56 protein-coding genes and 3 riboswitches (2 of these 59 cut by a window edge) are annotated in these 57,671 nt (G+C 40.5%); of the genes, 43 read left to right on the top strand and 13 right to left on the bottom strand.

Annotated features, from left to right (window positions below; genetic code table 11):
- Positions 1 to 432: the 3' portion of a YihY/virulence factor BrkB family protein gene (locus LCL96_RS10790; RefSeq protein ID WP_224941485.1), read on the top strand. 384 nt of this gene lie to the left of the window's left edge; 432 of the gene's 816 nt are visible here — the last part of the coding sequence; the start codon falls outside the window, past its left edge; the stop codon is at positions 430 to 432.
- Between the two features lie 33 nt (positions 433 to 465).
- On the opposite strand, the gene LCL96_RS10785 is transcribed toward LCL96_RS10790, so the two are convergent.
- A complete protein-coding gene (locus LCL96_RS10785; RefSeq protein ID WP_224941693.1) occupies positions 466 to 1,860 on the bottom strand; it encodes a peptide MFS transporter in 1,395 nt (464 codons plus the stop codon).
- 421 nt (positions 1,861 to 2,281) lie between these two features.
- Between LCL96_RS10785 and LCL96_RS10780 the strand changes: the two genes are divergently transcribed.
- The 3 genes from LCL96_RS10780 (at position 2,282) to LCL96_RS10770 (ending at position 6,203) form a co-directional block, all read left to right on the top strand.
- The gene (locus tag LCL96_RS10780) at positions 2,282 to 3,337 is read left to right on the top strand and encodes a M42 family metallopeptidase (protein ID WP_224941484.1); all 1,056 of its coding nucleotides are present in this window, start codon (positions 2,282 to 2,284) and stop codon (positions 3,335 to 3,337) included.
- Positions 3,338 to 3,522: 185 nt separating this feature from the next.
- The gene (locus tag LCL96_RS10775; protein ID WP_224941483.1) at positions 3,523 to 4,998 is read left to right on the top strand and encodes a UDP-N-acetylmuramoyl-L-alanyl-D-glutamate--2,6-diaminopimelate ligase; all 1,476 of its coding nucleotides are present in this window, start codon (positions 3,523 to 3,525) and stop codon (positions 4,996 to 4,998) included.
- 122 nt (positions 4,999 to 5,120) lie between these two features.
- Complete coding sequence (locus LCL96_RS10770; RefSeq protein ID WP_224941482.1) at positions 5,121 to 6,203, top strand: GGDEF domain-containing protein; 1,083 nt, start codon at positions 5,121 to 5,123, stop codon at positions 6,201 to 6,203.
- A 29-nt stretch (positions 6,204 to 6,232) separates the two neighbouring features.
- On the opposite strand, the gene LCL96_RS10765 is transcribed toward LCL96_RS10770, so the two are convergent.
- Positions 6,233 to 7,450 (bottom strand): NupC/NupG family nucleoside CNT transporter, encoded by a 1,218-nt coding sequence (locus tag LCL96_RS10765; protein WP_224941481.1) that lies wholly within the window; start codon positions 7,448 to 7,450, stop codon positions 6,233 to 6,235.
- A gap of 171 nt (positions 7,451 to 7,621) precedes the next feature.
- On the opposite strand from LCL96_RS10765, the gene LCL96_RS10760 reads away from it, so the two are divergent.
- From LCL96_RS10760 to nhaC, 4 genes are all read left to right on the top strand, one after another.
- Entirely contained in the window at positions 7,622 to 7,855 is a 234-nt protein-coding gene (locus LCL96_RS10760; protein WP_224941480.1) for a YueH family protein, read from the top strand.
- Between the two features lie 160 nt (positions 7,856 to 8,015).
- Complete coding sequence (locus LCL96_RS10755; protein WP_224941479.1) at positions 8,016 to 9,584, top strand: peptide chain release factor 3; 1,569 nt, start codon at positions 8,016 to 8,018, stop codon at positions 9,582 to 9,584.
- Between the two features lie 329 nt (positions 9,585 to 9,913).
- Positions 9,914 to 10,816 (top strand): EAL domain-containing protein, encoded by a 903-nt coding sequence (locus LCL96_RS10750; protein ID WP_224941478.1) that lies wholly within the window; start codon positions 9,914 to 9,916, stop codon positions 10,814 to 10,816.
- 717 nt (positions 10,817 to 11,533) lie between these two features.
- Complete coding sequence (gene nhaC, locus LCL96_RS10745) at positions 11,534 to 12,940, top strand: Na+/H+ antiporter NhaC (protein ID WP_224941477.1); 1,407 nt, start codon at positions 11,534 to 11,536, stop codon at positions 12,938 to 12,940.
- 64 nt (positions 12,941 to 13,004) lie between these two features.
- Here the strand turns inward: nhaC and LCL96_RS10740 are convergent, their stop codons facing one another.
- Complete coding sequence (locus tag LCL96_RS10740; RefSeq protein WP_224941476.1) at positions 13,005 to 13,877, bottom strand: hypothetical protein; 873 nt, start codon at positions 13,875 to 13,877, stop codon at positions 13,005 to 13,007.
- A 196-nt stretch (positions 13,878 to 14,073) separates the two neighbouring features.
- Between LCL96_RS10740 and LCL96_RS10735 the strand changes: the two genes are divergently transcribed.
- From LCL96_RS10735 to LCL96_RS10705, 7 genes are all read left to right on the top strand, one after another.
- A complete protein-coding gene (locus LCL96_RS10735) occupies positions 14,074 to 17,163 on the top strand; it encodes an efflux RND transporter permease subunit (protein WP_224941475.1) in 3,090 nt (1,029 codons plus the stop codon).
- 112 nt (positions 17,164 to 17,275) lie between these two features.
- Complete coding sequence (locus tag LCL96_RS10730) at positions 17,276 to 18,364, top strand: SDR family oxidoreductase (protein WP_224941474.1); 1,089 nt, start codon at positions 17,276 to 17,278, stop codon at positions 18,362 to 18,364.
- Positions 18,365 to 18,564: 200 nt separating this feature from the next.
- A complete protein-coding gene (locus tag LCL96_RS10725; RefSeq protein ID WP_397550048.1) occupies positions 18,565 to 19,032 on the top strand; it encodes a hypothetical protein in 468 nt (155 codons plus the stop codon).
- A gap of 62 nt (positions 19,033 to 19,094) precedes the next feature.
- Positions 19,095 to 19,190, top strand: a riboswitch (yybP-ykoY riboswitch).
- A gap of 99 nt (positions 19,191 to 19,289) precedes the next feature.
- Positions 19,290 to 20,069: a TerC family protein gene (locus tag LCL96_RS10720; protein WP_224941472.1), complete on the top strand. Its 780-nt coding sequence runs from the start codon at positions 19,290 to 19,292 to the stop codon at positions 20,067 to 20,069.
- A gap of 229 nt (positions 20,070 to 20,298) precedes the next feature.
- Entirely contained in the window at positions 20,299 to 21,510 is a 1,212-nt protein-coding gene (locus tag LCL96_RS10715) for a DUF5667 domain-containing protein (protein WP_224941471.1), read from the top strand.
- Positions 21,511 to 21,651: 141 nt separating this feature from the next.
- Positions 21,652 to 22,407 (top strand): RNA polymerase sigma factor SigI, encoded by a 756-nt coding sequence (gene sigI, locus LCL96_RS10710; protein ID WP_224941470.1) that lies wholly within the window; start codon positions 21,652 to 21,654, stop codon positions 22,405 to 22,407.
- Positions 22,404 to 23,498, top strand: a complete 1,095-nt coding sequence (locus tag LCL96_RS10705) for an anti-sigma factor domain-containing protein (RefSeq protein ID WP_224941469.1) — start codon at positions 22,404 to 22,406, stop codon at positions 23,496 to 23,498. Before sigI ends, LCL96_RS10705 begins: the two co-directional genes overlap by 4 nt.
- A gap of 88 nt (positions 23,499 to 23,586) precedes the next feature.
- On the opposite strand, the gene LCL96_RS10700 is transcribed toward LCL96_RS10705, so the two are convergent.
- Positions 23,587 to 23,787: an alpha/beta-type small acid-soluble spore protein gene (locus LCL96_RS10700; RefSeq protein ID WP_034763616.1), complete on the bottom strand. Its 201-nt coding sequence runs from the start codon at positions 23,785 to 23,787 to the stop codon at positions 23,587 to 23,589.
- 266 nt (positions 23,788 to 24,053) lie between these two features.
- On the opposite strand from LCL96_RS10700, the gene LCL96_RS10695 reads away from it, so the two are divergent.
- Complete coding sequence (locus LCL96_RS10695) at positions 24,054 to 25,406, top strand: TrkH family potassium uptake protein (protein ID WP_224941468.1); 1,353 nt, start codon at positions 24,054 to 24,056, stop codon at positions 25,404 to 25,406.
- 62 nt (positions 25,407 to 25,468) lie between these two features.
- Here the strand turns inward: LCL96_RS10695 and LCL96_RS10690 are convergent, their stop codons facing one another.
- Positions 25,469 to 25,993: a hypothetical protein gene (locus LCL96_RS10690; protein WP_224941467.1), complete on the bottom strand. Its 525-nt coding sequence runs from the start codon at positions 25,991 to 25,993 to the stop codon at positions 25,469 to 25,471.
- Between the two features lie 151 nt (positions 25,994 to 26,144).
- Between LCL96_RS10690 and LCL96_RS10685 the strand changes: the two genes are divergently transcribed.
- Together LCL96_RS10685 and LCL96_RS23440 are read left to right on the top strand one after the other, a co-directional pair.
- Complete coding sequence (locus LCL96_RS10685) at positions 26,145 to 26,303, top strand: hypothetical protein (RefSeq protein WP_224941466.1); 159 nt, start codon at positions 26,145 to 26,147, stop codon at positions 26,301 to 26,303.
- Positions 26,303 to 26,428 carry a hypothetical protein gene (locus LCL96_RS23440; protein WP_263628152.1) on the top strand — a complete coding sequence of 42 codons (126 nt, stop codon included), beginning with the start codon at positions 26,303 to 26,305 and terminating at the stop codon, positions 26,426 to 26,428. Before LCL96_RS10685 ends, LCL96_RS23440 begins: the two co-directional genes overlap by 1 nt.
- 32 nt (positions 26,429 to 26,460) lie before the next feature.
- Here the strand turns inward: LCL96_RS23440 and LCL96_RS10680 are convergent, their stop codons facing one another.
- Positions 26,461 to 28,185, bottom strand: a complete 1,725-nt coding sequence (locus tag LCL96_RS10680) for a B12-binding domain-containing radical SAM protein (protein ID WP_224941465.1) — start codon at positions 28,183 to 28,185, stop codon at positions 26,461 to 26,463.
- Between the two features lie 329 nt (positions 28,186 to 28,514).
- Positions 28,515 to 29,540, bottom strand: coding sequence for an acyltransferase family protein (locus tag LCL96_RS10675; RefSeq protein ID WP_224941464.1), 1,026 nt, complete (start codon positions 29,538 to 29,540; stop codon positions 28,515 to 28,517).
- A 168-nt stretch (positions 29,541 to 29,708) separates the two neighbouring features.
- Here LCL96_RS10675 and LCL96_RS10670 point away from each other — a divergent pair, with 168 nt between their 5' ends.
- The 3 genes from LCL96_RS10670 to LCL96_RS10660 all read left to right on the top strand — a co-directional run bounded on the left by LCL96_RS10670 (position 29,709) and on the right by LCL96_RS10660 (position 33,093).
- Positions 29,709 to 31,862, top strand: a complete 2,154-nt coding sequence (locus LCL96_RS10670) for a PAS domain S-box protein (protein ID WP_224941463.1) — start codon at positions 29,709 to 29,711, stop codon at positions 31,860 to 31,862.
- Positions 31,863 to 31,876: 14 nt separating this feature from the next.
- Positions 31,877 to 32,332, top strand: a complete 456-nt coding sequence (locus tag LCL96_RS10665; protein ID WP_224941462.1) for a methylated-DNA--[protein]-cysteine S-methyltransferase — start codon at positions 31,877 to 31,879, stop codon at positions 32,330 to 32,332.
- Positions 32,333 to 32,502: 170 nt separating this feature from the next.
- Complete coding sequence (locus LCL96_RS10660; protein ID WP_224941461.1) at positions 32,503 to 33,093, top strand: metalloregulator ArsR/SmtB family transcription factor; 591 nt, start codon at positions 32,503 to 32,505, stop codon at positions 33,091 to 33,093.
- Positions 33,094 to 33,136: 43 nt separating this feature from the next.
- Here the strand turns inward: LCL96_RS10660 and mtnA are convergent, their stop codons facing one another.
- The 3 genes from mtnA to LCL96_RS10645 form a co-directional block, all read right to left on the bottom strand.
- Positions 33,137 to 34,189: an S-methyl-5-thioribose-1-phosphate isomerase gene (mtnA, locus tag LCL96_RS10655; RefSeq protein WP_224941460.1), complete on the bottom strand. Its 1,053-nt coding sequence runs from the start codon at positions 34,187 to 34,189 to the stop codon at positions 33,137 to 33,139.
- A gap of 18 nt (positions 34,190 to 34,207) precedes the next feature.
- Positions 34,208 to 35,389, bottom strand: coding sequence for an S-methyl-5-thioribose kinase (mtnK, locus tag LCL96_RS10650; RefSeq protein WP_224941459.1), 1,182 nt, complete (start codon positions 35,387 to 35,389; stop codon positions 34,208 to 34,210).
- A gap of 101 nt (positions 35,390 to 35,490) precedes the next feature.
- Positions 35,491 to 35,647: riboswitch (SAM riboswitch) on the bottom strand.
- Positions 35,648 to 35,739: 92 nt separating this feature from the next.
- Complete coding sequence (locus tag LCL96_RS10645; RefSeq protein ID WP_224941458.1) at positions 35,740 to 36,522, bottom strand: carbon-nitrogen family hydrolase; 783 nt, start codon at positions 36,520 to 36,522, stop codon at positions 35,740 to 35,742.
- Between the two features lie 120 nt (positions 36,523 to 36,642).
- On the opposite strand from LCL96_RS10645, the gene LCL96_RS10640 reads away from it, so the two are divergent.
- The 10 genes from LCL96_RS10640 to LCL96_RS10595 all read left to right on the top strand — a co-directional run bounded on the left by LCL96_RS10640 (position 36,643) and on the right by LCL96_RS10595 (position 45,638).
- Entirely contained in the window at positions 36,643 to 37,827 is a 1,185-nt protein-coding gene (locus tag LCL96_RS10640; RefSeq protein ID WP_224941457.1) for a pyridoxal phosphate-dependent aminotransferase, read from the top strand.
- A gap of 52 nt (positions 37,828 to 37,879) precedes the next feature.
- Positions 37,880 to 37,982: riboswitch (SAM riboswitch) on the top strand.
- Between the two features lie 91 nt (positions 37,983 to 38,073).
- Complete coding sequence (locus tag LCL96_RS10635; RefSeq protein WP_224941456.1) at positions 38,074 to 39,282, top strand: 2,3-diketo-5-methylthiopentyl-1-phosphate enolase; 1,209 nt, start codon at positions 38,074 to 38,076, stop codon at positions 39,280 to 39,282.
- Positions 39,282 to 39,947 carry a 2-hydroxy-3-keto-5-methylthiopentenyl-1-phosphate phosphatase gene (locus tag LCL96_RS10630; RefSeq protein ID WP_224941455.1) on the top strand — a complete coding sequence of 222 codons (666 nt, stop codon included), beginning with the start codon at positions 39,282 to 39,284 and terminating at the stop codon, positions 39,945 to 39,947. The genes LCL96_RS10635 and LCL96_RS10630 overlap by 1 nt, the downstream gene beginning before the upstream one ends.
- Positions 39,944 to 40,570, top strand: coding sequence for a methylthioribulose 1-phosphate dehydratase (locus LCL96_RS10625; protein WP_224941454.1), 627 nt, complete (start codon positions 39,944 to 39,946; stop codon positions 40,568 to 40,570). Before LCL96_RS10630 ends, LCL96_RS10625 begins: the two co-directional genes overlap by 4 nt.
- A 15-nt stretch (positions 40,571 to 40,585) precedes the next feature.
- Positions 40,586 to 41,098, top strand: a complete 513-nt coding sequence (locus LCL96_RS10620) for a 1,2-dihydroxy-3-keto-5-methylthiopentene dioxygenase (protein ID WP_224941453.1) — start codon at positions 40,586 to 40,588, stop codon at positions 41,096 to 41,098.
- A 402-nt stretch (positions 41,099 to 41,500) separates the two neighbouring features.
- Positions 41,501 to 41,746: an aspartyl-phosphate phosphatase Spo0E family protein gene (locus LCL96_RS10615; RefSeq protein WP_224941452.1), complete on the top strand. Its 246-nt coding sequence runs from the start codon at positions 41,501 to 41,503 to the stop codon at positions 41,744 to 41,746.
- 226 nt (positions 41,747 to 41,972) lie between these two features.
- Positions 41,973 to 42,431, top strand: a complete 459-nt coding sequence (locus LCL96_RS10610) for a MarR family winged helix-turn-helix transcriptional regulator (protein WP_224941451.1) — start codon at positions 41,973 to 41,975, stop codon at positions 42,429 to 42,431.
- Between the two features lie 141 nt (positions 42,432 to 42,572).
- Entirely contained in the window at positions 42,573 to 44,267 is a 1,695-nt protein-coding gene (locus LCL96_RS10605; protein WP_224941450.1) for a M3 family oligoendopeptidase, read from the top strand.
- A 148-nt stretch (positions 44,268 to 44,415) separates the two neighbouring features.
- A complete protein-coding gene (locus tag LCL96_RS10600) occupies positions 44,416 to 45,447 on the top strand; it encodes a GerAB/ArcD/ProY family transporter (protein ID WP_224941449.1) in 1,032 nt (343 codons plus the stop codon).
- A 74-nt stretch (positions 45,448 to 45,521) separates the two neighbouring features.
- Positions 45,522 to 45,638: a DUF6254 family protein gene (locus LCL96_RS10595; RefSeq protein ID WP_224941448.1), complete on the top strand. Its 117-nt coding sequence runs from the start codon at positions 45,522 to 45,524 to the stop codon at positions 45,636 to 45,638.
- A gap of 48 nt (positions 45,639 to 45,686) precedes the next feature.
- On the opposite strand, the gene LCL96_RS10590 is transcribed toward LCL96_RS10595, so the two are convergent.
- Both LCL96_RS10590 and LCL96_RS10585 read right to left on the bottom strand, forming a co-directional pair.
- Positions 45,687 to 47,069 carry a DUF2254 domain-containing protein gene (locus LCL96_RS10590; RefSeq protein ID WP_224941447.1) on the bottom strand — a complete coding sequence of 461 codons (1,383 nt, stop codon included), beginning with the start codon at positions 47,067 to 47,069 and terminating at the stop codon, positions 45,687 to 45,689.
- Positions 47,070 to 47,186: 117 nt separating this feature from the next.
- Positions 47,187 to 47,366 carry a YkvS family protein gene (locus LCL96_RS10585; RefSeq protein ID WP_224941446.1) on the bottom strand — a complete coding sequence of 60 codons (180 nt, stop codon included), beginning with the start codon at positions 47,364 to 47,366 and terminating at the stop codon, positions 47,187 to 47,189.
- Positions 47,367 to 47,531: 165 nt separating this feature from the next.
- Here LCL96_RS10585 and LCL96_RS10580 point away from each other — a divergent pair, with 165 nt between their 5' ends.
- From LCL96_RS10580 to ptsP, 12 genes are all read left to right on the top strand, one after another.
- Positions 47,532 to 47,726 (top strand): hypothetical protein, encoded by a 195-nt coding sequence (locus LCL96_RS10580; RefSeq protein WP_224941445.1) that lies wholly within the window; start codon positions 47,532 to 47,534, stop codon positions 47,724 to 47,726.
- Between the two features lie 199 nt (positions 47,727 to 47,925).
- Positions 47,926 to 48,516 carry a cell wall hydrolase gene (locus tag LCL96_RS10575; protein WP_224941444.1) on the top strand — a complete coding sequence of 197 codons (591 nt, stop codon included), beginning with the start codon at positions 47,926 to 47,928 and terminating at the stop codon, positions 48,514 to 48,516.
- A 97-nt stretch (positions 48,517 to 48,613) separates the two neighbouring features.
- Positions 48,614 to 48,793 carry an aspartyl-phosphate phosphatase Spo0E family protein gene (locus LCL96_RS10570; protein WP_224941443.1) on the top strand — a complete coding sequence of 60 codons (180 nt, stop codon included), beginning with the start codon at positions 48,614 to 48,616 and terminating at the stop codon, positions 48,791 to 48,793.
- Between the two features lie 155 nt (positions 48,794 to 48,948).
- On the top strand, positions 48,949 to 49,686 hold the full coding sequence (locus LCL96_RS10565; protein ID WP_318246418.1) for an SDR family NAD(P)-dependent oxidoreductase: 738 nt from the start codon (positions 48,949 to 48,951) through the stop codon (positions 49,684 to 49,686).
- A 192-nt stretch (positions 49,687 to 49,878) separates the two neighbouring features.
- Entirely contained in the window at positions 49,879 to 50,817 is a 939-nt protein-coding gene (locus tag LCL96_RS10560; RefSeq protein ID WP_224941441.1) for an AAA family ATPase, read from the top strand.
- Positions 50,817 to 52,010: a DUF58 domain-containing protein gene (locus LCL96_RS23600; protein ID WP_224941440.1), complete on the top strand. Its 1,194-nt coding sequence runs from the start codon at positions 50,817 to 50,819 to the stop codon at positions 52,008 to 52,010. The genes LCL96_RS10560 and LCL96_RS23600 overlap by 1 nt, the downstream gene beginning before the upstream one ends.
- The gene (locus LCL96_RS10550) at positions 51,980 to 53,245 is read left to right on the top strand and encodes a hypothetical protein (RefSeq protein WP_224941439.1); all 1,266 of its coding nucleotides are present in this window, start codon (positions 51,980 to 51,982) and stop codon (positions 53,243 to 53,245) included. Before LCL96_RS23600 ends, LCL96_RS10550 begins: the two co-directional genes overlap by 31 nt.
- Before the next feature lie 101 nt (positions 53,246 to 53,346).
- A complete protein-coding gene (locus LCL96_RS10545) occupies positions 53,347 to 53,961 on the top strand; it encodes an ATP-binding cassette domain-containing protein (RefSeq protein WP_224941438.1) in 615 nt (204 codons plus the stop codon).
- An 11-nt stretch (positions 53,962 to 53,972) separates the two neighbouring features.
- The gene (locus LCL96_RS10540; RefSeq protein ID WP_224941437.1) at positions 53,973 to 54,767 is read left to right on the top strand and encodes an ABC transporter permease; all 795 of its coding nucleotides are present in this window, start codon (positions 53,973 to 53,975) and stop codon (positions 54,765 to 54,767) included.
- 84 nt (positions 54,768 to 54,851) lie between these two features.
- Positions 54,852 to 55,115 (top strand): hypothetical protein, encoded by a 264-nt coding sequence (locus tag LCL96_RS10535; protein WP_224941436.1) that lies wholly within the window; start codon positions 54,852 to 54,854, stop codon positions 55,113 to 55,115.
- 320 nt (positions 55,116 to 55,435) lie between these two features.
- Positions 55,436 to 55,702, top strand: coding sequence for a phosphocarrier protein HPr (locus LCL96_RS10530; RefSeq protein ID WP_034756145.1), 267 nt, complete (start codon positions 55,436 to 55,438; stop codon positions 55,700 to 55,702).
- On the top strand, positions 55,702 to 57,423 hold the full coding sequence (gene ptsP / locus LCL96_RS10525; RefSeq protein WP_224941435.1) for a phosphoenolpyruvate--protein phosphotransferase: 1,722 nt from the start codon (positions 55,702 to 55,704) through the stop codon (positions 57,421 to 57,423). Before LCL96_RS10530 ends, ptsP begins: the two co-directional genes overlap by 1 nt.
- Positions 57,424 to 57,593: 170 nt before the next feature.
- On the opposite strand, the gene LCL96_RS10520 is transcribed toward ptsP, so the two are convergent.
- Positions 57,594 to 57,671: the end of a GNAT family N-acetyltransferase gene (locus tag LCL96_RS10520; RefSeq protein WP_224941434.1), read on the bottom strand. 585 nt of this gene lie beyond the right edge of the window; 78 of the gene's 663 nt are visible here — the last part of the coding sequence; the start codon falls outside the window, past its right edge; its stop codon occupies positions 57,594 to 57,596.

Genomic DNA, 57,671 nt, shown 5'->3' with positions numbered 1-57,671 from the left:
GACCTCTTATTGACTGTCGGATTTATGGTCCTGATCTCATTCTCCCTTATCGTCCCGATAGTAGAAGAATATATCCGACATGCACGATTTACAGAAGGGAAGATTAATGGGGACTGGAGTCAGGCGTGGGTGATTGGTAAATGGGGACTGAGTTCAGTCTTTATGTTCCTTCTGTTTGTTTTCCTTTACATGGTCGTCCCAAGTAAACGAATTTCTTTTCTTCATGTCATTCCGGGTGCCCTGGTTGCTACTTTCGGGTGGCAGGGGGTTTCCTGGATTTATGGAACATACGTTAAATTAAATGATTATTCCCAGTTTTATGGACAATTGGGGAGTGTCATCACATTGGTCGTCTGGTTTTATATTTCATCGACCATCTTATTGATCGGTGGCCTGCTTAACGGAAGTGTTGCGGAGAATACGCTGAAATAAAAATCGCTTGGCATAAGGCCAAGCGATTATTATTCATGTATGACGTTCTTCCTTCATCATGACTACAAGTTTCTTCGATATCGAAAGGAGGACAAAGCCAAGGATGATCGCTGCAGCTCCGATGACGGAGAAAATCTCTAAATATCCAAGAGTGGCAGTAAGGGAAGCCAACTGCCCGGCAAGCAAACTGGCCACTCCTATGGCAGCCATCCATACGCCCATGAGCAGTGATGCAATCTTAACAGGGGCCACTTTACTCACGAGGGACAATCCAACAGGTGAAAGGAATAGTTCACCAAGTGTATGAAGCAAGTACGTAAAGACGATAAACAACAGGTTCGCTTTGACTGTGATATGTTGTTCGTCTGAACCTGTTTGCATGACAGCGGGAATGAGAACCATGAATCCAAGGCCAAGCAAGATCATACCGATTCCCATTTTGGTTGTCATGTTTAAATCCCCCCTTTTTGAACGGGAAAGGCGAAGCCAGACACTAGATAAAATCGGTGCAAGAATGACAATGAATAATGGATTGACAGATTGGAACCAGGCGACCGGTATCGTGTAGCCGAATACATCACGGTCGATAAAGTTCTTCGTATAGAGGGTAAAAGAACTTCCAGCCTGTTCAAACCCTGCCCAGAAAAATACAACAAAGCATGCAAGAATTAGAATGGCGGTGGTACGCTGCTTTTCCTTTTTCGTCAAAGGGATATCCCTGTCTTCATTTGCTTCTTCCGCCAATAGTTTATTCGGCTTAAGGCCAACTTCACCTAGATACTTATTGTTCAATGTGCTGAAGATGATCTGACCTGTAATCATTCCTATAGAGGATGCTAGGAATGCCCATTTGAATCCATAATGCATCGTTCCGTCCGACATGGTTGTAAGGAACAAATCTTCTGCAAGAAAACCTGCGATAAGCGGTGCGAACAGGGCACCAAGGTTGATTCCCATATAGAAAATGGTAAAGGCAGCATCTTTGCGTTTATCGTTCCTTGGGTAGAGTTCGCCAACAAGAGTGGAAATGTTAGGTTTGAAAAAGCCATTGCCGAGAACGAGTAATGCCAACCCTGCATACAAGCCAATCTGGCTATGGGTAAGGAAAATCGTAAAGTCTCCACATGCCATGGTGATCCCACCGATGGTGATCGCCTTTCTCAACCCGATATAGCGATCTGTCAGCCATCCCCCGAAAATAGGAGTGAAGTATACTGTTCCTGTATAAATTCCATAGATGGATAAAGCCTTGGCTGGGTCGACTCCAAGTCCTCCGCTCACAAATGCAGTGGTTAAGTAAAGGACTAGTAATGCCCTCATCCCGTAGTAACTATATCGTTCCCATAGCTCAGTAAAGAATAGCAGGTATAAGCCTTTAGGGTGTTTCTTCCCTTGAGGTAAAGAATCTAATGTAGATGAGTTCACGATATCACTCCTGTTTTCAATGTTAGAATTCGGTGCTTACGATGCGAAGAGTAAACATTTTTTACAAATCCTTTCATAGTATCCCCGATCTTTTCATAGGCATGTACAAAAAGGGGCGGTGGAAAATTTGTTTAAAGGATGTTTGTATTGTGGTCATGCATCGTTAACAGAAAATGAATTATTCATAAGAGATGGATACGATGAATCAAATTGGATGCAAATCTCCGGGCGAAAAGTGGGAGGGAATATCGTTATGTACAGCTGTGATCATTGTGGGTTCGTTCATCCGTTCAATAAAAATAAGAGAAAAAAATTTGTAAGGGAAAGAGGGCAGGAAACAGAGTTCATTCGATGGAATATTCGGTAAACAGTATTTGTAGTCATCTGGTGAATGAAGGTATAATAAAAGAAGGGAGGGAGTCAAATGAATACATATCCAGATACTAAGAAAACCATACAATTGATAAAGGAGCTTGTGGAGATCCCAAGCCCTTCAGGCAATACCAATAAAATTATGAACTATGTTGAAGAGTATCTTTCTGATTCAAATGTGGAGATGAAAAGGAATCGAAAAGGTGCCCTCATCATCACCTTACCGGGGGAAGACACAGAAAGGCATCGAATGCTGACGGCACATGTAGATGCACTTGGTGCCATGGTCAAGGAAATTAAGAACGATGGTCGGTTACGGTTATCCATGATTGGAGGATTCAGGTGGAATGCAGTTGAAGGGGAGTACTGCCAGATTGAAACATCTTCAGGCAAAACTTACAGTGGAACCATCCTCATGCATCAAACATCCGTTCATGTATACAAAAATGCAGGTGAAGCGAAGCGTGATGAAACAAATATAGAGGTCCGGATTGATGAGAAAGTCCAAAATGCCGGAGAAGTGAGGGAACTGGGCATTGAAGTGGGTGATTTTGTATCTTTCGATCCCCGTGCTGAAATCACGGAGAGCGGATTTATTAAGTCCCGACATCTAGATGACAAAGCGAGCGTCGGCATGCTCATGCAATTAATACGTCACATTCAATCAGAGGGCATAACGCTTCCATACACGACCCATTTCTTGATATCGAACAATGAAGAAATCGGTTATGGGGGGAATTCGAATATTCCAGAGGAAACGGTTGAGTATTTGGCAGTCGATATGGGGGCAATCGGTGATGGGCAATCTACGGATGAGTATACCGTCTCCATTTGTGCGAAAGATTCAAGTGGACCTTACCACTACGGACTTCGCAAGCACCTCATTTCACTGGCAGAAGAACATGGCATTGACTATAAGGTGGATATTTATCCTTATTACGGTTCCGATGCCTCAGCGGCAATCCGTGCAGGATTTGACATCGTCCATGGTTTAATTGGAGCAGGTATCGATGCTTCTCATGCTTATGAACGTACACATGAGTCGTCGATTCTTCATACTGAAACATTACTTTGGCATTATGTGCAATCAAAAATGGTGATTGAATAATGAAGCGGTCTTCCAACTTCCGTCATACGGGTGTTGGGGGGCTTTTTTGGTTTCAATTATACGGAGTATGGGTAGGTGACATTTGTGTGAGAAAATTTAGTTCATAGTTTAGGAGGTATTTCTCTTATCAAACCTGAGATGATAGGATAAAATAAAGACACAATTAATTAAAATGAGGTATAAGAATGATTACATATAATCTGTTAGAAAGCATGAAATTAAAAACGGTTTACGGTGAACTTCCTTCAGAAATAAGCGCTATTCACGTCGACTCAAGGAAAGTGACTGATGACACCCTATTTGTATGCACCAGAGGGTACACGGTGGATGGCCATGACTTCGCTGCCATGGCGGTTGAAAAAGGTGCCACAGTGATTGTGGCAGAAAAACAGCTGGATATCGATTTAAGTAAAGCAGCACTAGTCGTAGTAAAAGACACATTTAAGGCGTTGGCCCAATTATCGAATAAATTTTACAACTATCCTTCACAGAAGCTCACGGTGTTCGGTGTTACCGGAACCAATGGTAAGACTACAGTCAGTAATCTGATCCATTCTATGCTGAAGAGTGCCGATCAGCGCTCTGCATTATCAGGTACCATCGGCTTTAACCTCGATGGGGAGATGCTTCCAAGTGAAAACACGACATGCGATAATCTAACAAACCAAGAGATGATGCAAAGTGCGTTAGATAGGGGAATAGATAACTTCACCCTTGAGGTATCCTCGCATGGTTTAGCTCTTGGCAGATTGTGGGGAATCGACTTTGATGTTGTCGCCTTTACAAATCTGAGTCATGACCATTTGGATTATCATGGAACGATGGAGCATTACGGTTATGCTAAAGGCCTGTTATTTTCCCAATTAGGTCAGGATCTTCAGAATCCAAAGTATGTCGTATTGAATGCAGATGATGAATGGTACGAACGCTATAGCTACATGACCCCCCATGAAGTCATCAGCTACGGATTAGAAGCACATGCAGATTTCAAGGCAGTGAATATTGAATATTTCAATGATTTAACAAGGTTCACGTTGAATTCACCAGAGGGTAGCTTCGATGTAGAAATGAAGCTCTTAGGAAAATTCAATGTGTATAATGTCTTGACTGCTATGGCATGTCTATATGCTAGAGGAATGGAAATATCGAAGCTGGTAGAGATTGTCCGAGAACTGCCTCCTGTAAACGGACGAATGGAGAAAGTGGAAATGAAGGCGCCGCTCTCAGTGTATATCGATTATGCCCATACTCCTGATGCCATTGAGAATGCCATTCAATCCGTTCTTCCTTTCAAGGAGAATAAAATCATCTTCCTGGTCGGTACGGGTGGAAACCGTGATAAGACAAAACGTCCTACCATGGCAGAAAAAGCATCGCTTGCAGACTATGTCATCCTCACGACGGATGACCCGAGATATGAAGAGTACGACAGCATCCTGAACGATCTGGAGAAAGGGATGCAGCACAACCAATATGCCCTCATCGGTGATCGTGCTGAAGCCGTTAAGCATGCCATTGAAGTAAGCGAACCAGGTGATATCATCATCTTTGCAGGAAAAGGACATGAAGATTATCAAATTATCGAAAATACGAAATATCCTCATAGCGATAAACAAATCGCTGCTGAAGAAAGCAAGCAGAAGTATGGGGTAACTGAATAATCTTTCAAGAAGAATAGACCAATATGACACATGTTGGTCTTCTTCTTTTATATCGGGATGGACGAAATTCACAATCTTTGGTAAATTTAAATTATATATTAAAAGATGAAAGAATGAAGCGTATGAAGTTTTCATTATATTTGAATGATTATCAAACAGAAAAATTGTTTTCCACATTGAGGTGGCTTTTTTTAATCATTGCCACACTCATTTTTTACATTCCACCATTTACAGAAAATATTACGACGAACAAAGCCATTTTTCCCTATTTATTAGTATCAGGTGCCATTTATATGTTGGTGACCCAAATAGCACTGATAAGGGTAAGGGGAGACAAAAGAAGTCTTCCGTTCATTCTGAAAGCGGGAATCGTTTTTGATTTTTTTGCACTGATCTGGTTGATGTTTTTGTCAGAAGGTATACATAGCCCGCTCTATCCCATCTCCATATTATTCGTTATGCATGCTACGATTTACTGGAGGACGAAAGGTGCCTTGATCTCACTAACTGTCTTTAGTATCGCCTATGTTGTGATGGGGCTTGTGACAGTGGATATGACTGAATTTCAACACTATTTCACGTTGACATCCAACCTGTTTTTTCTCTGGATCATTGGTTTGTTCGGAGCATTAATCATGCTGAGGGAGCGGGCTCAGTATGTTCAGAAAGAAGCCTATCATCATCTTGCACATAAAGACTATTTATCAGGATTATTTAATCATCGTTCCTTCCAGGAAAGATTCAGACGCAAGCTGGAGGATAATGAATCCTTTATCTTATTTCTTGGAGATATAGATGATTTCAAAAAAGTGAATGATGAGTACGGCCATTTAACAGGGGACGAAATCATTCGGAAGGCTGGGGAAATCTTTGATTTGCATGCGGAGGCATATAATGGACAGGCTTTCAGATATGGTGGGGAGGAATTTGTCTTTCTCTTGCCCTACATGGATGAACTTACCATCCGCAGGTTCCTGAATGAGTTATACGCACAATTAAAAAGATTGGAGCCGATTCCGATTTCCATGAGCTTCGGACAATCTCAATCAACCGAAACCCTTGAACCTGAAAAATTGATTGCACTTGCGGATCAAAGACTCTATGAGGCAAAGGGGACGGGTAAAGGGAAAATCTGTCTGGCCCATGATAAAGTGTTCATACCCGACTTATCCGTTACACATAAACAAAAAGAAGCGTTCCTTTGACGGATCGCTTCTTTTTTAATACATAGGGATTATATGAACATTCCTGCAATGGCAGCACTTAATAATGAAGCAAGTGCACCTGCAATGACCGCTCTAATTCCTAAACGGGCAATATCAGCTCTGCGGTTTGGTGCGAGATTTCCAAGTCCACCGAGTAAAATCCCCAGGGAAGAAAGATTCGCAAATCCACATAGTGCAAATGAAATGATTGCTACTGTTTTATCGGAAAGATTTCCAATTTCCGGTGCGAAAGCAGAATACGCAACAAATTCATTTATGACAAGCTTCTGACCAATGAAGTTTCCTGCTGTAATTGCTTCATGCCATGGTACACCGATGGCAAATGCAAGTGGTGCAAAGGCATAGCCAAGAAGTAGTTCGAGTGAAAGTCCATCGAATCCGAAAATTCCTCCTACTAATCCAAGTAATCCATTAATTAAAGCAACTAGGGCGATGAACGCAAGCAGCATGGCACCGATATTTAGAGCCAATTGAAGACCAACGCTCGCACCGTTTGCCGCAGCATCAATCACGTTGGCAGATTCCGAATCCGCTTCCATTTCAAACGCTTCAGGTTCAGGAGAGTCATCTGTTTCAGGCACAAATAACTTGGCCATTACAAGACCTGCAGGAGCAGCCATGAAACTTGCAGCAAGTAAGTATTCCAAAGGAACACCTAATAGAGAATAACCTACTAGGACAGAACCTGCTACGGATGCCAATCCTCCCGTCATGACGGCGAAGAGTTCTGATTCAGTCATTTTGGATAAGAAAGGTCTTACGACTAAAGGAGCTTCTGTTTGTCCTACGAAAATATTGGCAGCGGCAGACAATGATTCCGCTTTCCTTGTTCCCAGCAGTTTAGATAACCCGCCACCTAAAATCTTGATGAAAAATTGCATGATCTTAAGATAATAAAGAACTGAAATTAAAGCTGAGAAGAAAATCACGACAGGAAGGACATTAAATGCAAAAATGAACGCAATGTTCGATTCCTCTGTGTAAAGGCCACCAAAAAGGAAAGTGATCCCCTCATTAGAATAATTGATGATGGCATTCACCACTTCGGTCAATCCTTTAAGAGCTTCCTGCCCCCAAGATGTCTTTAACACGATAAAAGCGAAAAATAACTGTATAGCAAGCCCACCAAGGACTGTTCTGAAATTAACCCGCTTCTTGTTTTTAGAAAATGCAAAAGCAATTCCCATAACGACAATGATACCCATGATACCCCATAAATATTGCACGTCTTTCACCTCTTTGATAAGTATGATTGAAACTTGATGCTTTCGGAATTTTATTTTACAATTCTTTCAGACGTCTGACAACCTACAATTGCAAGATTTGTCGAAAGTTGTACGGACAACATCGCTAATAGTATGCGCAAATACAGCGTTTTCATGAAAGGGGATACAAAAATGAAGATCAGAAAAAATTTTTTGGAAGGCTTGGAACAAAAAGTATATATTTATGAAAATAAGAAAGAAGAGTTTTTTGTCATTGCTGTTCCCGACATAGAATGGTCGTATTCTTTTAGGTATGAGGAGGATTCTATCCAATCAAAATTAGTTCATTCATTAAAAGAACGTGTATTTGAAGAAGCCGCTGTTTCATTAAGTTCACGAATCATCCAGTGGACTACAGAAATGTAGTGGCTTTTTGCCCCTAATAGAAACCTCTATAGTGTCATAGGAAGATGCACCTTCCGAGTTCGTCTACAGTATTCATTCGCACCCTACTGATTCTTTGTTGCATTGTTACTTTAGAACGAATATGATGAGAAAGTGAGAATGACGAGAAAGGATTTTATGAATGAAAATAGACTTTATACAGGAAGTTCAATCTAGACGGACTTTCGCCATCATTTCCCACCCGGATGCAGGGAAAACAACCTTAACAGAACAGCTTCTTCTATTTGGCGGAGCAATACGCGCTGCTGGAACGGTTAAAGGAAAAAAATCAGGAAAGTTTGCTACATCTGACTGGATGGAAATTGAGAAACAGAGAGGTATTTCTGTAACTTCTTCTGTCATGGCATTCGATTACAATGATTATCGGGTGAACATTCTGGATACACCGGGTCACCAGGACTTCTCTGAAGATACGTATAGAACGTTGATGGCTGTTGACAGCGCAGTAATGATCATAGATTCAGCCAAGGGGATTGAAGCTCAAACTCTAAAGCTTTTCAAAGTTTGCCGTATGAGAGGCATTCCGATCTTCACATTCATCAATAAGCTTGACCGCCAGGGACGTGAACCGTTGGAATTATTGGAAGAGCTTGAAGAGGTATTAGGCATTCAATCATATCCAATGAACTGGCCGATTGGAATGGGTAAAGAATTTTTAGGGATTTATGATCGTTTCCATAATCGGATCGAACAGTTCCGTGTAGAAGAAGATAATCGCTTTATCCCTTTAAATGAAGAAGGAGAAATAGAAGGGGAGCATTCTCTTAAAGAAAGCAACCTTTATCATCAAACCCTGGAAGATGTATTACTCTTGAATGAAGCCGGCAATGAATTTTCAAGGGAAAGGATTGCCAATGGGGAACTATCACCTGTGTTTTTCGGGAGCGCATTAACGAATTTTGGCGTACAGACATTCCTGGAAACGTATTTGGAATTTGCACCTTCTCCCCAACCAAGGAATTCAGACGCTGGGGAGATCGAACCGACAGCACAGGATTTCTCCGGATTTGTTTTTAAGATTCAAGCCAATATGAATCCTGCTCATCGTGACCGTATAGCGTTTGTACGCATTTGCTCAGGGCAGTTTGAGAGAGGGATGACAGTGAATCTTTCCCGTACTGGAAAGTCGATTAAGCTTGCCCAATCCACTCAATTTCTTGCAGATGACCGCAGTACGGTAAATGAAGCAGTAAGTGGGGACATCATTGGGGTTTATGACACAGGTACGTACCAAATCGGTGATACTCTCGTTCAAGGTAAGCAGGGCTTTCAATATGAAAAGCTGCCTCAATTTACCCCTGAGCTTTTTGTCAGGGTTACTGCTAAGAACGTGATGAAGCAGAAGCACTTCCAAAAAGGAATCCTTCAACTTGTTCAAGAAGGGGCCATTCAATATTATAAGACCAGGACGGAAGATATCATCCTTGGAGCAGTTGGCCAACTTCAATTTGAAGTATTTGAACATCGTATGAAAAACGAATATAACGTTGATGTAAAAATGGAACCAATCGGATCTAAAATCGCCCGATGGATTGAAAATGAAGAAGATGTGAAGGAGTCTATGTCTAGCTCCCGAAGCATGTTAGTGAAAGATCGTCACGAAAATCTTGTATTCCTATTCGAAAATGATTTCGCTATGAGATGGTTTAATGATAAAAACCCGGATATTCGACTATACAGTCTGATGTAAGCTGGTTTTAGCACCCCTCCTGTCCCAGGAGGGGTGTTTTGTTATTGTGAAAAACATTTTATTACTATTTACTCTTCATTACCAGCTTGCATCCCTCCATTTTACTACAGTTAATGATAATAATTGGTGTTTAATGGGTTTAAAGACTTACTATGTGGGTATGGGTATTAAATGCTTCCAATCGAAAGAGAGTGTGATAATGAATGGAGTACGCTTGTTCGAACTGCGGTGTACAGATGGAATATTATGAAAAAGGTTTTTTTTTCTTACATAATGAACAACCTCATCCTGTTCCATTGGCAGATGCATATCAAATATCTGAAGGAGGCATGTATGAATATCAATATGATACTCTGGATGAACTGTACGATAGCCTGTCAGACATGGAACCGATAATGATAAGAGACGGATGGACATGCAGTATTAATTGTTCAGCACAGCCTGGTATCTTCATGCCTTCAAGAGAATTCATGGATTTGATTCGATATAGAGAAATGGTAAAGGTCATTCAAAAGGGAGAATTTAAGAGTCATCTTCAGCCAATCATCGCATTAGAGGATTATAGTCTTTTTGGATATGAATCTCTCTTGCGTCAAGAGAATGACAAGAAGAAGTTCAATCCAGCAGAATTATTTAAAGCGGCTACTCGTACAGGATTTCATTCCATGTTAGACCAGAAAGCGAGGAAATCAGCGATTGAGTGCAGACAAGGTCAGGTGGCTCCAGGTACGAAGAGCTTTATCAATTTTCTTCCGTCCACCATTTATAATCCTGAATTCTGCTTACGCCACACGTTCAAGATTGTGGATGAATGTGGTGTAGATCCAAAGGATCTGGTATTTGAGGTTGTTGAAACAGAAAAGATAAAGGATGTTGATCATTTGCGTTCGGTACTAGACGTATATAAGAGGGAAGGAATGAAGGTAGCCCTTGATGATGTAGGTTCAGGATTTGCAACGGTTGACATGCTAACGCTGCTGCAACCTGATTATGTAAAAATTGATCGCTCATATATCAAACATTGTGAACGTGATGTACAAAACCAGGAATTTTTACGTAAAGTAATGAAGATTGCTGGTGACTTAAATATTTTGGTGCTGGCAGAAGGTATTGAAAGAAAAGAAGAACTGCTCTTTTGCAAAGAAATAGGCATCCACTATGGACAAGGATATTTTATAGGGAAGCCCCATTCAGAGGCGATGGCACCATTTACAGAGTCTCAATACGCTTAATATATGAAGCTGGGGCAAAAGTGTTTTAGTCAAAGTGAAATCCAAACGATTTTTCGAAATTCGAAATTCGAAATCGTTTGGATTTTTGATTGTTTTGACTTAAGAACACTTATGTATGCAGCAAGCTCTAGCTGTTGATTGGAGTGCAAGACGAAGACTCGTTCCGCCCGAGGAAAGCGAAGTCTTGCACGGAAATTAACAGCGGTGTAACAAGTGATCCTATAAAGGTAATGTGTAAAGATAGTTCGTCTTTAGATTGGATATATTCAGAAATATCCGAGCCTCTTTTTGAATAAAGAGACCTTGACAAATGAACAGAACATGATAATATACTACTATCAATTACTTTAATGCATAAAAGCTTAAAAGCGTTTAAGAGTAAAAGATACTCTTGACGATCAATCACATATTCATTGTCTTAAACAACGCAGTAGGAAAAAGTTGAACAGCAACCAGAGACTGGACGCAAGGTGGAAGTTCAGGTTGACTTATTTCTGAATTACATTGTTTATAAATCCTTTAAAGGATTTATCAAGAGACAACCTTTATGAAGTGGGGATAAATAGTAAGTCAGTGGATATTTTCCATGGCATATATTTATTTCAATTAGGGTGGTAACGCGGAGAACTCTTCGTCCCTATCAGGGGATGGAGGGTTCTTTTTGTTATCTATTTTCATTCAAACAACATAACTCAACAATGATAAGGAAGTGTTACGATGTTAAACATTAAAAGTGTCCATAAACCTGCTGTTCCGGAAGCAGCCGCTGTATTGCTGGCTGTACTCGGGATCATCAGTATCAGTATAATTGGGGTTGGATCGGTTCCACATATCCCGATCATCCTCTCCCTATTCTTTTTAATGGTTTATGGCCTTCTCCGCAAAGTCCCATTCAAAGAAATCGAACAGGGAATGATAGCAGGTGCACAGGGCGGATTAGGTGCCGTTCTATTATTTTTCTTCATTGGACTCCTGGTGAGCAGCTGGTTGATCAGTGGTACCATACCTACGTTAATGTATTATGGATTTGAATTTGTCACTCCGCATTATTTTTATGCCATCGCCTTTTTGCTTACGTCCTTAAGTGGAATAGTGATTGGAAGCTCATTGACAACGGCTGCAACCATCGGTGTTGCGTTGATTGGGATTGGTGAGGCTATGGGATTATCCATGGCCATAACAGCTGGTGCTATTGTTTCAGGTGCCTTTTTCGGTGATAAGATGTCCCCGATGTCGGATACGACCAACCTTGCGTCTTCCATTGTCAAGGTGGACCTCTTTACCCATATTCGAAATATGGCATGGACCACAGTACCCGCCTTTTTCATTACGCTGCTTGTGTTCGGTGTCTTGTCACCAGGGAATGGCAATATCGATTTGGCACAGCTGAACGCATTACAAGAAGGGTTGAAGCAAACGAATCTTATCCATTTGTACAGTTTAATCCCTGTCTTATTGCTTGTTGTACTTATTGTATATAAAGCACCGGCATTATTTACTCTTGCCATTACGATAGCCGTCTCTGTGTTACTATCTTTTTTACATGGGGCGTTAAAGATTAATGAACTCTTTCAAGTGTTATTTTCAGGATATACGTCCAGGACAGGAGTAGAATCCATCGACTCTCTTTTGACTAGAGGGGGAGTGGACAGCATGATGTTCACCGTTTCCCTTGTCATTCTTTCTCTGAGTCTAGGAGGATTACTATTTAAACTTGGGATCATCCCTGCATTATTAAATAAAGTGTCCTCTGTCATTCAATCGGGACGCAGGACTATTCTCTCAACTGCATTATCGGCTATTGGTATCAATCTTGTAGTCGGGGAGCAATACTTATCCATATTATTGACGGGCGAAGCATTTCAATCTCAATATAAGAAGTTGGGAATTCATCCAAAGACACTTTCCCGCACATTGGAAGATGCAGGTACAGTCGTAAACCCACTTGTCCCATGGAGCGTTTGCGGTATTTTCCTGACAGATGTATTGGGCGTTTCAACCATGGAATATTTACCGTTTGCGGTATTCTGCCTTATCTCACCAGTCATTACCATTCTATACGGGTTCACAGGCTGGACGATTGAAAGAGAAGAAACTGGAAACAATCCCGCCATTACGAATTGATATAGATCTTGAATAGAAAAGGACTGTCCGTTTGAATCAATCTCACCTCTAACAGGAAGTTGATTCACTTATAGGACAGTCCTTTTTTATGGAATTCAAATTTCGTATTAAAATACTGGCTGTAACAATAACTACCCGCAAAAATCATGGAAAAATGGAAAAGTGGGAGAGTAAATAGCAGCAAGGGGCTTTCCATGATCAGCACACCATCCTGTACCATGAAAAATTCAACGGTAAAAAGAAAAAGGACGCTCCATAAAGCAAATTTCCAATCACCATTTCTAAAGTAAATCAGGAGGCTGTAAAAGTAAGTGGTGAACCAGATATAAATGGCATTGCCTGCGATTAAATCCCTGACAGGGTTAGAAAAATGGTTCAATGGAATGATATACAGGTTCAAAAGGGAAGAAAGAACCCAGGCGAAAGATAGAGTGATGGTGGAGAGTGCAAAGAATAAGGTGATAAATTGGATATAATGATTTGAACGATCCCCTAGAAACCTCCACCACGACTTGGCCAGTAGGACAGAAATGATGAGGAAAAAGGATGTGTAATAGGATTCCCACCAATGATGTTCGTATAGGTCTGTGTGGATGAACCAGGTTTCAATTAGGAAAAATACGCTGATGATGATAAGAATACGGCTTATAGTCAGCCTGTACAAAACAATATATGTGATGGCAACTGGAACAGAAAATGCTTGAGAGCTAATGGACCCTAAAACACTATCATTGTAATTATTCGATAATATATGGGGATGATACGTATAGCTGTTGAATAGGACAAAAATGATGTATTCGAATACGTATGCCAACCCGGAAATAAATAGCCAAAATAAAATGATTTGAGCTGACAAATAACGGTTCTTAACCACCATAAAAGATAAAACGAAAATGCTGAAAAGACTAAGGAAAACAAAGGGAACCCAGTTCGCCATTATCATACTCCTTACATAACAGTATAAAAATAGTGTACACAGATGGGGTGGAATTATTTATGGCAAAGAAAATAAAAAGTTATTTTTTTCCTTAGACGCTTAAATATTGAAGGATCTTCCTGAAGAGACTATAGTTAACAGTAACTGCTTCCATAACATAATAAATTGGAATAGATAAAGAAAGGGGAGCACTCCATTGAAGATTAGTGATTTTTCCATACGCCGTCCTGTATTCACCATTATTACCATGCTGCTTATCCTTATCCTGGGAGGGGTGTCCCTTCTGAAGATACCCCTAAAACTCATTCCGGACCTCAATCCTCCAGTAGGGGTCGTAGTCACCAATTATCCTGGAGCGGGTCCTCAGGAAGTGATGGAAAAGGTAACGAAACCCCTGGAAGAAAGCTTATCAACCCTTCCCGGGATGAAAAACATTCAGTCGACTTCAAGGGAAGGTTCCAACTTCATCCTCTTGGAATTTACGTGGTCAACTTCCATCGATGATATAGAAAACGATGTCCTTCAAAGATTGGATCAGACTCCTCTCCCGGATGGAGCAGAAAATCCAAGATTTCTAAAATTTGACCCTGCCCAGTTTCCGATCATCCAATTCTCCTTGAGGGAAGAGGGGAACGAGAGTAATTTAAAGACATTATCAGAGAAATTGAAATTGGAACTTACGAGAGTCGAGGGTGTAGCTAACGTTAATGTCTCAGGGTCGTTAAAAGATGAAGTGGTTATTGAATTGAATCAGCAATCTCTCAAGGATCATCGTTTGAGTCAGGAGATGGTCGTTAATACCATTCGTGCAAACAATGTGACTGCTCCCGGTGATACGATTGATACAAATGGCCAAACCTTGACGACAAGGGTATTAAGCAAATTGCAGTCTGTGGATGAATTAAAGAAATTGGTTCTCCAAGTGAATCCTCAAACAGGTAAGAAAATCACGCTTTCAGATGTTGCAACCGTTGAAAAAAGACAACAGGATATGGATACGATCACGCGGGCTAATCAAGAGCCGGCCATATTGTTCAGTGTATTGCAACAATCCGACGCAAACACGGCTTCTGTATCTAAAGCATTTCAAAAAGAGCTCAATCGCCTCCTCAAGCAAGATCAATATCAATCGATTAAAGCGGATGTCTTATTCGATCAGGGTGATTATATCACCCAAGCTATCGGAAATATCGCTAATTCCCTCTTGATAGGCGGAGCTTTTGCGATGCTTGTACTCTTTCTGTTTTTAAAGAATGTAAGAAGTCCTCTCATTATCGGGGTAGCGATTCCTTACTCTGTCATCGTTACATTCGTTCTTATGTTCTTTGCCGATTTCGCATTAAATATCATGACACTCGGAGCACTTGCTCTTGGGATAGGGATGCTCGTGGATAATGCGATTGTCGTCATTGAGAATATCTACCGCCACCTGTCCCTTGGTAAAAGCGCAAGAGAAGCGGCTAGTATTGGGGCAAAAGAAGTAGGGGGAGCCATTACGGCCTCAACTCTTACGACGGTTGCTGTATTTCTGCCGGTTGTTTTCATCTCTGGATTACTCGGTGAACTATTCACCGAATTCGCCTTGACCATCTCATTTAGCTTGCTGGCTTCACTCGTTGTAGCCTTAACGGTTATTCCGATGCTGGCTAGCAGATTATTGAAAAAACCTAAAGGAAACCTGGAAGCAAAACGAAGACGGTCTAAAAGTAGAAAGAATTTCGCTCGCTCTGTAAAGTGGGCGCTACGTCACAGGTTCATCGTGTTGTTTATCACACTCATTACTCTAGTGGCAGGTGGTCTGGGACTTACGACAGTAGGAACTCAGTTTTTGCCGCCTACTGATGAAGGATTTTTCAACATGAGGGTCGAACTGGGAAATGGTGCATCTGTTGACGAGACCAACAAAGTGGTAAAAGCAATTGAAAAAGAATTAAAGAAGGAAAAAGATGTTGATGTATTTGTCAGTCTTGTCGGGACGACCCAGGAGGAATCTTTCAGGGGAAGTACGAAAGGGAATATTGCAGAGGTTTATGTGAAAATGAAGCCTTTAGAGGAGAGGAATAGGTCGATTTTTAATTTTGCGGATGAAGTGAAGCCTAAAGTGGAAAAGGCAGCACAAAAAGTTAATAAATCAGCTGACGTTTCATTTAATCTACAATCCACTTCAGGTTCAAGTCCTCAAACCTTAACGTTTAATTTAAGGGATACGGATCAGAATCGTTTGGATAAAGCAGTGAATAAATTATTCTCTTCATTGAAAGAGATGAAGGATGTTTCCGAAGTTTCGACAGATCAGATGGAAACGGTAAAAGAGGTTCAAATGAAGGTGAATCGAGAGGAAGCTCTTCGACAGGGATTGGCCCCAGCTCAGATCGGGACCCTCGTTCAGGATGTCACACGGGGGGTGCTGACAACTCAGATGGTCACGGAAGATTCCGATGTCATCAATGTACTTGTACAATATGACCGGAATATCACGGAGAATCTTGATTCATTAAAAAAGCTCCTCATTCCAAATGGTCAGGGAAAGTACATTCAGTTGAATTCCGTCGTAGACTTTTCGATTGAAGATGGACCTGTCAGCATTCAGAGGATCGATCAGCAGCATGCCGTACAATTTACACTGAAGTATACATCTGAAACCAATCTTGGTGCGATTTCCAAGGCAGTTGATGAAAAGATCGAATCTTTGGATCTACCGAACGAAACCCTTGTTTCTTTCAGTGGAGATCGGGAGCTACTAGAGGACTCCATTGACGACATGGCACTTGCACTTGGACTGGCCATCGTTCTAGTATACATGGTGATGGCTGCACAATTTGAATCATTTAAGTATCCGTTTGTCATCATGTTCACCGTACCGCTCATGGTCATAGGAGTAGCTATCGCTCTTAGCATTACGCAGACACCTATCAGTATTTCAGCCATCATTGGAGTGATTGTTCTCGCGGGAATTGTTGTCAATAATGCGATCGTCATCGTCGATTATATCAATCAGCGTAAAGAATCCGGGACCAATAGCTTTGACAGTATCGTGGAAGCTGTGCAGGACCGCGCAAGACCGATCTTCATGACGGCCTTAACGACTATTCTAGGTTTATTACCTCTCGCTCTTGGTATAGGAGAAGGTACAGAAATCAATCAACCGATGGGGATTGCCGTCATTGGTGGACTCATCAGTTCTACATTATTAACGATATACGTCATCCCGATTGTATATAGCTTCTTTGACAAAGAGACGAGAAGAATGAAGAAGCATAGAGGAACATATCAATATAAAGAATAAAACACACAACCAGAGTTAACCCGAATGCTAAGCAACGCTTCAAAGAAAATGAGGCGACTTAGTAGGGTTAACTCTTTTTTTAGAAAAATAACCTGAGGGAGAGGTCAGCCAAATGAACAAAGGGGTATATTTTATCACGGGATTTCCAGGGTTTCTAAGTTTAAATATTGTAGAGGAACTGCTTAGACAGGAGAAGGTTTTAAAAGTGTACTTACTCCATCTGAACTCAATGACCAAGCAAGCAGAAGAAGGTATACAGAAACTAAGGTCATTATCCCAAGGTGAACTGATCCTTGTGGAAGGTGACATTACAAAACGGGATCTCGGTATGTCTGCAGATAATCTCTCAAGGGTGCGCAATGAAGTCGAATATGTCTGGCATTTAGCAGCCCTGTATGATCTTGCCGTTCCTAAAGAGCTCGCCCTAAAAGTCAATGTAGAAGGAACTCGCCAAGTGAACGATTTCTGTCAAACCCTTTACCTTTTAAAGAGATATGTGTACTTTTCCACCGCATTTGTCGCTGGATCTCGTGAAGGTGAAATAATGGAAAATGAATTGATCTATCCAGTACGATTTCATAACTACTATGAACAGACGAAATATGAGGCAGAGGTTCTTGTGGAGAATGTAAAGGACAAGCTGCCGGTCAGCATCATTCGTCCGGGAATTGTGAAAGGAAATTCGAAGACAGGAGAGACCATTAAATTTGATGGACCATACTTCATCATGAATATGTTTAAACGATTATCCTTTCTCCCATGGATACCCTATCTGGGTGAAGGCAGATCCCATATAAATATTGTCCCTGTCGAATACGTTGTAAGGGCATCCATCTACCTTGGTCATGAAGAAATAGGCAAGGGAAAGACATATCACCTTACAGATCCGGAACCTCTCATGGTAAAGGAAGTGTATGAGAAGATCTTATGGCAAATGCTGAAAAAGAAGCCGAGAGGAAATATTCCGCTGTCCCTTACTAATTGGGCACTTCGCATTCGTTCCATACGTCGGTTCTTAGGGGTTGAAAGAGAAGCATTGGATTATTTCACACTTCAAGGGAGATTCGATTGTCAAACGGCCCAACAGGATTTAGAAGGCTCATCGATTCAATGTCCAACCTTTGACAGTCAAATCGAAAATATGGTGGCCTTCTACCTTCAGCATTCTTCCAATGAGCATTTACATGTGAAAATTAATTAATATTAAATGTTGGATGGATACATTCAATCAGGGAGCCGTAATAATTGGGAGAGATATGGTAAAAATAAGAGGAGAAGCATCATTAGGAGGAATCTCAAGATGTCACTTTCCCTGAAGCAACATCCAGACAGATACATACACATCCATAACTCAAAGCGCTATGCTGGGGACCTATGTCACCAATTATTCAGTTCCAAGGGATGCACATGAAAGCATCCATAACCAAATTAGAAGGAATCCTTTGGAGTATCGCCCTGCCGGGTTTTCCTCAATTGCTTGTCGGTTTGTGGTTTAAGGGAGCGCTGTTCGTCATACTTGAGATCATCATCAATGTTCAAAGTCATTTCAATCTGGGAATCATGTATAGCTTTTTGGGGGATACACATAAAGCAGCCAGTGTCATTGATTATCAATGGTTGATGTTTTATCCTTGTTTATATATGTTTGCTATGTGGGATGCTTATAAGCTTGCTGATGGAGAAGAGGCAAGGTACAGCTTTTTGCCTTTTGTTATGTCTGCCTATATGGTGACAGTGGGCCTTATGTATTCACCAAAGGTTTATCTATTCGGAAAATTTATCGGTCCGATTTTTTTACCCATACTATTCGTGATTCCCGGAGTCATCCTGGGGTTTATGTTTCGTTCCATCCTGATCCGCTTTAAATAAATCTTATATCTTTACGAAAACTTCTTTATGAGTTAGAATACATGTATACAAATTAACGTTTTCTACCTGTCAAAGGGGAGTAGCTATAGGTTTTATACCTAAACAAAGTCGTCAATTCATGGAGTATTCCATCGGCTTTGTTGGCATATCCGTATGCTAAGCAAGACCTTTGCCTTATTTAGGCAAGGGTCTTTTTATTTTATAAAATTCCTTGCCTATTGGAAAACTAACTATGTGAATAGGGAGGGACTAAAGGTATGGATGCTTCAATGTTATTGGAATATGGATGGGTCCTGCTGATATTGGTAGGTCTTGAAGGGATTTTAGCTGCGGATAATGCGGTTGTTATGGCTGTCATGGTCAAACATCTTCCTGTGGAACAAAGAAAAAAAGCACTTTTTTATGGTCTTTTAGGGGCATTTGTATTCAGGTTCGCGGCACTATTCCTCATTTCTTTCTTAGTCAATGTGTGGCAGGTACAGGCAATCGGGGCCATCTACTTATTCTACGTGGCCATTCACCATTTCGTTAAAAAGAGAAAAGATACTGGGGCAGTAGAGGCAGAACCATCAAAGGGATCGGGATTTTGGACTACGGTACTTAAGGTAGAGCTTGCTGATATCGCATTTGCGGTTGACTCGATGCTGGCGGCAGTTGCCTTAGCCGTCACTCTTAAACCGACAGGCTGGTTTGATGTAGGGGGAATAGATGGAGGACAGTTTATTGTCATGTTCCTCGGCGGCATCATTGGTTTAGTGATTATGCGATTTGCAGCGACATGGTTTGTTAAATTGCTGGAGAAATACCCTACTTTAGAATCAGCAGCCTTCTTAATTGTTGGCTGGGTTGGAGTGAAGCTTGCGGTATTTACCCTTGCCCATCCTGATGTAGCCATACTGGATCATCATTTCCCAGAATCTAAAGCATGGAAGCTTGTATTCTGGAGTGTCCTGATCCTGCTTTCTGTAGGAGGATATTTATTATCCAGAAAAAAAGCAAAACAGACAGAAGAAGAAGTAGAAGCCAAAGCAGAATAAACTTTATCAAAAGCTAACGTGTCACATTCACGTTAGCTTTTTTTTTTTTGAGAAGTTAAAAGCCTTTAAACAAAGGATTCCGTAGTGAATTTCTCTACTTACTCGCACTTCTTTAAAAATCATTTTCAATTTTTATTGTGAGAAACCCCCTCAAAAAAAATCTTCAATACGTAACTCCTTTAATAAGGCGATCGATCGGCCAAATACTAATAACTCAAGAGGTGTACATATGAATAAACAATCTAAAATCATGAAATCATCATTAGCTGTTATTGTAGCAAGTTCCATTACCTTTCCAAGTACATTCGCGTTTGCAAACTCGAACGACGAAAACTTCGATACAATCAAAATGGAACAAGAGAACTCAACATCTAATACAAACGTTGCTGTGAACGACGATGCTATGTTGAATTCAGCAAAGAATGAAATCGAAAAACTGGAAGAATCTACTGAGACGCCTTCCTTACTACCTGGTGACTTTTTCTATTTTGCGAAGTTGGCTATTGAAAAGATTCAGCTCGCCTTTACAATGGATGATGCGAAAGAAGCAAAATTATTAGCTGGTTACGCTGCAGAAAGATTGGCAGAAGTAGAAGCCCTATTTAAAGATGGTAAACAAGAAGATGCCATCGAAGCCTTGAATAACGCAATTGAGTTAATTCAACAATCTGAAGATCAGTGGTCTGACGATGAAAGTGAAAAAGATTCAACGGAGGAAGGAAACGGAGAAACTGATTCTGATAAATCCGACGTGGAAGATGGTTCAGAAAATGCAACTGATGAAGATTCTGTAAAAGAAGAAAAATCAGATGATAGTGAGACAAAAGAGCAAACAGAGGAAAAATCAGACGATAGTGAGACAAAAGAGCAAACAGAAGAGAAATCAGATGATATGAGTGACATGGAAGAAATGATGGCTCAAAACATCCTATCTCTTAAAGCGAATTTAGAAAAAGTACAAAACCCTAAAGCTAAAGCGGCTCTACAGAAGAATATCGAAAAGAGCTATAAGAAATTAGCTGAAAAACTAGCAAAGATAGAAGAAAAAGCAGCGAAAAAGGCTGAAGCTAAAGAAGAGGCTGAATCTGAAGAAAAGACAGAAGCTGAAGAAACAACAGTGGAAAACTCTGAACCAGCAGAAGTTGAAACAGAAGAAACAGTAGAACAAAGTACTGAAACGACAATTGATGAAACGGAAAAACAAGAAGAAACAGTAAAAGTCACTCCACGTGTAGAGAAAAAAGAAGCGAAAAACGAATGGAAAACTCAACATAAAGAAGCAAAACAAGAAGCAAGAAAAGAACGAAAAGAAGAGAAAACAGAAGCAAAAGAATACCGTCATGAGCAAAAAGAAGAAAAGAAACATCATCAAGAATCAGCTGAAAAACATCAGCACGGTGAAAAAGGGCAAGAACACGGTAAGGGTCACCATAAAGAATAATCATCCATGATCTCATGGTAGAGGCTGAACGTTATTGTCATATCAGTCAGAAGAGGGTTGTCATTCAGCCCTTTTCTCCCTAATATCCTTTTACATTCAATATCTTATGAGTATAATAGTGTGCAGGATGGGGTGAGGCTGATGCTAAATGTAGTACTATTTCTACTCGCAAAACAAAAGAAAAAGCAAACGTTGGAAGAGATAGCGATTCATATACAAAATGGGGATCAACAATTATTGAACGAAGTACTTGAAGACTATAAACCATTTATTAAGAAAACGGTATCTTCCGTTTGTAAAAGGTTTATTTATGAAAGTGACGATGAATTCAGCATTGGTCTGATTGCCTTTCATGATGCTATCTTAAAGTATAACCAACAACGTGGCGCCTCTATCATTAGTTTTTCCGAAGTGATCATTAAACGGAAAGTGATCGATTATATCAGGAAAAATGGAAGGTATCAGGATGTTAGCATTGATATGAGTTTGGGTGATGAGGGTGAAGAATCTTCCAATTTGACGATTGATCAAATTGTATCTGTGGAGGAGTTCGAAAAGCAGGAGGAAGCGAATAAGAGGCGTGAAGAGATTCTGTCTTTCCAAGAACAACTGGCACACTTCAAGCTATCCTTTCATGAGCTTGTCGAACAATCCCCTAAGCATGAAGATGCGAGATTGAATGCCATTGAAATCGCCAACAAGGTGGTAAGCTCAAAGGAAATATTGGATTATCTTATAGAAAAAAAGCGGTTACCAATCAAAAAATTAGAGAAGCAGGTAAACGTCAGCAGAAAAACCATTGAGAGAAACAGGAAATATATTATTGCTATTTCACTGATCCTTATTGGGGATTATATTTATTTACGGGATTATTTAAAAGGGCGGTTAGAGATATGAAACAAGGGATCATTATGGAAATCAAACGGGATATCCTGATTATGATGACACCAGAAGGGGAGTTTCTCAAAGGAAGAAAACAACCCGATCAACAGTATTCTATAGGGGAAGAGATACCATTCTTTCCGCTGCATAAAGAATCCTCAGATTCTAAACCAGTCCTCAAATGGAATTGGAAAATATCGACTTCATTGCTCACAGTCCTGGTTCTCATCATTGCCGTGCTTTCAAGTGCGATGATCCAAAACAATCGGGCTTATGCCTATGTATCGGTCGACATCAATCCCAGTATGGAATTAACTTTGAACAAAGGGCAGGAGGTAATCGAAATCAAGCCATTCAATGATGATGCCAAAGTCCTTATAAAAGAACTTCCTCATTGGGAGAATGAAGATGTGGGAAAAGTGACAAAGGAAATCCTTCTGTTAAGTGAAAGACTTGGGTATCTAAAGAATAAACAAGATGTTTTGATCACTTCCTCGTTCCTTGATGATACCGATCGCAATAAAGAGAATGAATTACTGGATGAGCTAAATGAGTTTGTCGAGGGTTACAGTTCCGATCATCACACAAACATCATCGTAAAGGAAACTTCCAAAGCATTTAGGGAAGAAGCAGCAGAGAAGGGCATGACTGCTGGTTCCCTCATTCGAGAATCTGAAAAAAATACCTATCGCACTATCGAACCTGTTAAAAATGAGAATTCGGGTATCAAAAAAGAGATAGAAAAGCAAGAGTCGAATACGGAAGATAAAAACTCCCATGAAGAGAACCAAAAGGTGACACCATCAGTAAATGATAAGAATCAAAGCACAGGTAAACCCGAGGGTCTCCATAATGATGCTCATACTAAACGTGAAAATCCTCAACCTGGTAAGAATGATGAAAAAGAAAAACCTGATAAGCAAGAATACAGGGATCATTCTCAAAGTCATAAAGAAAACAGAGGACACCATCAATCAAATCATGATGACAAGGATTATTCACATAGTAAAGAGAATCAGGATCATAGCAAGCATGATGAAAATGAAAACAGAAAAGAAGAAAAGAAAGAAGATCATGAGGAAAGAAAAAATAATCGAAAAGATTAATGATCCTGTCAAAGACTCATTCTAGGAATGGGTCTTTGTTATTGCATGAAAAGGGTAGCTGGTATATTCCAGCTACCCTGATGCCATATTATTTAGTTTGTTGTCCAGTTAGTTGAGACTGAGCTTGTTTAACGAGGCGTTTTGTGATTTCTCCACCAACTGATCCATTAGAGCGTGCTACTGTATCAGATCCAAGCGTCACACCAAATTCCTGAGCGATTTCATATTTCACTTGATCAAGGTATTGTTCAACACCTGGAACAAGTAACTTATTTGAACTTCTAGCCATGGTCGGTTTCCTCCTCACCAGTATATTTGAAACAATGAATGTTTCAGTAGTCATATTATTTGTATTACCTAAGGCGAACATGAATGGTAATATTTCGCCGAAATTGTATTGTTTGCATAGATATGATAAATCATACTAGTGATTGGTTTAATCGGCTATGAATAAAGGAAGAATAAACATGAAAGAAAATATTCAATTTTCCTTTCATTCTTCAGCTATATTCTTTAAGATAGAAAAGGAAATAACGTTGAAAGGGAAATACATATATGTGGTATAAGCTTAGATACAATCTAAATAAATTAACACCTGCACAAGTCATCGTCACGTATTACTTTCTTGCCGTGACGATTGCGACGATCCTGCTCAGTCTTCCCTTAGCTCATAAATCAGGGGCAGAGTGGAATTTCTTAGATGCGATCTTTACAGCTGTCAGTGCTGTAAGTGTAACAGGGCTCACCGTTGTGAGCACAGTAGATACATTCAATACGACAGGTATCTTCATCTTAATGTTTGTGCTTCAATTTGGCGGGATTGGAATCATGACACTTGGTACGTTCTTCTGGTTGATCGTGGGAAAAAAGATTGGATTGAAAGAACGACGACTGATTATGACCGATCAGAATCAAACGAGCCTTGCAGGATTGGTCAGTCTGTTAAAGCAGATATTACTTTTGATCATCTTTATCGAAATGGTAGGGGCGTTTATTTTGGGTGTCTATTTCTTAGGTTATTATCCAACCTGGCAGGAAGCCTTTTTACAAGGATTATTTGCCTCAGTGAGTGCAACAACAAATGCCGGATTTGATATTACAGGACAGTCCCTCATTCCTTATGCGAATGACTATTTCGTTCAATTCATCAACATCATTTTATTAACGTTGGGTGCAATTGGATTTCCTGTTCTGATAGAGACCAAAGATTATTTAATGAGTAAACAACGAAATAGGCATCACTTTTCTTTATATTCTAAGATCACTACCGTTACATTTTTTGGGTTGATGCTGTTTGGGGCATTAGTCATTTTTATCTTTGAATATAACCGCTTTTTTAACGGTATGGAGTGGCATGAAGCATTCTTTTATGCATTCTTCCAATCAGCCACGACCAGAAATGGTGGACTTGCTACGATGAACGTGGCCGAGTTCTCATCTCCCACTTTGTTGGTCATGAGTGCCCTTATGTTCATAGGGGCTTCACCCAGCTCTGTTGGTGGCGGAATCAGGACTACAACTTTTGCCCTTAATATCTTATTTTTGTTTCATTTCGCAAAGGGAAATCAGACAATCAAAATTTTCAAGAGAGAAATTCATCAACAAGATGTTATTAAATCCCTCGTCGTGACGATGATGGCGATTTTTATCTGCTTCTTATCTGTGATCATCCTGACATTCACTGAGGATCATTCCATTATGGAGATTGTCTTTGAAGTGGCGTCAGCATTTGGAACGACGGGATTATCCATGGGAATCACCTCAGAATTATCATCTGTTGGAAAATGTGTCATCATAGCGTTAATGTTTATCGGTCGGGTGGGAATACTCTCATTCCTCTTTATGATAGGTGGAAAAGAGAAGACAGCGAAATACCATTACCCAAAAGAGCGGGTCATTATAGGGTAATGAACTCCTTTTTAAAACGATGCTTCAAGGAGCATCGTTTTTTGTGTCTTAGATGCGCTACTTTATTTCAATGCCGAATACGGTACGTCAAAGTAAAGGAAAAGGAATAGGATGATGGGAAAAGAGATGAGCCAACCTAAAATCGGGTTTTTATGGTGTACAATCAGTACTGTGAACATCATAAGATTAAAGAGAATATCCCAACTGAAACCCCACCCGTGATGGTATGTCATCATTCCCAGGACATGGGAAAGACCTTCTGTCACTCCATAAATTCCTGTCCACAGTATAATCCAGCATAGCTTCAAGAAATTTGAATTGGGAAGCCTGCCAATAAAAATGGCGATAGTCACCGTATACTGAATGACCATTTTACTCAATGAAATAATGGTGTGATTCAAATAAAGGGAATCGTCAATCGGAGTGACAGTGCGGAATTCCCACATGGAGTAATCATACAGAAGAAACTGGGAGAGTAAATCCCCAATAATAAAAAATAATAATGTGGGATAATAGCTTAAGAAATCTTTCCAATTGCCAAATCTCCATCCTAAAATAGCGTAAGCCAGCAAAAAAATTAGTATCATGTCATATCCTCATTCGACCCTTTTCCCTTAGTTTCCGGATTAACCATTGATTTATTCAACTTTTTTCATTGAACGGAAGGAATGCCTGTATTTAGAAGAATGGAATAAGGACAAAGGGGAAAAATAAGGTCAACAAAGGAGATGAGCCATTTTGAAAAGAAAAGCACAGTATAATGCAGCAGAAAAAAACAATCAAACTCCACTTAAAAATAAGCAGGAGACCGAATTCTCAGCTGAATTCACTCAAGGGGAAGATCCGGCAAAAGGAAAGAATCGAAATTCTTCAAGAGGGAAAAAGGGAAGAAGCTGATGAAAGATAAAAAGCAGTCTTTCCGGGAAGAATTTGGTCAGGAATTTGGCGACGTTAACGCAGCCAAGATTATTGAAGTGACACAAAAACAATCCAAAACACAAGAAACAAAGAAAAAATGTTAAGCGATTCGCTTAACATTTTTTCTTTGTTATCACTAAACAAGTTCGCGATCAAATTCAAATACAGTCGATTGACCGGTAGAGGGCTCAAAGTAGGCCAGTACGTACTGGTCCTGACCTGATTTGGATTGAATCGTTTCCAACAAGGTGTGTTTATACAACTCTTTTTCATTGAGCTTTAAATGTTCAAATGCTTCCCCTGCTATAGAAGGTTCTGCCAATAGGGTTTGATAGATATTTGAACGATCTTCCTTTGTAAGTTCATGAGTCCACCACGGTTTTCTTGGTTTATACTTCTGATTCTCTAAATAATCCAGCTTCATGAGACCTTCAATGATTGAAATAGGAAAGTTTGTCTCAGTGGATAGGAACTCATGGAGGCGTCTGAATAAATCTTCTAATTGATGACCTATTCGTGACCACCCCTTATTCTCCCAATAGGAACCGAATTGCTGGAAGAAATCGAATGGTGTTTCAAAACAATTGGTCACCAAATATTCAATCGTACGATCCATGCGATGGTCGTTCCAATATTTTTCCAAAACGTCCTCAACCTGCTTGATCCTCACAATGTCGTCGAAAGACAATACATTATTACCCAAGATCTCGTAAGGAGAATGGTCCATATACGTATACTGATGATCATTGGCGCGAATTCTTAATCCTGTTCCCCGAAGCATCTTTAAGAACCCTAATTGAAGCTCTTCTGGTCTCAATTCGAATACGTCATTGAATGTTTTGCGGAATGAATGATAATCCTCTTCGGGCAGACCTGCAATCAAATCGAGATGCTGATCAATTTTTCCACCGTCTTTCACCATGGTGACGGTTCTTGTCAGTTTATTGTAATTTTGTTTCCGCATGACAAGGTCATTTGTTTCATCATTGGTTGATTGAATACCGATTTCAAAACGGAATAACCCTCTAGGAGCATGTTCGTTAAGGAATTCAATCACTTCAGGCCGCATGATATCCGCGGTGATTTCAAACTGGAATACGGTACCCGGCAGGTGCTCGTCAATGAGAAATTGAAACATTTCCATCGCGTAGCTCCTGCTGATATTAAAGGTGCGATCCACAAATTTAATGGTTTTCGCTCCATGTTTCATCAGGAATCGAATATCTTCCTTGACCTTCTCACGGTCAAAGTAGCGAACACCTACTTCAATAGAAGAAAGGCAGAACTGACATCGGAAAGGGCAACCCCTGCTTGTTTCGATATACGTCACCCTCTTACCGAGCTGAGAAAGATCTTCCTGAAATCGGAAAGGTGAAGGAACTTCCCGAAGGTCTATCTTATTTTGTTGAGGCTTGATGACAGGTTTACCATCTTCTAAATAAGCCACACCGAATACCTTTGACCAATCTTTTTCACCGTGAAGCTGATCTAATAACTGCTTGAAGGACTCTTCGCCTTCACCAATGATGATAAAATCAACCTCATCAAGACGCTCAAGCCAATACGGAACATCATACGTCACTTCTGGCCCTCCTAGGATGATGGTAACCTCTGGCATGATTTTCCGAAGGATTTTGATGACTTTGATTGTCTCTTCGATATTCCAGATGTAGCAGCTGAAGCCGATGATGTCAGGCTTCTTTGAGAATAAGTCAGTTGCGATATTAAGCGTTGGATCCTTGATGGTGTACTCCGAGAGCTCGATTTCATATTCGGGCTCTGCATAAGCCTTTAAACAGCGAATGGCTAAATTCGTGTGAATATATTTTGCATTTAACGTACTTAAAACGACTTTCTTCATTTATAATCTCCTTTATTCTAAATCAACCCGGCGAGAGAACAGCCAGACGAATGATTGGTGCTATTTTACATATGAAATAAGATGTTCGTACATCATACTGATTATCATTTTATCTAAGCTTGCGATAAAGCTCAATGTTTGTCTAAAACGAATTTAAATTTATTGTAACTATTAGAAGGAATTTTAGGAAAAGGTGCGAATAATATAGGTAATATAAGTTTTTTGAAAATTGTGTTGAATCCCAGTTCGCATTCTAATCTAAAAGGAATAGTTAACAAGAAAAGGGACTGGCCCATGGTTACAATTGGGTCAGCCCTTTCTAGTGAGGTTTATCTTGTTTTCATTTCTCTTTTTGAAAGAAGTTTCTGCAATTTTGTAGATTTAAACTCAATGATCGGTTGTGTGATGCTTGTAAAGAATTTCGTTGAAAAAATCATCGTCAGAACAAAAGAAACACCTAATAACAGTAATAAACTAGTAGTCGGGTCGATTATGTCCTTAAGCTGGCTTTCACGGAATAATCGGATGAGAAAACCATGAAGCAAGTAAACATATAAAGTGTTTTTCCCCCATTTAGTGAAAAACTGTCTCTTTGTCGGCACAAAAGTAAAAAAGCTGAAGATCATGACGACGTTCAATAAGTAAACTGCTGCCCTGACTGCCATACTGATGGCGCTATTCCATGCAAAATCTCCATAAGGCTTAGAGCCGAGTAACCATTTGTCTGAAAATTCCGGGATGAAATACATTCCAAGAAATACGATTACAAATAATGAACCTGCCACTAAACGCGCTTTATTCGTTTTAAAATATTCAAAATGCTCCTTTTCCATGTAGTAACCCATCAAGAAGATCGGGAAAAACACGAATGTCCTGGATAAGCTTAAATAATTCGAAATGACATCTGCAAATCCAACAATCAGTCCAATGGAGAAGGCCACTGTAAGTCCGGTTACCGGTTTAAACTTAAACCACTTGATGAATGCATAGAGCAGTGCGTTCCAACAAAAAAGGCTGATGAGGAACCACAATGACCAGTGTGGATTAAGAGGATCCACCTCGAATGTTGATTCTTGATAAAGAAAATGATAATACACCGTGTAGATCAATTGAAACACAATGTAAGGAAGTATCAATTTTTTAGCAAGTTTTTGAATATATCCCTTTTTATAGAAACCTTTTGCAAAAAATCCTGCTACAAGAATGAAAGCAGGCATGTGGAAGGTGTAAATCGTTTTATACAAAGAAAGGATAAAGGGATCACTTTCAATATAGGACCGGATAACATGTCCGAATACCACTAAAAAGATCAAAATGAATTTGGCATTATCGAAGTAATAATCACGCTGTTTCATATCTTCACCATCTTTTAAAAAGTTTAATCCTCATTCATTCTTACCCTAGGATACAATGAGCAAAACATGAATTTCACTGTTAATTATCACCAAAAGTATGGGAAGCTATGCGATTTCTAGCTGACTTAAGCCAATGGTCGTCTTTTAAAAAAGTAGGGGGATGAGGAAATGACTAATAGTAGTAAATTGAAGAGAGAGCAAAAAGAGGGACAATGTCATCCCGTTGATAGGGAAATTTGCTTAGCTTCACCCATGCCGATGCTAGTGATCAATCATGAGTTAATCATCGTTTATGCCAACCCCGAGGCATATGAAACCCTTCAATTAAATGATGAGGATGTAGTAGGGAAGCTGTTTAGCCTCTTTTTCTCTTCAGTACCTGCTCCTATTGTGGCCCATTATAAAGAAGTCATGGAAACAGGCAAAACTCTTGAAGATGAAACTCTGATGAACGTCAGTGAGAAGAAAATCATTCATGTCGAGCTATTGTTAAAAAAATCGACCATTTCTCCTAATGCTTATCTATATTTTAAGGATGTTACAGAATTGAAGGAGAAAGAACGCAAGGATCATTTGAATGTACACCTATTATCAAATATCTTCCAGAATGCATCAGAGGGAATCGTCTTATTCGATATCCATGGGAATATCAATGATGTAAATCATGCATTCAGTTTACAAGTGGGACTTGATAAGGAAGAGATCACAAGCAGGAATATCAGCTCTTTCATTCCTGAGAATGCCCACTATAAAATCGACAAAATCAAAGAATTGATCTCTCAAAACAAAAAAGCCCGCGGTGAAATTCCTATCAAGAAATCACAAAGCATGTCAATCGTGGAATTCACCACAAGCCCTTATGTCCATCACAAGCTCCATATGGCCATTCTTAGAGATGTAACTGAAAAGAGGCAGATGGAGATTCAGCTTAAGCGAAATGAAGAATTGTTCAAAGGGTTATTTGAGGAAGCGATCGATGCCATTGTCCTGTGGGATCAAGACGGAAGGGTCCTTAAAGCGAACTCTTCAGCTCTGAAAATATTCGAGTGTACGCTTTCTGAACTCCTATCCAAAAAAATCAGGGACTTCGTTTATCCTTTGGAAAGTCAAAAGTTTGATCTGGTCATGGAACAACTAAACAGAAGCGGAGCTGTAAGGGATGAAGTATTATTTCTCATGCCGAACAATCAGCTGAAGCATTTAGAATTCACTTCAAAACTTCATTCTGTTGATGGATATAATATGACCATTTTCCGAAATGTCAGTGAACGATACCAAATGGAGAAAGAATTGCGTGAGAGTGAAGAGAGATTCAGGAAGATTTTCGAAGGATCATTAGACGGATTGCTACTGACCAATCATAATTATGTTGTCGTAGATGCAAATCCCGAAGTGAGCAAAATCATTAATATGGAAAAAGATCAGCTTATAGGAAAAGATGTAAGGGAAATATTGAATATAGAGCCCGGTGAAGAAACGTATGATGAATATTTACAGCAGTTGAAAGAGGAAGGTCAGGCAACCTTTTTAAAGACGTTAACAACTTACAGGGATAGAGTTCAATATGTAGAGCTATCATCAAAATATAATTTACTTTCCAACTTGAATTTAACCATCATTCGCGATATTACGGATCAAATCGAAATGCAGGAACAATTAAGAAAATCAGACACGTTAAGTGTTGTAGGTGAGCTTGCTGCAGGGATTGCCCACGAGATCAGAAATCCGATGACTGCACTGAAAGGGTTCATTCAACTGCTTGAAAACAGTGTCGGTAAAGATCATGAAATGTATTTTAATGTGATCACTTCTGAATTTCAGCGAATTGAATCGATCATTACGGAGTTTCTTGTCCTGGCAAAGCCACAGGCAATCCAATATCAAGAAACGAATTTAATTAAAATTATGAAAGATACAGTAGATTTACTGAGTGCCCAGGCAGTCATGCATAATGTTCAATATGAAGAAAGCTATCAGGATGACCTTCCCGCTATCGTAGCTGAACCCAATCAGCTAAAACAGGTATTCATCAATGTCATCAAGAATGCGATTGAAGTCATGACTGATGGAGGCGTGATTTCCATCAACATACATGAGACAGGGGATGAAATGATTCATATCGAGATTAAAGACCAGGGAGGCGGAATCTCAAAGGATAAAATCAAGAAGCTGGGTGAACCCTTTTATACAACTAAAGAGAGAGGGACTGGACTTGGCCTGATGGTTAGCTTTAAAATTATCAAAGAGCATAAGGGAAGTGTTCGGGTTGAAAGTAAAGTAGGAGAAGGAACCACCTTCCATATTTATCTTCCTAAATCATAAAGGAGTTCTACAAAATGTCCATTCATACAATTACGGTAGAGAGTCCCATTGGAAATCTAAAGCTATCAGCGGATCATATTCATTTGCTGTCTGTACAGTTTGTTGATGAAAGAGTGACGAGCGAAACGGATCATCCCATTTTAATGAAGGCGAAAGAGCAGCTTGACGAATTTTTTAATGGGGAGAGGAGAGAATTCGATCTTCCTCTTAAATTAGATGGTACAGCTTTTCAAATAGAAGTATGGAATGCTCTTCTGGAAATTCCATATGGGCAAACATGGTCCTATCAAGATCTAGCACATGCCATTCAACGGCCGAAAGCAGTGCGAGCAGTAGGGCAGGCAAATAAAGCCAACCGCTTTCCCGTTATCATCCCCTGTCACCGGGTCATAGGGAAAAATAAAACGCTGACAGGTTATGCAGGTAAACAAGTCGACAAGAAAGAAACCTTATTGTCATTAGAAAGATAAGATCGATCAGGCAGTTTCCTAAAGGAGACTGCCTGTTTTATTTCTATTACCTATGAAAATTACGCTTTCAACAGTTTACTGACAAAGAATTCTGAAAAATACTTGATTTACCATTCTATTTAGACTATTATCTAATTAGATGAGGATCGAAGTGGAAAGGGTGGAATTGATTGCAACTAAGTAAGCAGGTAGCATTTCATAAAACGATGGGAGATCCGACACGTATCAAAGTGATGTATTTACTTGCAGATGGAAGATTGCACGTTGGTGCCATTGCCGGGAAGCTGGGACTCACTGCGCCCACCATCTCCCATCATCTGACAAAATTGAAAGAATGCAATCTAGTGTATTCACGACGGGAGAAAAACACGGTTTACTACTATTTGAATAGAAAAGTATTACAACATCACGGACAGGTGATCAGCCATTTTGCTCATGAAGAGAAAGGGGAAAGAGAGTTGTCGGAAAAATTAATGAAAGAAAAGCAGAAAGTGAAAAATAATTTTCTCGAAAAAAGTGGACGTATCAAGAATATTCCATCTCAACAAAAGAAAAAATTATTCATTCTTGAACATATGGTGGAAGGATTAAAAGTGGGAGAAAAATATAAGGAAAAAGACTTGAATGAATATATTCAACAATACCATGATGATTTTGCCACCATAAGGAGGGAATTCATCATTCACCAGTTCATGTATAGGGAGAATGGCATTTATGAGGTGAATCCAAAGGAGATGTGGGGATCGACAAAATTAAGTTGATTGATAGAGAAAAGAGGAGGGGAAAATCCTTCTCTTTTCTTCGTTATTTACCATTTAAGATTTGTTGAATGCTTTTCTCAAAGTTTTGAAATAGCACACCCTTTTCAGTGATGATGCCAGTAATCAATTCATGAGGAGTCACATCAAAAGCCGGGTTATAAACCGGAATGTCATCTGGAGCGATTAAAGAACCGGATATCTTCGTGATTTCCTCAGGTGACCTTTCTTCTATCGGTATATCCTCCCCGGTTCTGGAGTTTAAATCGAATGTGGATGATGGGGCAGCCACGTAAAATGGAATCTTGTAATGGTTGCACACGATTGCAAGCATAGACGTCCCTATTTTATTCGCTGTATCCCCATTCAATGATATTCGGTCTGCACCGACAATCACCGCCTCGATTCCTTTCTCCTTTATGGTATGGGCAGCCATACTGTCTGTTATCAGAGTCACATCCACCCCTGATTGCTGGAGCTCCCATGCGGTGAGGCGTGCACCTTGAAGCACTGGGCGTGTCTCACAGGCGAATACTTGAAATCCTAGCCCCCTTTCTCGTCCTAAATGAAAGGGGGCAAGTGCTGTTCCATACTTACTTGTTGCGATCGAGCCTGCATTACAGATAGTCATAACCTTACGCTTATCACCCAATAAGCCAAGACCATATTCACCAATCATTCTGCATACTTCTTCGTCCTCAGCATGGATCTGGATGGCCGAGTGGAGCAGGTTGGTTCTTGCTTCATTTGTGGATCGAACCTGTTCGAGAGCATATTCCAGCCGATTCAAAGCCCAGACAAGGTTAACGGCAGTCGGCCTCGAATCAGAGAGGTATTGTTTATCTCGGTAGAAATAATCTTTGAATTCTGCCAGGTTATCCGTTTCGTATTGGCTTGCTGCCTGAGCCAATCCGTAAGCCGCAGTAATCCCGATGGCAGGTGCCCCCCTCACTTTGAGCGAAATGATCGCATCGAAATATTCTGTGATGGTGGTAAGTTTAAGATATTCCACAACATTCGGCAGCTTTTGCTGATTAAGGATCAGTAAATGATCTTCATGCCACTCGAGTGAAGTGGGTATGGAAAGTGTATGTGTCATGAGTACCTCCTTTAACATTTACGAATGTGCCTTTATTAGAGTCAATAAATCATCTATTGAATGAATGTCTTTACGATTTACAATGAGTTGCTTTCCGAGATTTAAACATATGCGCTTAGCCTGTAGTCTCCGTTCTTTATCTTCAATGCCGTCGAGGTCATCCACATGTGCAAGTCCGATTGTCCTTCTGATGCATTCACATCCTGCAAAGCCTATGCTGTCTTGAAAGCTTTTCTCAAGAACAAATTCAAGGTAACCCTGTACCTTCGTGTAGGCGTCACCACTTTCTTTCCAGTGTCTTGAAAACGTGGTGGAAAAGATAATCCAAGTATCTTTCAAATGTTGCAGGATGGTTTCCTTGTCATCAGGATTTGAGATGACTTGAAATATAAGGTTTGCCATAAATTGACCGATATCAAACCCAATCGGTCCATAGAAAGCAAATTCAGGATCAATGACTTTTGTTTGCTGGTCATCCACAAAAATACTGCCTGTATGAAGGTCCCCGTGCAGAAGGGCTTCACCTTCGGTTAGGAAGCTTTTCTTAAGTTTTGCTACTTCGAGTTTTACATTGAAATCATCCCATAATTGCTGTACATCGGGTAAAAGTTCTTCCTCAAAATCATTGGTTTCACTATTAAAAAAAGGATCCGTGAAAACCAGGTCTTCTGTAATTTTGCACAATTCAGGATTTGAAAACTCCTTCACATATTCTTTTTTCTTAAAGGGATGTAGGGCATAATCAGAAGTGAAATACAATGTATTTGCGAGAAATGTACCAATATCCTTTGATAATCGGGGGTATACATTTCCTTTAATTAGACCGGCGCGTGCGATGGTCAGATGACTTAAATCCTCCATCACTGTAATGGCAAGCAATGGATCCGAATAAAACACATCGGGTACAAGGTCGCCTACAAAGGAACGCTGAAGCATGAGGGCACGTGCTTCAATTCTCGCCCTCTCGATTGTCAGTGGCCAGCTTTCCCCGACCACTTTAGCATAGGGGAGAGCTTGTTTGATGATGATTCCTTTCCCTGTATCCCTTTCCACTACACGAAAAACCAAATTCAGGTTTCCATCTCCAATTTCCTGACATGATAATTGGGAGCCGTCTGCAAAGATTTTTAAAGAAATGGCCAGTTGGGTGGCCGACTGTTCAGTAAGTGGTTGATACGAATTGAGTTCTGTTATTGCCATTTTCATTCCTCCTTTTAAAAACGGTTTACGGAGGCTTTTCCATGGCATGAGAAAAGCCTCTTTCCATGTTCGAAAGAGGCTTGAAGATTGATCTTCGTCACCTCTTATCTCTCAGAAAGATAGTCTTTCTGTTGGAATTAGCACCGTGCCTTACTGGATCAATTAATCCGGCGCATACAGCGCCCCGTCTTACAACGGTATTATGGTCGGTTGCTGGGCTTCATAGGGCCAAATCCCTCAGCCAGCTCTTGATAAGAGTTGCGTACGCTATTTAGTTAATTTTCGGAATCATTTGAATTGAATGGTACCATTGAAGCATTTTCCATGTCAACAAATTTTTTATCATTGACTTAATAATATTCTGGTCTTCGATCTTGAAAGATCGGAATTTGTTTGCGGACTTTTTCTACTTCTTGTAAATTGATTTCAGCTGAGACCAGTTCTTCCGTTTGAGTTCCTTTAGCGAGTATTTCACCCCATGGATCAATAATGAGTGAACAGCCGCCAAATTCATTATTTGGATCACTGCCCACCCGGTTGCAGGCAATGACGAAACATTGATTTTCAATCGCCCTTGCCTTTAGGAGAGTTTGCCAGTGATCGATCCTTGCACTTGGCCATTCAGCAACGACAAAAACAACTTTTGCTCCAAGCAATACATGCTTTCTGAACCATTCAGGAAAACGGATATCGTAACAGATGAGACCAGCCATCTTTGTCTCTTCCAGTGAGAACATCCCGTCCTCCTGTCCAGGAAGTAAATAGTGATGCTCATCCATTAATTTAAACAAATGAAGCTTAGAATACTGTTTTACGAGTATACCCTTTGAATCGACTGCTATAAGTGTATTTCTGATTCCGTCCATTGATTTATTTGCTACAGAACCACCTATGATGTGGATGGAGTATTTCTTTGAAAGGGAAGTCAGGAAGGTGGAGGAGTCTTCTGCTCCTTCATCTGCGATCTCATCCATCCGTGTTAGATCATAGCCAGTCGTCCACAGTTCAGGAAGTACAACCGTAGTGCAACCATCTACCTTTGCTTTTCTGACCCACTGTTCGACTTTTTCCATATTTTCTTCAGGTTTCCCAAATGCAATATCCATCTGGGCGAGACCAATCTTATGAATCATTTTCTTCACCTCTTTATGTACGATTTGGCATTTATTCCTTTACATTCTTTATGTTCCGTTATATCATTTGTGACTAGAATTTGAAAGTAATAAATTTTCAAAAAATGAGTAGGTGAATGAATGAAAAACTTTAAAAAGGCATCACGTTTAGAAATGTTGCCTCAACAATTTTTTGCGTCCCTAGCAGGTACAGTGAATGCTGTCGTAAATAAGGGGCATGACGTCATTAATCTTGGGCAGGGAAATCCGGATCAACCGACGCCTCCGCATATTGTGGATAAACTGAAAGAAGCTGCTTCTTCGCCGGCCAATCATAAGTATCCGCCATTTCGAGGCTTGACATCCTTTAAAGAGGCGATTTCAGCTTTCTACCTCCGTGAATATGGGGTAGAAATCAATCCTGAAACAGAAGTGGCCGTCCTGTTCGGAGGGAAAGCCGGATTAGTTGAGATCCCGCAATGTTTATTAAACCCTGGCGATGGTGTTTTGGTACCCGATCCAGGGTATCCGGATTATCTATCAGGGGTTGCATTGGCTGAAGCGAAAATGGTCACAATGCCGTTAAAAGAAGAGAATGGATTTTTGCCTGATTATAGTGATTATTCCCCGGAGGAATTAGAAAACGCCAAAGTAATGTTCCTCAACTATCCCAATAATCCTACCGGTGCAACCGCTACATCACAGTTTTTCGAAGAAACAGTGGAACTTGCTGCACAGCATGATATTTGTGTAGTGCACGACTTCGCCTATGGGGCAATTGGTTTCGATGGACAGAAGCCTATAAGTTTTCTGGAAACGAAAGGCGCAAAGGATGTCGGGATCGAGATTTATACACTTTCGAAGACATATAATATGGCCGGTTGGAGAGTCGGATTTGCTGTGGGGAATAAGAGTGTCATAGAGGCGATCAACCTCCTGCAGGATCACCTTTACGTCAGTCTGTTCGGGGCCATTCAGGAAGCAGCAACCACGGCTTTATTAAGTCCACAGGATTGCGTTACCGATCTGGTTGCTACATACGAAGATAGAAGGAATCTATTAATTTCAGGACTGGAGGAAATAGGGTGGGATGTTAAAGCCCCACAAGGTTCTTTCTTTGCATGGCTGAAAGTGCCGGAAGGATTCACATCCGTTGAGTTTTCAACCTATTTACTCGAGAAAATCAATGTTGCTGTGGCACCAGGCGTAGGATTTGGAGAATACGGGGAAGGGTACGTCCGAGTCGGGCTGTTAACCACAAACGAACGCATAAAAGAAGCCATTTCCCGTATAGAAAATTTAGAATTATTTCACAAAAGGGATTGACATCAGCGGGAAATGGTGCAATAATCCAACTGAATTAAATAAAAAAATTAGATTCTTATCAAGAGCAGGCGGAGGGACCAGCCCTATGAAGCCCGGCAACCGACTTTTTCAAGCACGGTGCTAATTCTTGCAGCTAATGAGCTGACAGATAAGAAAGAGTGATAATGGCAAACCTCTTCTTATCAGGAAGAGGTTTTTTGTTTTGTAAAGAATGATAGGAGTATTCTGTAAGGAGGATGAACGACAATGAGTGAAGTGATAGCAACTTATAAAATAAAGGGGAAAACAGGAACGTTTGAAAAAAAGGCTGAAGGAATTGCCCTGGGATTAACAGTTGGTTCGTGGACGGACTTGCCTACACTGGAACAAGAACAATTACAGAAGTACAAGGGGAGAGTAGTATCCATCAGAGAGAGTAAAGATGGTGCGGCCGGTTTGGTGAAGATCGGTTATCCAGGTCATAATTTTTCAAACGATTTGCCTGCTGTCCTTACAACCGTTTTTGGAAAGCTTTCTTTAGATGGTGAAGTGAAATTAGTAGACTTAGAGTTTTCCGCTGATCTTAAAAAGAATTATCCTGGACCACGGTTTGGGATTGATGGAATAAGGGAGTTAACAGGTGTAAAGGAAAGGCCGTTGCTGATGAGTATCTTTAAAGGGGTAATCGGAAGGGATCTTACCTATTTGGAAAATCAGTTGAAAGCTCAGGCCATGGGTGGCGTGGATGTTGTAAAAGACGATGAGATTCTTTTTGATAACCCGCTTACCCCCTTTATTGAGAGAATCAGGACAGGAAAGAGAGTATTACAAGAAGTGTATGAAGAAACCGGTAAGAGAACGCTGTATGCCGTAAATCTTTCAGGGAGGACTTCTGAATTAAAGGAAAAAGCAAAGAGAGCCCGTGAACTTGGTGCCGATGCTCTATTATTCAATGTTTTCTCTTATGGTCTCGACGTCCTTCAGGAACTGAGAGAAGATCCCGGAATCTCTCTTCCCATCATGGCCCACCCTGCATTTGCAGGGGCTGTGGCTGCATCCCCATCATATGGAGTTGGATATTCACTATGGGTGGGTAAATTTCTCCGAATGACAGGGGCTGATTTTTCTTTATTTCCGTCTCCATATGGGAGCGTCGCCCTGAATAAGGATCAAGTATTATCCGTCAGCGAAGAGTTGACCAAGGAAGATGCATTTTTCAAAAAGGTGTTGCCAGTGCCATCAGCGGGGATTCACCCTGCTCTTGTACCACTATTGGTGAAAGACTTTGGGTTTGACTGTGTCATTAATGCCGGAGGTGGCATCCATGGGCATCCTGATGGGGCAATCGGTGGGGGGAAAGCATTCTTGCAGGCGATTGATGCCGTATTAGAAGGAGTGAATCTTAGAGAAGCAGCAGAAACTCAAAGTGAACTCAGGAAAGCACTGTCTCTGTGGGGAGAGGAGGTAAAGGTATAGTGACGCGTCCGATTATTCTCTGTGATTTTGACGGGACCATTACAGAAACCGATAATATCATTTCGTTGATGAAGCATTTCGCCCCTCCGGAATGGGAACCAATTAAGGATGCGGTTTTAGAACGCTCACTTTCTATAAAAGAAGGAGTCACCCAATTATTCTCTCTTATTCCTTCCTCAATGAAGGACGAAATGATCCAGTATTTAAGAAATACAGCGGTTATACGTAAAGGCTTTAAGGAATTTGTCGAATATACGATAGAGAATCGGATTTCCCTGTACATTGTAAGCGGTGGAATCGATTTCTTTATTCATCCTATATTAGAAGCATATGGTCCGTTTCAAGAGGTCTTTTGCAATGAAGCAAGCTTCAGTGAAACGACGATTTCCATCCGATGGCCGTATCCCTGTGATGAACAATGTGGAAGTAAGGGGTGTGGATGCTGTAAACCCTCCATCCTTAGAACGTTATCAAAACCTGAAGGAGCCAGTGTCATCGTGATCGGTGATTCGGTCACAGATCTTGAATTGGCCAAGCAGGGGGATATGGTGATAGCCAGGGACTATCTTGCACAAAAATGCAAAGAAGATGGAATACCTTTCATTTCCTTTGAAACCTTTCATGACTGCATCGAAGCCCTGGAAAAAGAAGGAGTGATCACGTGAACTATCAGGAACAATGGGAAGAACTTGCTGAAATAAAAAGAGAATTAGCAGACAGGGACTGGTTTATGGGAACAAGTGGAAACCTTGCCATACGTGTAGGTTCTTCCCCCGTTACTTTCCTGGTTACGGCAAGCGGCAAGGATAAAAGAAAACACACGAAAGAAGACTTCCTCCTTGTAAATGCACGTGGTGATGCGATTGAAGATACACCATTGCGTCCATCAGCCGAAACGCTCCTGCATCGTCATGTGTTCACAGAAAGTAAAGCAGGCTGCAGCCTGCATGTTCATACTGTGGCAAATAACGTAATCAGTGAGATATACGGGGATGAAGGTGTTGTTTTATTGAAAAATCAGGAACTGATTAAAGCTTGGGATAAATGGGGGGAACATGATTCACTTGCGATTCCAATCATTCAAAATCATGCACATATCCCCACTTTAGCAGATGCATTTCAACCCCACATTAAAGAGGATAAAGGGGCGGTGCTCATTCGAAATCACGGGATTACTGTATGGGGACGAACCGGTTTTGAAGCCAAAAAACTATTAGAAGCTTGTGAGTTTTTGTTTCAATACCAACTTGCTCTTTTATCTGTAACGAATACTAAAATCCATAACTAAAGGAGGAATCAGATCATGACAACGATCAAAATCCAAGGTAAAAACCAAGTGATAGAAGATCAAGAGGAGGTAGTACGCTATTTAAGAGAACAAGGAGTAGTATATGAACAGTGGGATATCGGAAAGCTGGACAAGAGTCTTCAAGAGCAATATGTATTGACGGAAGGTGATAAGGAACACATTCTGTTTACATTCAAAGAAGAAATAGAAGACATTTCGGAGAGAAGGGGATATCAGGCATGGGATATCATTTCTCTTTCGGAAGAAACCCCTAATCTTGAAGAGCTTCTAAAGAGTTTTCAACAAGAGCATCATCACACAGATGATGAAGTCCGTTTTATTGTAAATGGTCATGGTGTATTTATCATTCAAGGAAGTGACGGAGATTTCTTTGAGGTTCACCTTAATCCGGGAGACTTAATCTCTGTTCCAGAGAATATCCGCCACTATTTCACTTTAAGCGAAGATAAGAAAGTAGTCGCAGTCCGTATTTTCGTTACACGTGAAGGCTGGGTTCCCATCTATTAATCTACTATCGGGATGAAGCAGAGACAAAAGTATTATAATCAAAGTAATATCCGAATGATTCTTTGAAATCGTTCGGATTTTTATTTTTATGACTTAGTGCATTTAGCAGGTTCCGGCTGTTGTTTGGAGTGCAAAGCGGAATCTTGCACGTAATCAGGCAGCGGTGTAACAAGTGATCGTATAGAACTCATCAGTAAAGGTAGTTCGTCTTTAGATTGATATATTTAGATATACTCCAGCTTCATCCTTTGGTTTTGGCGAAAAATGTCAGATAAAGATACATTACTAGTTATTTTGTCTTGTTTTGCGAATCTATTTACTTTTCTGATAATACTTGCGATAATTCTCAAGTAACGATTTTACTAAATATAGACTAGGAGCTAAAAAAGGAGTTTAGTAGAAATGGGTCGTCTTTTAAAACAAAAATGGTTATTATTGAGAATCAATCAGAAACGTTCAGAAATGATTTCACTCGGGGAGAATCTGGGGCTTTGTGCAGAAGAAACAATCAAATGCAGCCAGCAATTGGATCAGCTCTTGAACGACTATGAAAAGTGTACACATAACGTTGTACCACTAGCATCACAGGAATCATCACTTGATTTCGGGCAATACATCAAGAGCATATTAAAACGCACTGCTTCTTGACCACTCAACAAGAACCCCTCATCATTTAGCATGATAAAAGAGAAAGAATCTCCAACTAATCCCACTTTTAAAATTAGACAATCAAACGAATTTGTCGTTATTTCAAACAACCAAAGGACGGTGCGCGCGCACCGTCCTTTGGTTTGGTATGGTATCTCTCTCTAGTTTGACAATGTGAGGTTTTCTTTGTATAATATTTTGAAACTGAGATATATTCTTTAAAGGAATGAATGCCATGAAAGAATTGCAGGATTCAAAACAATCATTGAAGCTTTTCATTGTCCTGTCGAGAGCTTTTAAAGCCTTAAATGAAGAAATAAACAAAAACATTCAAGAAAATGGATTAAATCCTACTGAATTTGCAGTCCTGGAGCTACTATATCATAAGGGAGACCAGCCCTTGCAGCAAATAGGCGGAAAGATCCTGTTAGCATCCGGAAGCATCACGTATGTTGTCGATAAGCTTGAACAAAAAGGTTACCTGAAACGTGTTGCATGTCCGAAGGATCGTCGCGTGACCTATGCTCAGATCACGGAGGATGGCAGGGAGTTAATAGATGATATTTTCCCGAATCATGAGAAGAGGATCCATGAATTGATGTCTTCTTTATCTTCGGATGAAAAGGAAGAAACGATACAGAATCTGAAAAAGCTTGGACTATCCATTAAAGATTTGTCCTATTAAGTTCCACCAACCTGCCCCGTCCGCTAGACGGGGTTTTTGTTTTATTAGCATTATCGAAATTCAATCCTACTTTAACAGGAAATTCCTTATTTGAGGTCGAATAACTATAGTTCGGGATGAATTTAAAAGGAGGCAAAATGTATGAAGTTTGAAGAATTTACATATGAAAGACCAAATCTGGAAGAGATTAAACCGGTTTTTGAGAAGGCGCTCCAGAAGTTCAAATCTGCTTCGGATGTATCTGAACAGGTGGAAGCCATCAAGGACATCAATGAGATTCGACTAAATATCGATACCATGCAGAACATATGCTATATAAGACATTCCATCGATACCAATGATTCCTTTTACAAAGAAGAGCAGGAATACATCGATGATATGATGCCTGAGGTTTCCGGCATGGTGACTGAATATTATCAGGAGCTGGTGAATTCTCCTTATCGTGAAGATTTAGAAAAAAAGTGGGGGAATCAATTATTTTCTCTTGCAGAGAGTGAAATCAAGACTTTTTCTCCTGAAATCATCACACTGCTTCAAAAAGAAAATAAGCTGTCTTCTAAGTATACAAAACTAATGGCTTCTGCCAAGATTCCATTTGAAGGTGAAGAGCGGACCTTGGCCCAGATGGGTCCATTCACCCAATCCATACATCGCGACACGAGAAAAGATGCGGCACTTGCCACTGTATCCTTCTTCGAAGAAAATCAGGAAGAATTAGACCGTATATTCGATGAGTTAGTCAAACTCCGTCATGAGATTGCGACTACATTAGGGTATAAAAACTTCGTTGAGTTAGGGTACTATCGTATGACAAGAACCGATTATACTCCTGATATGGTAAAAGTATTCCGCGATCAGGTGAAGGAGCATATCGTCCCTCTAGCCACAGAGTTGAAAGAAAGACAGGGACAACGCATCGGCGTCGACTCCATGAAGTTTTATGACGAAGGATTTAAATTCACATCCGGAAACGCAGCGCCTAAAGGGGATCCTCAGTGGATTATCGACAATGGAAAGAAAATGTACGAAGAACTTTCTCCTGAAACGAAAGAATTTTTTGATTTCATGATCGAGAAGAACCTCATGGATTTAGAAGCGAAGAAAGGGAAAGCAGGAGGCGGATATTGCACCTATATTGCTAACCAAGAGTCGCCTTATATTTTCTCGAACTTTAATGGTACGTCGGGAGATATCGATGTGTTGACCCACGAAGCGGGCCATGCGTTCCAGGTCTATTCAAGCCGTGGGTTCGATATTCCTGAATATATATGGCCGACGTACGAAGCGTGTGAGATCCATTCCATGAGTATGGAGTTCTTTACTTGGCCATGGATGAATTATTTCTTTAAGGAAGACACGGATAAGTATCAATTTTCACATCTGAGCGAAGCGCTGCAATTCCTTCCATACGGTGTCGCTGTCGATGAATTCCAACATTTTGTGTATGAGAACCCAGAGGCCACCCCTGCTGAACGAAACGCTGCGTGGAGGGAAATCGAAAAAGTATACTTGCCTCACAAGGATTATGACAATGTTACCTACCTGGAGAACGGTGGATTCTGGCAGCGTCAGTCTCATATCTATAATTCACCTTTCTACTATATTGATTACACGCTGGCTCAAATCTGTGCTTTTCAGTTCTGGACGAAAATGAAGAAGGATCGTGAAGGTGCGTGGGGTGATTATGTTTCCCTTTGTCAACTGGGGGGGAGCCGTTCCTTTACTGCGCTAGTGGAAGCTGCAAACCTAGACTCCCCATTCCAAGAGGGGACAGTCGAGAAAGTGATTGCACCAATTAGACAATGGTTAAATGATATCGACGATAAATCCTTATAAGCTAAGTTTGGCAGCCGTATTTCATACGGCTGCTTTTTATTTGCCATCAATTTATATACAGGGTGAAATTTTAAAGAATTATTTTCTTTTGCTTCTGATTTTCCATGCTTGTACATAAGGTGAAGTAGAAGGTGTCAGAGGTGATGGGATGAAAAAAATTGCTGGATCTTTTCAGATAGCTGCCGTATATGTAGGAACTGTCATAGGAGCCGGTTTTGCCACGGGAAGGGAAATCGTAGAGTTTTTCACCCGGTTCGGTTTTGTCGGGTTTATTGCCATTTTATTAAGCGGATACTTATTTATTACCATGGGGACCAAGATCATGCTCAAATCCCATGATATCAAAGCGAAGTCTTTCGAAGAATTCAACGAGTACTTATTTGGAAAATGGTTTTCCAAAATCATGAATATCGTTATGATGATTATGCTGATCGGTGTTTCCGCTGTCATGCTTTCAGGAGCCGGGGCGGTTTTCCAGGAGCAGCTCCTCTTATCTAAACAATTGGGCATTCTGTTGACTATCGCGTTAGGTTTTTTCACTATGATGGTCGGAATCAAAGGGTTATTTGCAGTGAATACGTTTGTCGTGCCCTTAATGATTTTTTTTAATCTGTTCCTGATGGTATACTCAGTGCGCCATGCTGCTTTTTTAGACTCCTTTCTGATGATACCTCATGCAGAAGATGGGTGGAAATCCGTCGTTGCCCCTTTTTCGTATGTTGCCTTTAATCTCGCAATGGCACAGGCGGTACTTGTTCCGGTTGCCGGAGAAATGAAAGATCGGGAAATGATTAAATATGGGGGATATCTCGGCGGCTTTTTTCTTACTCTTATTTTGATATCCAGTCATATCACCCTGGTGATGATTCCTAACGTGACCCAATATCAAATTCCTATGGCCGTCGTGATGAAGTCATTTGTTTCCGGTTTTTACTTTGTTTATATCCTCATCATATATGGTGAAATCTTCACGTCTGTCATTGGTGGAGTATTTGGTCTCGAGAAGCAGTTAAGCAATTATTGGAAGGGACCTTCATTCTTTACATTCACCGGTATCTTCCTGATGATCTATTCTTTAAGTTTCTTCGAATACAGCGAACTCTTATCGTATCTCTATCCACTATTTGGTTACATGAGTTTGGTATTCATCATTCTTCTCTGGATGAAACCAAAGAAATAATCTTTATGGAGAGTAAAATATGTGTCTGCTGCCCATGTTAATAATGATCATATATTCAAAAAGGAGTGGGAACCATGACAGAATCAAAGCATGAAAAAGAGAGAAAGTGGAATGTAAGGAAAGAAAATCAGCAACCTCATGGGAAGGTTTCTTCGTTCAAAGAACTTACAGACGGGAAAAAAGATAAATAATCATAAGAAAAACGGATGACAACAGTCATCCGTTTTTCTTTGTTTCAGTCATGAAGATTTATCGGTATAAGAGTCTTCGGTTTTGTATTGATCGGGAAAGTATCTATTACGCACTTCGTCCTTATCCCAATCATCCAGACTGCAAGCAGAGGCCAGTTGGTCAAGATGTCTCATGATGTACTGCATATCAAGGTTCTGGAGGCTGTCATAGTCGATCCCCTCCAGGATGTAGTCCTTGAATGTCCATACCATGCGCTTTGTTTCCCCACTGTTATTTTCACCGATCATTCTCAACGAACGGAGGATTTCTGTAATGATCGATATATCTTGTTTCCCGTAATGACGTAATTGATAAAAGCTCTTGTATAAATAATCAACAAAGGTAGGCTGTTCTAATATGATGCGTACATTGTTTTCGTCATCAGTCAAATAAGAGCTTGGAAGCTTGTGTTTTGCAAGCTTGGAAAGGATGATCCCGATTTCTTCTATGCAATTCTTTGCCGTGTTCGGGTCATTGATGGCAGGGGAAATCGCTCGTAAGGCTATCTCTACAAGTTTCCGGATGCCAAGTTCGATGTCTTCCATCGGCTCTTTATCAGGGCCAAGTACAAGGAATTTCAGGTAACTTTCAGCATCTATTTCATCTTCTGTGGACCAGACTGTCATGACAGGGGTCCCTTCGAGTAAGTATTCGCCTGGAGTTTTCACCATCCGGACAATGCTTTTGTCCTTCCTGGCTTTCTTGATCATTCCTTCAATATCGATTTGTTGCATATACCCTGATTCCTCACTGTACACGTTATAGGGCTCGGTGTCTTCAAAGTAGGACTCATTGAATGTTGAAGGGTCTTCATTAATGGCATTTCTTCTGAATAAGTAACTCTCATCAATTTTTTTATTCGTTTTTATGGTGATGTTATGGATTAAGTTACTCACCTTTACCCAATTGGAAACATGATGTACAAAATAGACGAAAACAAATAAACATACTACTGCCACAATCCCGGCAAATGCTGAGGAAATATATAATTCCTGACCGGATTCATCTTTGAGAAGGACGAGCAGTGTGATGCAGTAAACCACTCCGGAAACAAAGATGGCCAGCACCCTCTGAGTCGGACGGTCGTTGATGAAGTTTTGTAAAGTCCTTGGTGAATACTGGGAAAGAAATGTTGTAAGGACAACCATAATCGTCGAAAACGTAATGGTCGTCATGGTCATGATGGATGATGCAATGGTACTGATAATGGTCATGGATAAGTTGAAATTAGAGAATAATACCTTAGGGAATATGGGATAGCTATGCTGACTCAACCACCAATCAAAATAAAAGGTGATGAGAGAGAGAAATAATGAGATAAGGGAGAATAAAAATGGCACAAACCAAAAGCTTTTTTGCGCTTTATTAAAGATATGTATATTCATATTCATGATAAGGCTCCACCTTTTGAAACAGTATGATATAAGAATAACCTCAAAGGTGATTCAATAAACCTTACAGAAGAATAAGGAGGGGGAGCCCTCCTTGGAAGAATAGTGTTCTCGGTATTATGCTTCTACGATTTTATAGTTTTTGTGATTAACCACCGTCTTTTCTTCTAATTCAAGATCACGATAATTCTTCATATAGGTTAAATCGACGATCACGGAATTTTCATTCACTTTTTCAACGATGCCTTTTAATCCATCTCTAAATTCAATGACATTACCGATTTCTGCTTTTTTCATCAAAGGTCGCTCCTTTTTGGCAAAATTCTACAAACAATTACTAATATTTTGACGTAAAGTCATGGAAAGGTAAAGAGTTTTCTAACAATTACATATGAAAATTATGACTTGAGCTCATCTACCATTTAAAATTACAATAGAGTTAGTGAGGAAGGGAGTAAGGTTATGAGTGAAGCAGAAATTCTTGAGCAACTGCAATTATTGCGTACAAGAGAAATAGAAGAAATTACGGTGATGAAAGAAAATTTCCTGGCCTTTCGTTCGATACTGGTAAAACAAGATGATTTTAAACAGTTCCGTGGAATCGCCCAGCAAGGCGGGAATATTCAATTTCAATATCTGGAAACGCCTAGAAGTTAAGGTAGCAGGGGAGAAATCCTCTGTTTTTTTGTTTTATTGTATGAATCAGTCCCAGGGAGTCCTTCTGTATAAGATTAGTATATGACGACATATGTTCGGTTAGTATTAAAGTCTTCGCAATGGGTGGTAACCATTACCTGCTGAAAATCCCCTCATTCATTGTTATCTTAGTGGGGAGCACTATTTAGGAGGTAGAGAAATGATTAAGAAAAGCTTTATGATAGGAATTGCAGCACTTTCATTTGTTACATTCTCAACTCAAACGTTTGCTGCAGAGGGAGTTCACACCGTAGAAAAAGGTGAGTCCCTTTGGGATATCGGTAAAGAGAAATCTGTATCCGTCATTCAATTAAAGAAAGAAAATAATCTTACAACCAATGACCTTTATCCGGGTCAAACGATAGAGATTCCTGACAATAACGTAACGGCTGAAGACCGTGAGCTGTTGGCAAAGCTTGTGCATGCAGAAGCGAATGGTGAGTCATATGCAGGAAAAGTGGCTGTGGCAACCGTCGTATTGAATAGAGTCGATTCTACAGAATTCCCTGACTCTATTAAAAAGGTCATTTATCAGGTTTCCAATGGACATTATGCCTTTTCACCAGTGCAAAATGGACAAATCAACCAGGCTCCTTCCCAGGAAGCCAGAGATGCCGTCCAAGAAGCACTTGCATTCAGAGGTCAGGGGAAAGGTTCTCTATTTTTCTATAATCCAGTAACATCTACAAGCGACTGGATCACAAGCAGGGAAACACTGCTGACAATAGGGAAGCATCGTTTCGCAAAATAATAGGAATCATCATGAACGATATGAAAGCTGAGTACTTTTCTCTTTTCTCTATGTGGAATTAATAGTAAAATAGAGAAAAGAAGTAGAGGTGAAGTTGATGAACGGTACAATAGCCGCTCGAATTGAGGTCATACGCTCAAAGATGATTCAGTCTGGAATTCGTTTTGGCCTGAGCAATCCAACAACCATTCAACTGAGTGAAGAGCTGGATGCCTTGATCAATATTCATCAGCGCGATGATTCGAATAAAAGAGTTCAAAGGAAAATCATTCAATAAATATAAGGTTAACCCATAAGAAATGGCCTTTCTTACCTAAGAGAGAATTTCAATCGGGTTAACCTTTTTCTATTGCTTAAAGAAGATTGGGAAGCTAGTGGATAGGGTATCCTTTTTATAGCAGAAATTGATAGAACCAAAGGAGAGTGAGTACTGTGAAAGGGAATGTTGTATGCATCACAGGAGGAGCCAATGGAATAGGGAGATCCTTGGTTGAAGAATTTTCCAAACAGGGTGCAATTGTAGAATTTATGGACATGGATGGAGTGGGAGGGAATGCACTTTCCAAGAAGCTCAATACTGAAGGGTATAGCGCCCGCTTTCATGAAGTGAACGTAGGTGACCCTCTAGAGGTGAAAAAGGCTTTCACAACTATCAGGGAGGAACATGGTGTGGTGGATGTTCTGATTAATAATGCAGGTGTTTCCAGGTTCATGTCGTTTTGGGATATGAAACCTGATGATTGGAACAGCATTTTATCAGCGAATTTAAGCAGTGTATTTTATTGCAGCAGGGAAGCGGCAGAGTTAATGAAGGACCGTGGAGGATGTATCATTAACATGGCTTCCACCAGGGCTTTTATGTCTGAACCGGATACAGAAGCCTATTCGGCTACAAAAGGTGGCATTGTCAGTCTTACGCACTCACTTGCCATCACTCTGAGCGAGGTGGGGGTCCGCGTCAACTCCATCAGTCCTGGATGGATCCAAACAGAAGATTATGACTCATTGAGAGACATGGATCATGAACAGCATCCGTCCGGCAGGGTCGGGAAGCCAGAGGACATTGCGAGGGCGTGCTTATTTCTTGCAAATCCTGATAATGATTTCATAACCGGCGAAAATCTCGTTGTTGACGGCGGGATGACGAGGAAGATGATCTATAAACACTGACGGAGTGGAAAAAAGAATAGGATGACGAGTTGTATATAATAGAAAAAACCGATCACTAACCAATATGGCAGAGTGATCGGTTTTTTTATAAAAAAGGGATAAATTTACAAAGAATTATGGTAAGATAAGAAAAAGATATTGTTAGAAAATTTAATCAAATTGTAAAATGAATGTAAAATAGGGGGAAAAAGAATGAATGGACTGGATTTGATAAAGAAAGAAATGAATAAAGTGTTAGTGGGAAAAGATAAAGAGATTGACCTCTTGATGATTGCCTTACTTCAAGAAGGACATGTTCTCCTTGAGAGTGTGCCGGGAACGGGTAAGACTTTGCTCGCCAAAACATTCAGTCAATGCATTGAAGGAGCTTTCAAAAGAATTCAATTTACACCAGACGTGTTACCCAGTGATGTAACGGGTATACAGTTTTTCAATCCTAAAACGCAAGAATTTGAACTAAGAACGGGACCTGTTGTCACGAACGTTTTACTGGCAGATGAAATTAACAGGGCCACACCAAGAACCCAGGCCAGTCTACTGGAAGTGATGGAAGAAAGGCAGATTACTATAGACGGAGAAACCGTTCCGTTATCCCCCCCTTTCATCGTGGTGGCGACCCAGAATCCCATTGAATCTCAGCAGGGGACATTTCCGCTGCCGGCTGCGCAGTTGGATCGCTTCTTGTTGAAGATTCCGTTTACATATCCGTCCTTCGAAGAAGAGAGAGGAATATTGAACCGCTTTAAAGCGGAGGAACCGCTGAATACAGTGAAAAAAGTAATGGGAATGGATGAACTGCAATCACTGACCCGACTTGTCAAAGAAGTGCACGTATCAGGGGATATTGAAACGTATATCCTTCAAATTACGAGGGGCACACGGGAACATGAATGGGTGGAAGTAGGTGCAAGTCCACGTGCCAGCCTAGCACTTCTTAAGGCTGCCCAAGCGCAGGCATTTATTGAAGGCAGGGATTTTGTTAGGCCGCAGGATATTGCAGCGGTTGCCCCATATGTTTTGCAGCATCGCATCCAATTAACGATAGAGTCTTCCTTAACGAGAACAACAGAGGAAGTCATTGAACAAATAGTTCAAATGGCCATTACACCTGTTGAAGCGGGGCAAGCTTAGTGAAGTGGAAACGAGACATAGTTGAAGATCCATATATATCCATGACTCTAGTTCTTCTTGTCATTGTCGGATCCGCAAGTTTTTATGTGCAATCCTTTGTTGGGTTTGGCATATTTTTATTGATGATCCTTTATTTCAGGGTACATCAATGGTATCTATTAAACGTTGGTGAAGGTGTGACCATCGGAAGAACCATGAGAAGAATAAGGCTGCATTGTGATGAGGAGCAAAAGTGGGAATTTCAGATTCAGAATAAAGGGATGTCCATATGGGGGGCGACGTTAAAAATCACGTTTAAAGATATTGTCATTCCGACCATGCATCCATATACATCAGACGTGGGTGACAGTATTGAAGTTTCCATCCCTTTTTCGCTCCGTAAAGACGATAAAGGAACCATTTCTATACCGGTTATGGGAAAGAGGAGGGGCTTATGCAAGGTTACTAAAATGCAGTTGGAAATCCCTCACTTATTCGGAAGCGGAAAAGTAATCCTGGATTTACTTGATCATGTCCCATCGACCATCATTGTATTTCCTGCGAATTCCCCTGTTAAAATGGCAGAACAACAGCTTACTTGGAGACAGGGGGATGTGCCAATCCAACATTCATTATTTCATGATGTGTTTCATCAAGTTGGTACCAGGGACTATATTCAAGGCGATCGGTTCCAGGACGTTCATTGGAAAGCAACGGCCCGTACTGGAAGCCTTCAAACAAAGATCTATGCGCCTTCCACCCAGAAAGAGTGGATGATAGCCATTAATATTTCCGATCGCTACGCCATCACAAATCATCTGGAAGATTTGATTAAATATACATCATTCATGATGCAGCTTGCGGTTGAACAAAACATTTCGTTCTCCCTTGTGTTAAACGTGAGATCCCAAGGCCGGACACCGTATTATTACCTCCCGCCGGGATCAGGAAGGGCTCACAGGCAAAGGGGCATGGAGCTCCTTTCTACTCTATCGACAGATGAGTTTACGATACCTTTCCATATTGTACTCAAACATTTATATCTACGACAATTAGTGCCTTCCGTCTTTATCGTAGGAGGTGTCATTGAGAAGAGAGAAGAAGCTTTGTTAATGAATATTGAGAAACAGAAAATACAAGTTTATAAGTTGAACATAGAACAAAAACAAGGAGTCGTCACATTATGGAATCGTTCGTTGAAAGTCCCTTCCTGACCAAACATAAACAAATGCTCCTGGTGAAATTGGGGATGTTGGTGGGAGTTGATGTTTTATTCGCCCTGTTGGCCATCACATTCCTATATCCGAAAGACGTAATCCTAAGCAGTTATATTCCGGCACTTTGTATGGTTTTTGTCATCGTACTGTCCTTTACCGCATTTGGCATGATGAAACAATCTATGAAAAAACTATTGCTGGTGGCTCTTTTACTTTCTCTATGCTTTAGTATCTTTTTCTTCTCTGCTTCATGGTGGGTGATTTTATCTATACTGACTTTTTTACATTGGAGGATCACATCTTTTATTGAGAGTAATGAAGCAGCCATCGAAGTGAGTAGCGGATCAGTACTGATATTTTTATTTATTGCATCGGCATCATTATTAACCGGCCCAATGAGAGATATGGAAAATACGTATATCATCTACTGCCTGTTGTTTGTCTTATTTTCAATGATCATCACGTTGACCCCTATTCAAAGGATGATCACCGATGTGAAACGAGGAAATGAAAAAGTGCTTTTGAAACCAATGGGGCTTTGGGTGTTAGTTGCAATAGCGGGAGGCCTACTTGCATTTGTAAGCTTCTTGGGAAGCAGAGTGCTCTACTGGGGGGCGGAAAAAGGATTCTGGCTAGTTTCATTCATGGTGAATCCAATATTTGAACAATTGATCAAACTAAGAGATATGATTATGAACATGTTTTCGGATGATGCCCAAAAGGGGACGGGAAGTGAAGTTCAAAAGCAAGCAATTGATCAAAGTCAGGCTTTAGATCCTAGCCAAGGATTATCCTTTTCTTGGTTGAACGAGGTACTGTTGGGTTTATTGGTCTTATTTGTGATCATTTACTTGGTAAAGAAACGAAAAGCGTCCCTTTATTTGTCGGATAGTGAGGTACATTCTACTACCATGACAACCCAAAAAATCTTGACTCCTGTTGAAGAGGATGAAAAAGCGGGTATCTCTTATTCCAAAGCAAGAGATGTAATCCGCCTATCGATGGAAAAGCTGGAAGAGGAATCCCTTATGAGTGAAGCAGGAAGATATCCGAATGAAAATGTTCAATTGTGGTTCAATAGAATCGGGCTCAGTGGAACGGAACGATTTTTTTCTATTTATGAACGGGTAAGATATGGTCAATTCATACCCGCTCAGGATGAAGTCGATTACTTTACGGAAAAGATAAAGATTTACAGGGATAAGTTAAAAGAAAGAATGGCAAAAGAATAGAACAATAGAAGAAGCTGATGAATACAGGAATGGTCATCCTGTCATCAGCTTCTTTAATTTTTTCTCCCTATGGGTATGATAAAGATGAGGAGGTGTTGTTCATGTTATTTGAATTAAGGGACGTGCATTTTAAAGATATCTTACATATTGACAGTATGGAAATTTCCGAACACATAACAACCTGCCTGGTCGGGGAAAGTGGTGCCGGAAAGTCCACTCTATTGAAACTATTGAATAAAATGAATATACCCGATAGGGGACATGTTCTTTATAAGGGGAAACCGTTACAGGATGTCGATTCCGTCATGCACAGGAGAGAAGCCGTCATGATTTCTCAAACCCCTCTATTATTCGGTGCAACAGTAGAGGAAAATCTTCAAAAAGGCCTTGTATTCTCAGAGAAGCCCCTGGCAGGGAGAGAGGATCTCATCAATATATTAAAGGTCGTTAAACTCGATAAACCTCTGGATACCCCTTCAGATCAGCTCTCAGGCGGAGAAAGACAAAGGTTGTCCCTAGGCCGCGTATTATTGATGGAGGCGGTCGTCTATTTATTGGATGAGCCCACATCGGCTCTTGACGAAGAAACAGAAATCGAAGTGATGAAAAGCTTTATTGAGTGTGCAAAAGGGCATGGTGGAACCATCATTATGGTGACTCATTCTACTAATGTGGCTGAGCAATATGGGGAAGATATCATTACGATTTCAAAATAAGGGAGGAGGGAATGAAATTGGAAAAAGGAATCATTGATATTGAATTATGGAGATTCATAGCAGCCTATGCATTTGTTCTTCTCTTACTGTTCATCGTGAAATGGCGAGGGGTGTCAAGGGAAAAACAAATCATACTCGCTTCCTTTCGGATGACAATTCAATTGATTATCGCCGGGTACATACTTACATATATTTTTGATCATCCCAGCCCGCTGCTTACCTTGAGTATCATCTTGATAATGGAGGCTTTTGCCATTATGAATGTCTTTAAGCAGGTTAGGTATGGAATGGATATAAAACTGAAGGGGGTTGCCGCGTTCTCTTTATTCATAGGGACGCTTGCTTGCCTTTTTTACTTTAATATGGTCGTTATCCATTTTTCTCCATGGTATGAGCCGAGATACTTCATTCCTATTGCAGGGATGATTGTTGGGAATTCGATGACGGGTATTACACTCGGCATCAATACTCTATTAGGAGGACTAAAAGACCATAGAGAGAAAGTTGAGGGAGCTTTGATGCTGGGGGCAACCCCGAAAGCAGCCTCCAAGACCTATGTCGATAACGCTTTTGATTCTGCGATCCTTCCTACTCTTAATAATATGCTCGGAATGGGTATCATTTTTTTACCGGGGATGATGACTGGTCAGATTCTTTCGGGAATTAGTCCCCTGGTGGCCATTGAATATCAGATCGCCATCTTATTAGGCATTGTTGGAAGTGTCGCACTCACTGTAATCCTGTTCATCCTGCTGGGGTATAAGCAATTGTTTACAAAGGAAGCGCAATTGAATATTCAGCCATGATTGTTACAGAGCTACCCGTTCTAATCTAGTTTTTCCGTCATATGATAGAAAAAGGAAAGATTGCTTGGAAGGGGAGAGTACCATATGAAATATGAAACAGAACAGGCCCTGAGAGTAAAGAGCCTGGCTATGGATGTAATGGAAGAGTTGATGAAAGGTGATAGTAACAAAAGCGTCCAAGAATTGAAGCAGCTCTCAGAATTGTTTTCCCGCTGTATATGTGATTTGGTGAATGTGTATACTAACACCTCGGAAGATCACGAAATGACCTTGAAAGGAACCGTAATCAAGGCGAAAATCGGCTATAACCTCATGAAGGCAAAATCCCACACGGTAGAAAAAGAATAGTATTGATATAAAGAAACTGACTCATACTAATGATTCCATCGCATGTGTGTGATGGAGTCTAAGATGGTCGGTTTTTTCTTTAGTGCATGACAGGAAAACCTCATATTTTACATAATTAGGGTCATAACAGTGGCAAATTTATGAAATACTAAAAAAATCAAGCTTTACAATTGTGTATATCCTCATTGCATGCTATTCTTTTTTATTGAACAGCTTTATAGGAACAATGGATTAATCACTAGAAATAGTTGACGTTTTCTTCATAATCCATTACTTTTATGAAGCAACCAAAAACAAGATAATTGAAGGAGTCGATTCACATGGCACAAAAAACATTTACAGTTACAGCTGAAACAGGAATTCACGCTCGCCCGGCAACTCTATTAGTTCAAACGGCAAGCAAATTCGACAGCGATGTACATCTAGAATACAAAGAAAAGAAAGTAAACTTAAAATCAATCATGGGTGTTATGTCTTTAGGTGTTGGTAAAGGTGCAGAAATCACAATCATTACTGAAGGTAGCGACGAAGAAGAAGCGTTAAACAGCTTGCAAGAAACATTGAACAAAGAAGGTTTAGCTGAGTAATGTCGAGTCTGTTAAAAGGAATTGCGGCATCAAATGGCATTGCCATTGCGAAAGCGTATCGTTTGGTTGAACCTGACTTAAGCTTTGAAAAGAAAAGCGTAGCCAATGCTGAAGAGGAAGTGACACGCTTCCAGGAAGCCATTGCGACGTCAAAATCAGAGCTTGAAGCGATCCGTGATAAAGCTAGAGAAGATTTAGGTGAAGATAAAGCTCAAATCTTTGAAGCGCATCTTCTTGTCTTAAGCGATCCAGAACTACTGACACCAATCGAAGACAAAGTTAAATCAGAAAATGTAAACGCTGAATTTGCACTTAAAGAAACAGCGGATATGTTCGTTTCCATGTTCGAATCCATGGACAATGAGTACATGAAAGAACGCGCAGCGGATATCCGTGATGTGACGAAACGCGTCCTTTCACATCTCCTGGGCGTACAGATTGCCAATCCAAGCATGGTAACAGAAGAAGTGATTGTGATTGCTGAGGATCTAACTCCTTCAGACACGGCACAATTGAACCGCGAATTCGTTAAAGGATTTACAACAGATATCGGTGGAAGAACTTCACACTCGGCCATCATGGCCCGTTCAATGGAGATTCCAGCGGTAGTGGGTACTAAATCCATTACGTCCTCTGTTGAAAATGGTGATATGATCATCGTTGACGGATTAAATGGGGAAGTACATATTAATCCGACACCGGAAGTCATCGAACAGTATAAGAAAGAACATGCCCGATATGAAGAACAAAAAGCTGAATGGGCAAAGCTTGTAAACGAACCGACCGTTTCCAAGGATGGGGAGCATGTTGAACTGGCTGCCAATATTGGGACACCGAAGGACCTAGAAGGAGTCATAAATCACGGTGGAGAAGGTGTAGGACTGTATCGTACAGAATTCCTATATATGGGTCGTGACGAGTTACCGTCTGAAGACGAACAATACGAAGCATATAAAGCTGTATTAGAAGGCATGGACGGGAAGCCTGTCGTGGTACGTACTCTTGACATCGGCGGGGATAAGGAGCTACCTTACTTAAATCTGCCAAAAGAAATGAATCCGTTCCTAGGATACCGTGCGATCCGTCTTTGTTTAGATGAGCAGGATATCTTCCGTACCCAGCTCAGAGCGTTATTAAAGGCAAGCCCGTTCGGAAACCTTAAGATCATGTTCCCGATGATTTCAAATCTCCAAGAATTCAGGGACGCGAAAGCCATCCTTGAAGAAGAGAAAAATGCTCTTCTTGAAAACGGAACAAACGTGGCGGATCATATTGAAGTTGGAATCATGGTTGAAATCCCTTCGACTGCTGTCATGGCGGATGTTTTCGCCAAGGAAGTTGATTTCTTCTCGATTGGAACCAATGATCTGATTCAGTATACAATGGCTGCCGACCGCATGAACGAGCGTGTTTCCTACTTATATCAACCGTACAATCCTGCCATCTTACGTTTGGTGAAAATGGTGATTGACGCGGCTCATAAAGAAGGAAAATGGGCTGGTATGTGTGGAGAAATGGCTGGCGATGAGATCGCTGTTCCAATCCTTCTCGGCTTAGGTTTGGATGAGTTCTCCATGAGTGCTACTTCCATCCTGCGTGCACGTTCTCAAATCCGTCAGTTGGACCGTGCTCAAATGAAAGAGCTGGCTGAACAAGCACTGCAACTTGACACCAATGATGCGGTTATTTCACTCGTAAAAAAAGCAACATCAATGGAATAAATAAAGTTTAGATGGAGGAAATGAGGGTATTGTACTTATGAAGAATAAGGACAAGGCACACCCTTTGGGCCTTTTATTCTCATTTCCCCCTTTTTCGTGGATTGAAGGAGCTGATTGTTCTTTCAATCCTTTTTTTAATGATAAAAAGAGAAAATAGATGGTTTCACCGATCATTTAAAAGGGTTTTTCCATTCCATCAAAATGCCGTAATCGCACGATTCCTCGTCTTCAAGATAGCCCTTGATTGC

It is taken from the genome of Rossellomorea aquimaris, assembly GCF_020172085.1.
GTDB lineage: Bacteria > Bacillota > Bacilli > Bacillales > Bacillaceae_B > Rossellomorea > Rossellomorea aquimaris_E.
The sequence above is the reverse complement of the archived record's forward strand: the minus strand, read 5'-3'. Positions and strand labels throughout refer to the sequence as shown.

Excerpts from the sequence above, each read along its gene's own strand:
- LCL96_RS10780 (WP_224941484.1), top strand. The coding sequence starts at position 2,282 with ATGAATACATATCCAGATACTAAGAAAACCATACAATTGATAAAGGAG.
- LCL96_RS10775 (WP_224941483.1), top strand. The coding sequence starts at position 3,523 with ATGATTACATATAATCTGTTAGAAAGCATGAAATTAAAAACGGTTTAC.
- LCL96_RS10770 (WP_224941482.1), top strand. The coding sequence starts at position 5,121 with ATGAAGTTTTCATTATATTTGAATGATTATCAAACAGAAAAATTGTTT.
- LCL96_RS10760 (WP_224941480.1), top strand. The coding sequence starts at position 7,622 with ATGAAGATCAGAAAAAATTTTTTGGAAGGCTTGGAACAAAAAGTATAT.
- LCL96_RS10755 (WP_224941479.1), top strand. The coding sequence starts at position 8,016 with ATGAAAATAGACTTTATACAGGAAGTTCAATCTAGACGGACTTTCGCC.
- LCL96_RS10750 (WP_224941478.1), top strand. The coding sequence starts at position 9,914 with ATGTATGAATATCAATATGATACTCTGGATGAACTGTACGATAGCCTG.
- nhaC (WP_224941477.1), top strand. The coding sequence starts at position 11,534 with ATGTTAAACATTAAAAGTGTCCATAAACCTGCTGTTCCGGAAGCAGCC.
- LCL96_RS10740 (WP_224941476.1), bottom strand. The coding sequence starts at position 13,877 with ATGGCGAACTGGGTTCCCTTTGTTTTCCTTAGTCTTTTCAGCATTTTC.
- LCL96_RS10730 (WP_224941474.1), top strand. The coding sequence starts at position 17,276 with ATGAACAAAGGGGTATATTTTATCACGGGATTTCCAGGGTTTCTAAGT.
- LCL96_RS10725 (WP_397550048.1), top strand. The coding sequence starts at position 18,565 with ATGCACATGAAAGCATCCATAACCAAATTAGAAGGAATCCTTTGGAGT.
- LCL96_RS10720 (WP_224941472.1), top strand. The coding sequence starts at position 19,290 with ATGGATGCTTCAATGTTATTGGAATATGGATGGGTCCTGCTGATATTG.
- LCL96_RS10715 (WP_224941471.1), top strand. The coding sequence starts at position 20,299 with ATGAATAAACAATCTAAAATCATGAAATCATCATTAGCTGTTATTGTA.
- sigI (WP_224941470.1), top strand. The coding sequence starts at position 21,652 with ATGCTAAATGTAGTACTATTTCTACTCGCAAAACAAAAGAAAAAGCAA.
- LCL96_RS10705 (WP_224941469.1), top strand. The coding sequence starts at position 22,404 with ATGAAACAAGGGATCATTATGGAAATCAAACGGGATATCCTGATTATG.
- LCL96_RS10700 (WP_034763616.1), bottom strand. The coding sequence starts at position 23,787 with ATGGCTAGAAGTTCAAATAAGTTACTTGTTCCAGGTGTTGAACAATAC.
- LCL96_RS10695 (WP_224941468.1), top strand. The coding sequence starts at position 24,054 with ATGTGGTATAAGCTTAGATACAATCTAAATAAATTAACACCTGCACAA.
- LCL96_RS10690 (WP_224941467.1), bottom strand. The coding sequence starts at position 25,993 with ATGATACTAATTTTTTTGCTGGCTTACGCTATTTTAGGATGGAGATTT.
- LCL96_RS23440 (WP_263628152.1), top strand. The coding sequence starts at position 26,303 with ATGAAAGATAAAAAGCAGTCTTTCCGGGAAGAATTTGGTCAGGAATTT.
- LCL96_RS10680 (WP_224941465.1), bottom strand. The coding sequence starts at position 28,185 with ATGAAGAAAGTCGTTTTAAGTACGTTAAATGCAAAATATATTCACACG.
- LCL96_RS10675 (WP_224941464.1), bottom strand. The coding sequence starts at position 29,540 with ATGAAACAGCGTGATTATTACTTCGATAATGCCAAATTCATTTTGATC.
- LCL96_RS10670 (WP_224941463.1), top strand. The coding sequence starts at position 29,709 with ATGACTAATAGTAGTAAATTGAAGAGAGAGCAAAAAGAGGGACAATGT.
- LCL96_RS10665 (WP_224941462.1), top strand. The coding sequence starts at position 31,877 with ATGTCCATTCATACAATTACGGTAGAGAGTCCCATTGGAAATCTAAAG.
- mtnA (WP_224941460.1), bottom strand. The coding sequence starts at position 34,189 with ATGACACATACACTTTCCATACCCACTTCACTCGAGTGGCATGAAGAT.
- mtnK (WP_224941459.1), bottom strand. The coding sequence starts at position 35,389 with ATGGCAATAACAGAACTCAATTCGTATCAACCACTTACTGAACAGTCG.
- LCL96_RS10645 (WP_224941458.1), bottom strand. The coding sequence starts at position 36,522 with ATGATTCATAAGATTGGTCTCGCCCAGATGGATATTGCATTTGGGAAA.
- LCL96_RS10640 (WP_224941457.1), top strand. The coding sequence starts at position 36,643 with ATGAAAAACTTTAAAAAGGCATCACGTTTAGAAATGTTGCCTCAACAA.
- LCL96_RS10635 (WP_224941456.1), top strand. The coding sequence starts at position 38,074 with ATGAGTGAAGTGATAGCAACTTATAAAATAAAGGGGAAAACAGGAACG.
- LCL96_RS10620 (WP_224941453.1), top strand. The coding sequence starts at position 40,586 with ATGACAACGATCAAAATCCAAGGTAAAAACCAAGTGATAGAAGATCAA.
- LCL96_RS10615 (WP_224941452.1), top strand. The coding sequence starts at position 41,501 with ATGGGTCGTCTTTTAAAACAAAAATGGTTATTATTGAGAATCAATCAG.
- LCL96_RS10610 (WP_224941451.1), top strand. The coding sequence starts at position 41,973 with ATGAATGCCATGAAAGAATTGCAGGATTCAAAACAATCATTGAAGCTT.
- LCL96_RS10605 (WP_224941450.1), top strand. The coding sequence starts at position 42,573 with ATGAAGTTTGAAGAATTTACATATGAAAGACCAAATCTGGAAGAGATT.
- LCL96_RS10600 (WP_224941449.1), top strand. The coding sequence starts at position 44,416 with ATGAAAAAAATTGCTGGATCTTTTCAGATAGCTGCCGTATATGTAGGA.
- LCL96_RS10595 (WP_224941448.1), top strand. The coding sequence starts at position 45,522 with ATGACAGAATCAAAGCATGAAAAAGAGAGAAAGTGGAATGTAAGGAAA.
- LCL96_RS10590 (WP_224941447.1), bottom strand. The coding sequence starts at position 47,069 with ATGAATATGAATATACATATCTTTAATAAAGCGCAAAAAAGCTTTTGG.
- LCL96_RS10585 (WP_224941446.1), bottom strand. The coding sequence starts at position 47,366 with ATGAAAAAAGCAGAAATCGGTAATGTCATTGAATTTAGAGATGGATTA.
- LCL96_RS10580 (WP_224941445.1), top strand. The coding sequence starts at position 47,532 with ATGAGTGAAGCAGAAATTCTTGAGCAACTGCAATTATTGCGTACAAGA.
- LCL96_RS10575 (WP_224941444.1), top strand. The coding sequence starts at position 47,926 with ATGATTAAGAAAAGCTTTATGATAGGAATTGCAGCACTTTCATTTGTT.
- LCL96_RS10570 (WP_224941443.1), top strand. The coding sequence starts at position 48,614 with ATGAACGGTACAATAGCCGCTCGAATTGAGGTCATACGCTCAAAGATG.
- LCL96_RS10560 (WP_224941441.1), top strand. The coding sequence starts at position 49,879 with ATGAATGGACTGGATTTGATAAAGAAAGAAATGAATAAAGTGTTAGTG.
- LCL96_RS10550 (WP_224941439.1), top strand. The coding sequence starts at position 51,980 with ATGGAATCGTTCGTTGAAAGTCCCTTCCTGACCAAACATAAACAAATG.
- LCL96_RS10545 (WP_224941438.1), top strand. The coding sequence starts at position 53,347 with ATGTTATTTGAATTAAGGGACGTGCATTTTAAAGATATCTTACATATT.
- LCL96_RS10540 (WP_224941437.1), top strand. The coding sequence starts at position 53,973 with ATGAAATTGGAAAAAGGAATCATTGATATTGAATTATGGAGATTCATA.
- LCL96_RS10535 (WP_224941436.1), top strand. The coding sequence starts at position 54,852 with ATGAAATATGAAACAGAACAGGCCCTGAGAGTAAAGAGCCTGGCTATG.
- LCL96_RS10530 (WP_034756145.1), top strand. The coding sequence starts at position 55,436 with ATGGCACAAAAAACATTTACAGTTACAGCTGAAACAGGAATTCACGCT.
- ptsP (WP_224941435.1), top strand. The coding sequence starts at position 55,702 with ATGTCGAGTCTGTTAAAAGGAATTGCGGCATCAAATGGCATTGCCATT.